The following is a 57671-nucleotide window of genomic DNA, read 5'->3' as shown; positions in this document are numbered from 1 at the left end:
TTTTGCCAGCTCAACCAGCTGTTCGATCAGATCACTGTAATCTACACCTGCTTCTTTCCAAAGCAGCGGGAACATGCTGAATGGCGTAAAGCCCGGCATTGTGTTCACTTCGTTAATGAGCACTTGACCGTCATTGGTCAGGAAGAAATCGGCGCGGACAAGGCCTGATCCGTCAATCGCTTTGAAGGCTTTAATCGCCATTTCGCTGATTTCCGCATATTGTTCATCCGTCACTTGCGCGGGAATCATTAAATCCGTGTCGCCGTCTTCATATTTCGCCTTGTAATCGTAAAAGTCGGTTTTCGGCGCGATTTCACCGACGGCGGAGCATTTCGGTTCGTCATTTCCGAGTACGCCGATTTCGATTTCTCTTCCGGCGATTCCTTCTTCCACCACAATTTTCCGGTCATACTCAAAAGCCAGTTCGAAGGCTTTTTCAAGCTCTTCACGGTTTCGGCATTTGCTGATTCCGACGCTTGATCCGAGGTTCGCCGGTTTGACGAAGCACGGATATCCCAGCTCCTCTTCAACCTGCTGTAAGCAGCTGTCCGGCGTCTGTTTCCAGTCCTTTTTTAAGAAAGCGGCGTACTTCGCCTGCGGAAGCCCCGCTTGAGCGAACAAATGCTTCATGATGACTTTATCCATGCCGGCTGATGATGCAAGCACCCCGTTGCCGACATAAGGAACGTTCAGCAATTCCAGCAGACCCTGAATGGTGCCGTCTTCACCGTTCGGTCCGTGCAGAAGCGGAAATACGACATCGATCGGCGCCTTTTCGTCAGGCGACGCTTCAGGAAACATTTCCCGGTTCAATGCTGATAGAGCGAAACTTTCACCATTTTGTTCCAGCTGAAGCATTTTCACGTTGGATACCGGCTCAGTCAGCAGCGGGCCTCTTTGCCATTCTCCTTTTTCAGTGATGTAAATCGGATGTATATCAAACTTCTCAGTATTAAGCGCTTTTGTTACAGCTAATGCTGTCTGCAGCGATACATTGTGTTCGGCTGACTTTCCGCCGTACACCAATCCTAGACTTGTTTTCAATGGATATTCCCCCCACAACAATTCATCTTTACTATCTTATCACTTTCCTCAGAAAATGATCTAATTATTTTTGGGCATTCTGAATATGAAAGCATTTGTATGTAATTCCTTTTTATTTTATATTAAAATGGCATGGAAAAGGAGATGTGTCATATGAAAAAAATCAGTACAACAGAACAATTTAATGAACTTATTCAATCCGACAAGGAAATCATCGTGAAATTTTTCGCTGACTGGTGCCCTGACTGCACGCGCATGAATATGTTCATCGGCGATATTTTGGAAGAATATAATCAAAATGATTGGTATGAGCTGAACAGAGACGAGCTCCCTGAGATTGCCGACAAATATCAGGTAATGGGCATACCGAGCCTTCTGATCTTTAAAAACGGTGAAAAGAAAGCGCATCTTCACAGCGCAAACGCGAAAACGCCCGAAGAAGTCACAGAGTTTTTATCACAGCATATTTAATTCGTTTCACGATCTTTGTTTATGACTTCAGGCTCTACATGAACATGGACATGAGTCACATCATGTTCATGTTTTATTGCATATTCGACTTCATCGGCTACTTCATGGCCTTCTTTCACAGACAGCCCCGGATCTACCGTAATGACCATTTCCACATGAACCGTGCTCCCCAAATACCTTGCTTTCACATCCTTCAGCCTGCTGACCTCTTTTATTTCTTTCACCGTGTGTTTATACGGCTCCAAATCTTTCAGATCAAACCCGTCCGTCAATGAGTGGGAAGCATCTTTGAAGATGTCCCATGCCGTCTTACAGATGATGATTCCGATCAGAAAAGCAATGACCGGATCAATCCACGGCAGATGAAGCCGGGCCGTTAAGACGCCTATAAACGCCCCAATACTGACATAGGCGTCAGAACGGCTGTCTTTCGCCGCCGCATGAAGCGCAGAACTTTTAACCCGATCCGCAAGACGGCTGTTATATACATACATGCCGTACATTACAATCGCGCTTCCGAGCGCCGTCCATGCCGCGATGAAGCTCGGCTCGGCCTTCGTTCCGCTGACAATCGCCTTTGCTCCTCCGATCAGCACTTCAATACCGACCGCCATCATAATAAAAGACGCAATTAATGAAGAAATTGTTTCAGCCCGATAATGTCCGTAGGCATGATCACTGTCCGCGGGGCGCTGGGAAATCCGGAGCCCGACCAGCACAGCCAGTGATGCGACAATATCCGTGGCATTATTTAACCCGTCCGCTCTGAGCGCTTCAGAATGATAAATAAGACCGATCACCAGTTTGACGGCGGCAAGGATGAGGTACGCGGCGATATTAAGAATCGCGCCTTTCTCACCCCGTTTTAAGTTTGCCGTTTGATCATTCATGTAAGGACTCCTCCATTCTCATTCATAGTATGGATGGAAAAGCGGAAAAATAGCAGCTTTGATCTGACAGAATCAAATCAATTCGACAGCATTATTCCCCGGGAAACTTTTTGTCGAAAAATTGGCGGTATTTTTCCTTTACATATGAATATGCCCATTGTATACTTTCATTAATTGATAATGATTCTCAATATCATTTGATTAGGAGGGTAATCATGAGGTCTTCTCCTCAGCTCAGATCATCAGTTGAAGGACGAAAAAAACATCTGATCCATTTGCTGATCAATAACGGAATATACAAAAAGTCGGAACGGCATTTATATGAATTATCGCTCGGAGAATTAGAAAGCGAATACAAATATGTTAGGAAGGTGCGGACTTATGGCGAAACGTAAAATAAAAACATACGAACAGCTGATAAAAGAAAACAAGGCGGCCATTATGAATAATCAAAAGCTGATGAATGTGATCTATGACAGAATTGACCGCAAGCATCAAAAACTGCTCCGGCACAACAGCCATACATAAAAAGAGCCTTTTTCAGGCTCTTTTTTTATTGCTCAAAGGCTTCCGCCGCTAATTTGCCGATGACCGCATCGTCCATCGGCGGATTGTGAAGGCCGGCCCGGGCATCCCGATAATACCGCTGAAGCGGATTATTTCGCTCCAGGCTTTTTGCGCCGGTGATTCTCATTGCTTTATCAACAACAGAAAGGACGGCATATGTCACAATATGTTTTGCGGCGCCGAGCTCGCTTTTGATGAAAGGACGGCGTTTCGGGTCATCATACATTTGCGCCGCCGTGAAGAGAAACTGTCTCGCTTTTAACAATTCGAGCTCCATTTCCCCGACACGCTGCTGAACGGCCGGCACGTCTTTAATCGGTCCGTTCAGGCTGTTCGGCGAATATTCGGATGCAAACCGGACGGCATAGTCCCTTGCCGCTTGAGCGATACCCAGATAAGCAGCGGGAATGTGAAGCAGCCAGCCATTCACTTTCGCCGCTCTCGGCCCGCTGATAAGCTCCACAAGCCGCTCGTCACTGACCGCGACATGATCTAAAAGGAGATCATGGCTTCCGGTCGCCTTCATGGCAATCATATCCCATGTTTCTTCGACTGAAACGCCTGCCTGATCTTTATGAATGAGAAAAACACCGGTCGTTTGTTTTTCTTCAATCCATGCCGTCACAAGCATATAATCCAAAGTCAGCGAAAGGGTTGTAAAGGTTTTTCGGCCGTTCAGCACCCATTTTCCGTCTTTTTTGACAGCGGAGGTGCCGGGTCTTCCTCCCCTCGTCGGACTGCCGGTCTGCCGTTCCGTCGCTGCCCTGTTCAGGACAGCTCCCTTTTTCACCTCTTCTGTGATAAATGAAAAGACATCTTCATCCCAGCTGTTTCCTTCTCCGAGCTCACCCATGACGGATAAATGCCAGCCGATTCCGAGAGCCACGGCCGCGTCTCCCCGCGCCAGCCGTTCCTGAAACAGCACCATATCATAAACGGAAATGCCTGCACCGCCGAATGCCTCAGGTACTGTTAACGCCGTATATCCTGCGTCGCGCAGTATTTGAATTTTCTCCGCGGGAAAACGGCCCGCCTCATCATCAAGCGCGGCTGTTGTTTGAAATTCGTCTGCAAGCAGGCCGATTTTTTCCATCCATTCCCTCTGCCGTTCATTCTGTATCCATAAAGACACTGGAATCCCCCCATTATAATTCCGATAAAGTTAATAAGTATTATAGAGATTCAAGTCTCGTTTCGCAACTGTGAAGCTGTACAAAAAAAACGCGCTATTCCATGGAATAGCGCGTTCAGACTGCTTCCGGGCCGCGGTCCTGCTTGAGCCCGAGATAAATCAGCATATATGTGAGATAACCCATCGTCATCACAAGCCCGCCAAAGAAAAAGCTTGAAAAAATCGGCTCTTCAAACGCGGTAACCGCCGCAAGCACGATCCAGCTTGCATACAGGTAGATGATGAAATAACGGAATCCCGTCTTCAATTTATATAAGAGAAACAGCCCCACTGTAGAAAACAATCCCAGCGCAAGTCTGAAATAAACAAGATGTTCGAATTGGAACATGAATGACACAAAGGAAAAACCAAGCAATAACACAATCGGTAATGCGGTAATAAAATTTCTCAAGTGAGCACCTCCGTCATTACCTTTATTATAAATCAAAATAGCATAAATTATTGATTTATCGTGATCTTTTTCACAAAAATGTCATTCCTTTACTTTATACCCGAACATCGCGTTTGCAAAAGCTCCACCAAGCGACGGCTAAGAAGAATACGATATGGATAATGATAATGCCTGCGGAAAATAACGGCGTCATTCCCGCAAACAGCGGTTTCGCCCCGCTCATATATTGCGTCAGATCAGTATTTGCGAACAGCAGAAAACTTCCCCATTTGTTTTGGAAGAGCGACATAATTGTCACGAGTGATTTTGCGCCGTACAGCACGATAAATGACAAAATGACGGCCGTTGCGCTGTTTCGGAATACAGAAGAACACAACAAGCCAAAACATGCCATCGCAAACGCCTCGACCCAGTTCGTGCCGATTACTTTCAGGGTGTTCATAAGAAGCGTCCCTGATTCAGATGTCACCGACATGCCGAAGAAAGCCATGCCGAACAGCAGAGACAGAATATAGTACGCCGCATACAGGTACAAGCTGACCAAAAATACGGTAATGAGTTTAGATACAAAAATCCGCTCCCGCTTTACCGGGCGGATTAACAGAAATTTGATCGTTTTCTTATCAAATTCAGCGGAAATGATCGTTGCCGCGATCACGATTGTTAACGCCTCAAGCAGAATATTCAGCCCGGGCGCGTACGCCATATAGCCGATGAAATTCTCATCCGTTCCGGAACTGATGACAAGCCGTTTAATGACAAGCGCCATAATAAATTGGAGAACGGCCATCAGAATCAGCGCCACTAATGAGACTTTTCGGTTAAAGAGCTTCATATGCTCATTCGCTGTCAATTTAAACATTCGTCTCCCCCTCCTCTTGAAGCGCCGTCGTCACTTTCATGAATTCATCCTCCAGCGATTCCGCATACGGCATGATGGAATACACGAGAAAGTCTTGTCCGACGAGCGCACGGTTTAATGCCGGGATGTCCTTCTTCGCTACGGTGACGGTGATGCCCCCGCCGTTTTTCTCCGGAGCAAACTGCTGTTGGGACAGCCATTCGAAGGCTTCGTCAGCCGGCTGAATGTCGAGGACGGCTTTTTCTTCTTTTTCCTCAGCGCCGCGCAGAACAACCTCTGTTTTGATCTCACCTTTTTGAATGATGATGACACGGTCGCAAAGGTCCTCCACTTCACGCAATAAATGCGTCGCAAAAAGGATGCTCGTCCCTTCAAGCTCCGCGAGTTCCTTTAAGTGATCGCGGAAATCCTTCATTCCGCCGGGATCAAGCCCGTTTGTCGGTTCATCTAAAATGAGCAGATTCGGACGGTGAAGAATGGCCTGCGCAATCCCGAGACGCTGACGCATACCAAGGGAATACGTTTTAACTTTGTCATGAACGGCGTTGGTGAGCCCGACCCGCTCGATGACTTCCTGAAGCCTGTCCTCTTTGATGTTTTTGTGCATGTTGGCAAAGTGCTTCAGGTTTTCCCACCCCGTCAGGTACGGGTAGAATTCAGGATTTTCCACGATCGCTCCGACGGATTCAAGCGCTTTTTCGAAATCAGCATCGTGCTGAAAGCCGTTAATTGTAATCGTGCCGCTGTTTTTCTTTAAAAGACCGACGATGATTCGGATAAGTGTGGTTTTTCCCGACCCGTTCGGACCGAGCAAACCGATGATCTCGCCCTGCCTGACATCCATGCTGATGTTTTTTAAAATGTGCTTTTTGCCTATTGTTTTGTCAAGGCCTTCAATATGTAAAATCGGCTCAGTCATACAGCCTTCCTCCTTTTTCACAAAAAATAAACAGTGCCCGTACATAGGCACTGTCTGCATTATAACATTAGTCATATATTCGTGAAGAGCCGGAGCCGACGTTATGTCTTATCCGGGACCGGTCCGTTTTTTTCCTTCTCTTCATTATTGACGACATCCAGAATATCAAGCAGGAACACAAAAATCGGAATTCCGATAATCAAGCCCCAGATACCGAAGAAATGTTCCGAGAAAATCAGAACCGTAAAGGTAAAAAAGATCGGCAGTTCCGTTTTCGCTGACATCAGTTTCGGATTAAGGAAGTACGTCTCAATCGCATGGATGACGAAAATGACCAGCACGATGTAGATGACATACGCTGCGCCGCCCGTCGTATACGCGATGATGCTGAGCGGAATGAGCGAAATCACCACACCCGCCACGGGAATGAGCCCGAGGAAAAAGACCATGATTGAAAGGCCGAACAGCTGCGGAAAATGCAGAATCGCCAATGCGATCAAGGTGAGGATACAGTTCACCAGCGCGATAATAAATTGGGCTTCAAGCACTTTGCCGAATGTTCTCGCAAATTTGCTACCGAAATAAGCAAGTTCGTAGTAAAAAACAGACAGCTTGCTGTGCTGAAATTTTTTCATAAACTCCGTGAGCCGCTTTTTCTCGAACAGGAAAAACATGCTGAGAATCAGTGACATCACGACCTGCAAACCGAAAGTGCTGATATCGGCCAAGTATGTATACAGTACATTAAAACCTTCTTTTACATAGGAACCGATATTGATATCGCCGAACACGCTCGATATCTCATCATAAAACGGAATGACATCGGGATGATACGCGATGTGCTTGATCTGCTTAATCAGCTGTTCAATCTGCTTGGCAACAATCGGGTAAAAGACAAAGCCTCCGACAGTCGCCCCGACAGCCAGCGCAATATATAAAACGGTGATGACCACCCTCTGGCTGATCCGGAAAAAATGGTTCAACACGTGCCGGATGACAGTCTCCAGCCGATCCATCAGAAAAGTAAAAATAAACGTAAGCAAAATCAAATTAATCATACTTCGGAATACAACTAACACCCCAGTCAAAACAAGAAAAACGGAAAAACGTCTGACACCCGGATGCTGAAAAAATTTAAAAATAGCCGCCATTTATACACTCCTGCTAGGACAAAAAGCCCTTAGATTTCATCTTTCACTCTCTAATTGTAAATTATATAACAAAATGACGCTAAGGTCTTTGTCCACCTCCTAATAAATTTAAACAAATTTATCTTTTTTACTCATGGAGGCCGAAAAAAAGAACGGCATGCCCGATGCATGCCGTTCCTTTCCTTTTATACCGCCGTTTTCATTTCTTTTACGGCCTGTGTGCTTTTCGTTTCGTCAAACTCATTTTCGCTCTTGGCTACGATGATGGTGGCGATTCCGTTTCCGATCAGGTTGACGATCGCCCTTCCTTCACTCATAAAGCGGTCGACGCCGAGGAGCAGCGCCAGTCCCTCCAGCGGGATAACCTGAAGCGCCGATAAAGTGGAGGCGAGTACGATAAATCCGCTTCCGGTTACGCCCGCCGCGCCTTTTGATGTCAGCATCAGCACGAGAATGATCGTAACCTGCTGGCCGATGGTAAGGTCAACGCCGAACACCTGCGCCAGAAAAACCGTCGCCATGGACAGATAAATCGAGGTGCCGTCCAGGTTAAAAGAATATCCCGTCGGAATGACAAGGCCGACAACCGATTTGGAACAGCCGTAGCGCTCCATTTTATCCATCATCCGCGGAAGGACGGACTCAGAAGAGCTTGTGCCGAGAACGATGAGCAGTTCATCTTTAATAAAACGGAGATAGTTCCACAAGCTGAAACCGAATAGTTTGCAAATGATATTCAAAGCGACAAATACAAACAGGAACATCGTAACGTATACAGACAGCATCAGACTCGCCAGCGGCTTGATGGAATCAAGGCCGAAGTGCCCGATCGTATAGGCCATGGCCCCGAATGCGCCGATCGGCGCCGCGCGCATGATGTAGCCGATGATTTTGAAAAAAACGTGCGACAGTTTATCAAAGAAATCAATAATGCTTTTGCCTCTTTCACCGAGCGCCGCCAGGCCGACACCGAATAAAACAGAAAAGAATAAGACCTGAAGAATGTCGCCTTTTGCGAAAGCGTCAACCATATTTGACGGAACGATGTGAGTGATAAATTCAATCCAGTCAATCCCCTGTCCCCCGTTTTGCGTGTACTGAGAGACATCCCCTTTTTCAAGCTTGCTGTAATCAAGCCCCTCACCGGGTTTCATGATATTGACGACCAGAAGTCCGATAATAAGGGCGATGGTGGTCACGACTTCAAAATAAATAAATGCTTTTCCCCCGACTTTGCCGACTTTTTTCATGTCTCCCATCTTGGCGATGCCAAGCACGATCGTCAGGAATATGATCGGTGCGATAATCATTTTTACCGCATTGATAAATGTATCGCCGAGCGGCTTCATCTGCTTCCCGGCCTCTGGCCATACGAGTCCGACAATGACGCCGATGATAACCGCCGTGATAACCTGCACCGTAAGATTTTTGAAAATTTTCATCCCTACTCCCCCTTGCCTCTCGCTGCGTCTATACGAAAATGATAGCGTTTTCACACAAAGAGGGGAAGCTTATGATCATAACGGACATTTTGGTCTTTTTGGTCTCGGCTAGCGGACGAATTTGTAGCGGTTAACCGGCCGGCCCACTCCCCCGTATTGAATGTCGAGCTTAATCTGGCCGTCTTTCTCAAGAAAATCAAGATAACGCCGCGCCGTCACCCTGGCGATCCCGAGCGCTTTGGCGGCTTCTTCAGCTGAAAGCGGCTCCGTCTGCTGTTTCATATAGGTCAAAATTTCATTCATCGTAAAATGATTTAACCCCTTCGGCAGATCCCGGGACGGATTTTGCGGAATTTTAAGCAGCATGTCAAGCTGCTCTTGCGACATGGTGTCATGCTCTTCAATTTTCCGTTTATATTGTTTATAGTTTTCGAGCGCCTGTCTCATCCGCTCCAGCTTAAACGGCTTCAAAATATAGTCGGCCGCACCGTTTTGCAGCATAAGCTGGATTGTTTCTTTGTCTTTTGCGGCCGAGACGATGATGACGTCCACTTCGAGCTTTTGTTTTCTGATTTCCTGGAGCGTTTTAATTCCGTCTTTTTTCGGCATGTATACGTCTAATACCACGAGCCCGGGCCGCAGATCTTTTATAAGCCTGATTCCCTCGTCTCCGTCAGCGGCCGTGGCGATGACGCTGAACCCCGAAACACCGGTGATAAATTCTTTATTCACCTCCTGTACCATCGGATCATCTTCAATAAGCAGCACCTTGATGTCCATCGAATGATTCCTCCCCCTTCATCGGAAATAAAATAGAAAATGCCGTTCCCTGTCCCTGCCGTGTGTCGACTTCAATGACGCCCATCCCTTTGTCGACGATTTGTTTGACGAGGTACAAGCCGTATCCCGTTCCTCCCGTTTTATTGACGGTAAACCCTTTGTCATAAAGGCGCGGGATGTGCTGATCGGAAATCCCGCTTCCGTTGTCTTCTATTAATATAGCAAGCACTTCATCATTTTGCTCGATACTGATGTCAATATGTTTGTCCTCCGTGTCCGCTGTTTCGAATGCGCCGAACGCATTTTCAATTAAATTGCCGAGCAGGACGACGATGTCATGCTGGTCGACATGCTCCGGAAATGCCGAGAAACTGCTGTTTTCATCAATTGTCACAGAAATGCCGAGCTCTTTTCCTCTTTTGATTTTGCTTAACAACAGCCCCGCCGCAGCGTCATTCTGAATGGCCTGATGAAGAAAATCGGTGACGCTTTCTTGTTCTGACGATTCCTTAAAAGCAAGCTGGAGCGCTTTTTCTGATTTTCCGAGCTGAATCAGTCCCGCGATGGTGTGAAGCTTGTTCATATGTTCATGATTTTGAACTCTGAGCGCATCGACAAAATTTTTCACGCCGGTCAGTTCTTCCGCCATTTTCGCCGCTTCCGTCCTGTCCTGAAAAATGGCGACGGCTCCGATGACCTTCTTTTTCATGACGATCGGAATTCTGCTGCTCATGATCACCTTTCCGCTGACTTGGATTTCTTCATTATATACCGCTCGGTTCCGCTCGACGATTTCAGGGAGGCGGGAATCTTTTAACACGTCCCAGATCAGCCTGCCATCGGTCTCTTGTCTGACATTGAATATCTGCTTCGCTTTTTCATTAAAAATGGTGATATGATGCTGATTATCGATCGCGATGACGCCCTCATTCATTGAATGAAACGTAGCGGTCCGTTCCTCATACATTCTCACGATCTCATGGGGCTCCAGCCAAAACATTTGTTTTTTGATGTGGCGGGCCAGCAAAAAGGAGCCGGCCAGTCCGAACCCGAGCGCCAGCAGAACGATAAACAGTATTTCATGTTTCAGCTGAAGAAGAATTTCACCGAATCCGGGCAGCGTTTTACCGGCCAGAACGACGCCGATCTGATTCAAATCCCGGTCTTTGATGGGATAAAAAGCGCGGACGGCGGTGCCGATCTCTCCCTTTGCTTCGGAAAAATAAATGTGCTCGGCGAACGCCGCGGCTTCGTCCTCACCCCTTGAACGCTTTCCGATCATTGTGCTGACGGGATGCGAATAGCGGATATGATCCATATCCATGACGACGATGTAGTCCGCTTCATTGATGATCCTTATTTCTTCGACCGCATGGCGCACGTCATCCCTTTGTTTTTTCTGCTCGAGGGCGCGTTTGACATCGGTCATCTCAGATACCGTCCGCGCGGTATTCATCAGCCGTTTTTTCAGCTCGCGCTCCTCTGTATGCTGAATATTGCCGATCAGCACGATGCCGACGATCAAAAAGGTAAAAAGCACGACGATATACGAAAGTATGGTGATTTTCCAGCGGATGGTGAGCTTTTTTTTCGTCATTGGCCTCTTCCTTTCCGTCTCTTTACGAAAACGGCCCGCCCGATTATGCTTGTTATAGAAAATGGCGGAGGGGGTTTTCGATGAAAAGCTTGCTGACTTGTCTCAGCCTGATGGTACTCGGTATCGGAACCGCTTTATTCATCGGCTTTCATGATCATTTCTCAACGGATGAACCGTATTATGATGACGAACAGGAAGGCCTGAAAGATCAAATCGTTTTCAAATTCAGCCATGTCGTTGCTGAAAACACGCCTAAAGGGCGGGCGGCGAATAAGTTTGCCGATCTTGTCTATCAAAAGTCCGGCGGCACCATTAAAGTAGAGGTGTTTCCAAACGGGAGCCTCTATTCAGATAATGAAGAAATAAACGCCCTCCAAAACGGGGACGTGCAATTCATCGCTCCCTCCACCTCAAAGCTCGGATCACTGTCTCCCGAATGGGGTGTTTTGGATCTGCCGTACGCGTTTACAAACTATAAAGCCGTGCAAGAAGGCCTCAACGGCAAAATCGGCACACGCCTGTTCGCTTCATTAGAAAAGCATCATTTGAAAGGACTGGCGTACTGGACGAACGGATTTAAGCAGCTTACGTCAAATAAAGGACCGATCTTCACTCCGGACGATTTGAAAGGACAGGCGCTCAGGATCATGCCGAGCAGCGTGATCGAAGACCAATACCGTCTGCTCGGCGCGCACCCGCGGCAGGATTCCTTTAATTCCACGTTTCAGCTCTTGGAAAGCAATCTTGTAGACGGAGAAGAAAATACGATTTCAAATATCTATTCTAAAAAATTTTATAATGTTCAAGATTATTTGACAATCAGCAATCACGGGTACCTCGGTTATGCCGTGATGACCGACGAGCATTTCTGGAATTCACAGACAGAAAAAACGAGAACCATCTTAACGGAGGCGATGAGAGAAACGACGGAATGGAACGAAGCCTCCGCTGAGAAAATGAATAAAGACCAGCTTGAAGAGATAAAGAAGAATTCATCCATTCATATTCATGTGCTGAGCAAAGCGGAAAAGAACACATGGATGAAACGCCTCGACCCGATTTACGAACAATATGAACAGGTGATCGGCCGCGGGCTTGTGCAGGATTTGTTATCCTTGCGCCGCGAGCCTTAGCAGGACCAATACGCCCATCTCCGTTTCATCCCTTTTCCCGCCGGGGAAGTAAATAGGGACAGAGCAAAAAAGGAGATGGAGACATGTTTACACATACGAAAAAACTGCAGCATCCGGCTAAACCGGATCGTCCTGACCCGCTGTTCGCAAAAAAGATGCAGGAAATTTTAGGGGGACAATACGGGGAAATATCCGTCGCCATGCAATATTTGTTCCAAGGATGGAATACACGGGGCAATGAAAAATATAAGGATCTTCTGATGGATACCGCGACGGAAGAAATCGGCCATGTCGAAATGATCGCGACGATGATTGCGAGACTGTTAGAAGACGCCCCGCTGGCAGAGCAGGAAAAAGCGGCTGATGATCCGGTCATCGGGTCCATTTTAGGCGGGATGAATCCGCATCATGCAATTGTCTCAGGACTCGGCGCAATGCCGGAGAGCAGCACGGGCGTTCCGTGGAGCGCAGGCTATATCGTCGCAAGCGGAAACCTTCTGGCAGACTTCCGCGCCAATCTGAACGCCGAATCACAAGGAAGGCTTCAAGTCGCACGCCTGTATGAAATGACCGATGATAAAGGCGTGAAAGATATGCTCAGCTTTTTATTGGCCCGCGATACCATGCATCAAAATCAATGGCTTGCGGCCATTAAAGAATTAGAAGAACAGGAAGGTCCGATCGTTCCTTCCACATTCCCGAAGGCGCTGGAAAAACAGTCATTCTCCCATAAGCTTATTCATTTCTCAGATGGCGGAGAAAGCGCTGAACAAAATTGGCTGAAGGAAACAGCGCCGGACGGAGAACCATTCGAATACGAAAAGGAACCGAAAGCGCACGGCGAAATAGCTAAGCTGGATCCCGTCCCGCCGTATGTCCACAACACGCTTCCCGGACGCGAGTAAAGACAAAGCCCAAAACAAACTGTTTTGGGCTTTCATTATGCCTTCTGAACCGTCCAGTCCGGTTCGTACCGGATGTCCGGGTGATGTAACAGCTCGTGAATGACAGGTTCATCCTCTTCGTACAGCATCATTTCTATTGAAAGAATCGCAGCCTTCTGCTCGTTTTCTTCGTATACGCGGTCATGTTCGTTCTCCATAAAATCATCATAGGCCTGTCTGTTCTCCCAAACGCTGATGATCTCTGCGATGAACAGGCCGTCTGCGTTTTTCCGCCACCCGCCGGCCTGTTTGACGAAGCCATTTACACATGATAATGCTCCCCACCTTGACTGTGCTTGCGCAAATGCTTCAGCGTTTGCAGCGTCTGTTTCACATACAATCTTTTTAATCAGCATGACCGTTCCTCTGTGATGACTGTTTTCGCATGCGTATGCTCAACACAGAGATTCACGGTTCTGACGTAAGAGCGGGTGCGGTGAATCGTGCCTTTCGGGATGAGCAGGCTGTCATTTGCTTTGAGCACTGCGGTTTCTTTGTCCTTAAAATCGATCAGCAGCTCCCCTTCCAGAACGATGAACCATTCATCTGAGTCAGGGTGATGGTGCCAGTCATATTCTCCCGTAAACACTGCGAGGCGCACACAGTGGTCATTGATCTCCGCGATTGAAAAATTGTCGTGTTTTTCTTTGACTTTATTGGCGATAGCGAGCAAATTCAGCATGTCAGACACGAGTGAAAACCCCTTTTTCATTTTATTGTATCGCAAAGGCGGCTCAGATCAAGATTTCTCCAAAATAAAAAGCGATCCGGCTGGTGCGCCGGATCGCTTTTGATCTGCAGGTTGTCTGCCTTTTATGCTTTTATTAGCTGCTTCGTCTGTTTCCGCCTTTTTGGCCGATTTCCTTATAAAAATCTTTGTCATGATTTTTACTAGTGGCTTCTCCGCCTTTTTGGCCGATTTCTTGATAGAAATCCTTGTCATGGTTATTGCTAGTGGCTTCTCCGCCTTTTTCACCGATTTCCTGATAGAATTCTTTGTCGTGATTTTTGCTTGTGGCTTCTCCGCCTTTTTCACCGATTTCCTGATAGAATTCTTTGTCGTGATTTTTGCTTGTTGCTTCTCCGCCTTTTTGACCAATTTCCTGATAGAATTCTTTGTCATGGTTATTGCTTGTCGCTTCTCCGCCTTTTTTACCTGCTTCTTCTCTGCTCATTTTGTTATTATCTTGTGCCATTTTTGAATTCCTCCTTTAATTGGTGTTGGTTGTTGGTTTCCCGATTTCAGAACTGCTAAACAAAGAAAACACATTGAATGTGTTTTCGGGTGGTTTTTATCATTCTGTATCGTGCATGCGTTTTAGAATCCGGCGTTTTTTATAAAGCATGGTGCCTGTTTCCGCGATGCTTTCTAAAGCTGAACGGTTGGCGGACGCGCCGAAGATGATGCCCGCGACCGGAACCATTTGCAGCAGTTTTTTCGCGGCGAACGTATCGCGGTAGCTGTAAACGACTTCCCGCCAGCCTTGGATTTGCGAGGCGACGCGCTGATAGGCGCGGTCGTTTTGATCATATTGCCGTAAATCTTGCAGGATCGCTTTTTTTCCGATGACGTCACTGGATGCAAGCTGGAGCAATTTGACGATAAACACGCGTTCTTTTTTGTCTTTCGGATCAAAGCCGTAAGCAACCGCGATATCCTGCAGCGTCTTTAAGGACAGGCCGAGCATCGCCGGAATGTCTACCGCCAGCGTGAATACGCCGCCGACTCCCGTTGCGGCTCCCTGCACCGTCGCGGCCTTTACGCTTGTACGCGCTATGGCTTCTGCGATTTCGTCCATGACGGCAAGCGGCGCATTGCGGATGTCGTGAAGCGTTTGACATGTACCGTGCGGCAGCCGTTTTTGAAACTTTTTCATGATGCGCTTTTCTGATGTAAGGTACTGTCCGCCTGACTGAATAAACGTTCCCGTTTCATCGAGAATGAGTCCGATTTTCCTCTGAATAAATTGCGGTGTCAGCTTGTCCAAAAGCTGAAACGGCAAGCGGGTGAATGTTTGCCAGAACATCACCCTCTGCTGCGCCTTTTCCCATTTTTGAATGTCTCTCAGTTGTCTTTCCAGGTCTGTCCGCTCTTCTGTCACCCGTCCTGCACGTCCTTTCTGATTTCTTTGTTCATAGTATACCTTTATGGCGTTTTCTTTTTACACCCGGCCGGATTTTTTATCCGGAAAACATTCCATTGTTTAATTTTCTTCAAATTCTATATATTGTATAATTTTGAATAATACGATTGAAGGAGAATGTTGAATGCAATGGATTTATTTAAGTTTAGCGATCATTTTTGAAGTATTGGGTACGGTCAGCATGAAATTATCAAATGGATTTACAAAACTTGTCCCAAGTATTTTATTATTATTGTTTTATATCGGCAGCCTTTGTTTTCTTACTTTGACTTTGAAATATATAAGTGTCTCCATCGCGTATGCGGTCTGGTCGGGAATGGGGATCGTGCTGATTTCCGCGATCGGAATTTTTTTCTTTCATGAACAGTTCTCTGTCATAAAAGCTGTCTCTGTTCTTCTGATCATCATCGGTGTCGTTTCCTTAAACTTTATTTCTGAAAGTGAAACGTCATCAAACGGCATCAGCGTTCATACGGACAGAAACAGATGATGAAAGGGTTAAAGGTTCTCTTCCTCATTACAGATATTGGATTTATCGTTTATTGGATTGTTACTTTTTTTGAGTGGATTCCAAAAAACATGGTGTTTAAAGATTATGATAACGCCATGATAATGGCCTGGAACTGGTCATTCTTTCCCTTAGATATTTTCATTTCGATAACCGGGCTGTACAGCTTGTTTCTTTATAAACGGAAACATGCGTTATGGCGCTCTTTCGCATTAATATCACTTGTGCTGACCTTTTGTTCAGGCCTGCAAGCGATTGCCTTTTGGGTATTTATCGGTGATTTTGATCTTATGTGGTGGGCATTCAATCTGTACTTGCTTCTTTATCCTTTATATTTTATTCAGAAATTGCTGGTCTCTCGTAAAAATAGCTGTCATTCTTTTTGATGAGGCGGTTTTCTTTTTCTTCAGGCGGGAAACACTTTTCATAAAGGAGTGATAGACATGCCTTGGTCTATGAAGGATTATCCGCAATCATTGAAGAATCTCGAGGAACCTGTGAAGAAAAAAGCGATTGAAATCGCGAATGCGATGGTAGATGAGGGTTATGAAGAAGGACGGGCCATTCCCATTGCGACAAGTCAGGCGAAAGAGTGGAAAAAAAACGCTTCTAAGGAAGAAATCGATCAGCTGATGAAACACGATGATGAAACGAAACGCGGAAATTGAATCGGAATAAAGGAAAAACCCCGCTCTCAAGAGAACGAGGTTTTTCTGATTATAAACCGTAATAATAAGATAGTGTGGTGACTGAAACGTAGCCTGTCGCTCCTGCATACGTGACTTTCAGCCATTTATTAGAATTGGTGTAGTGGCCTTGAACATATTCTCCGGTTACCCAAGAACCTGTAATTTTTTTACCGCTTGAGAATGTTGTGATCGTTGAACAGCTGACCTTAGAGCATGAGCGCATATTAGCACCGTAAATACCGACTGTGCCCCCGCTGGCTAAAATGGAAACGTCCGGTTCAGCTTTAGGTTTGAAAGCTGCTGCTGATGCAGAGCCGCCAAAAGCGAATAAAGAAACAGCAAAAATCATGGCTAAAGAAATGATCGACAAACGACGTACCAAGAAAATTCCCCCTCTTTTATCATATGGCTGGAAAGCTTTCCTGACGTTATTATACTTTTTCGCCCGGGAGACTGAAATAAGTCTAATGCTCCAACTTCTTTTCTTCGCAAGTGACCATGCCGATTCTTTATTTGATAAATAACAGCGGTTTATTGGACTGGAATCACTGATATATCGTTGATTCAAACGTTTATTCAGAGCGGCCGGAGTTTTTCCGGAGGTCATTTGAATGGTACAGAAAGGTTTTATCTTCCAATGGAAAGAAACATTATTATTCTATTTACCCGGGAAAACGGAGGAAATACAGCGTCTTTTTCTCAAATCAGTTGGGCGGACAGAAAGTTGTGAAGTGATATGGGCAAGTGTCCTCTTTTCACCTTTTTAAAAGTACGCTCAACGCATCCGCGCATGATCGGACGCGGAAACAGCTTTGCGAACGGCATCGCTTCTTTCCCGGAACGATGCCGTTTTCATTTTCGGACCTTTCTTCGGCGGGATACATATCATAGATAAAACAGGGCATCAATGTGCCGGTTTATTGAACATAAAGAACTTGACATCTCATAATAGCAGATTTATGATGTAGATAAAATAATTTGCGTCTAGGAAACTTTTTGTTATTTAGCTAAAAATCTATCGGAATTTAGGTGAGACATAATGAGCAAAGACATCTCAGCACAATCACTGCAAGCAAAAGCCGTGCAGGATGCACTTGACGGCAAAAGCAAGGGATTCAAGCGGCTTCTGCCTTTCTTAGGCCCAGCCTTTATCGCGGCGATTGCCTACATTGATCCGGGAAACTTCGCTACGAATATCTCAGCTGGTTCGAAATTTGGGTATATGCTGCTGTGGGTCATCCTCTTTTCAAACTTGATGGCTTTTTTAATTCAAGTTCTTTCCGCGAAGCTAGGAATCGCCACGGGTAAAAACCTTCCGGAAATCGCCAGAGACCGGTATCCGAAATGGGTATCCGCCGGGCTGTGGATACAGGGTGAACTGGTGATTATGGCAACTGATCTGGCAGAATTTATCGGGGCGGCGCTCGGGCTCAACCTGCTGTTCGGCATACCGATGGTTGAAGCGGCCATTATCGCGGCGATCGGATCATTCGCGATTTTAGAGCTGCAGCGCCGGGGTTACCGGGCGCTGGAAGCGGGCATCGCCGGACTTCTGTTTGTCGTGGTGATCGCCTTCGCTCTGCAAACCTTCTTTGCCAAACCTGACGCCGCTTCCGTTCTCGAAGGGCTGTTTATCCCGAAAATTGACGGAATGGACAGTGTGCTCTTAGCAACCGGGATACTCGGCGCAACCGTGATGCCGCATGCCATTTACTTACATTCAGCACTGACACAGCGCCGTGTCGTCGGAAAAACGGATAGTGAGCGGAAAAAGATCTTTAGATTCGAGACGATTGACATTCTCATCGCGATGGTGATCGCCGGGGCGATTAACGCAAGCATGCTCATCGTCGCTGCCGCGCTTTTCTTCAAGAACGGGCTGTATGTAGAAGATTTAGACGTGGCTTATCAGCAATTCGGCCACTATATCGGACCGGCTTCAGCCATTCTCTTCGGGATCGGGCTGCTGGCCGCAGGGCTTTCGAGCTCTTCTGTCGGCACATTGTCAGGCGATATTATCATGCAGGGCTTCATCCGTTACCGTATCCCGCTTTACTTGCGGCGTTTCATTACCATCATTCCGCCGATGATCATCATTATCTCAGGGGTAAACGCCACAGAAGCGCTCGTATGGAGCCAGGTCGTTCTTTCATTCGGCATCTCCTTTGCGCTCGTGCCGCTGATTATGTTTACAAGCAACAAACGCCTGATGGGCGCCCTGACGAACCGAAAATGGGTGACGGCTCTCGCCTGGCTGATTGCGGTTTTGGTGATCGCGCTTAATCTGTTTGTGATCTACGATTCATTCCGTTAGAAAAAACCGGCCATAGCGGCCGGTTTTTCTTTTGACGCCGGGTACCGTTCGTATCTTTTTCCGGGCGTTTTTGGTATGATAGAAGAAAAATCGGAGTTTTGCTTATGTCAGTATTTATCCTTTTTTATCTGTGGATTGTGCCGATTGTCATCGGCATCTTCTGTTCTCTTATTGCTTATCGGACAACGGGTAAGAAACGTCTGATTCCCGGCTTTTTCATGATCGCATTAAGCATCGTTTCCTTAATCACGGGGCTTTGGATCGGCGGGGTGAACTATCATGTGTTCATCGGGGGCATGTTTTTATTCGGTACGTTATTGGCCGGCTCCGCCTTCCCGTTTTTCTTCGCTCTTTCACGCAAACGAAAATAAACAGGCATGCCGCCTGTTTATTTTTTTCGTTAACCCTAAATTATAAAACCGCTCCGATAATGTGATTCCGCCTCAATCAGCCTGTACATGTGTTATATAGGCTCCAGCCCATGTCCCATCATCGAAACTGCAGCCAAAATGAATCCTGCTAAAGAAGATTTTGAATTATAAGAAAAATACTGTATTAAAATCCTATTTACCCCAAAAATACCTATTGATAGAATGGTATCTGAGAGGGGAAAATGTTCAAAGCGGATCATATCGGTCCCGCCTAAATACATAGTCTTTCATTTCTCTCTACACTACATTTCTAAAGGAGGATTTCCCATTAAACACGCAGCTAAAGGCATTCTGTTTGCCGCATCTTTAGCCCTTGTAACTACTGCTTTTGTCCCCGCATCCTTAGCTAAAGAAAATCATAATAATACTGCCAATGCCACTGGAACGACCAAATCATTTTTTTATCAGACTGATACGCAATTTTCCTACGGACTTAAAGCACAAAGCGATACATCTGTGTCAAAACCAGTCAAAGATGTAATCAGAGAAGTGCTGAAAAATAAAACAAAATTATTCAATCTTGTTGAAAAATTAGCAGGAAAGAAAATAAGAAATGAACTCGAATCCGTTTTCAATGAACACATAGAACCGGTTTTAAAGAAAATGCTGAACGAGTATGTCGCCTTAAGCTGGGCTGACGTGGAAAAGAATCTTTATCTTTCACTTAAAAAGTCCGGACTTTCTGACAGCCAGGCTAAAAACCTCGCTCAATTGACAACTTTAGCAATGAAAGCATTTTAAAATCATTCATAAATGATCGTCAGGAAAATACGTATGAAGTAATGCAAAGTGCTGTTAGATTCACTCTAATAGCACTTTTTCATTGGAGATGTCACATGACTGTCTTTTTTACTGTTCTGCTCACTTTCTTATGCTGCCTTGTGATTTCATCTCTTATTTTTATGATTCTATTAAAAAAGGAGATTGTGGATACACCACCCAACCACTTAGCTCATGCAGCATTCATAGGGCTTATTGGATTCTCCCTGTTCTTCGCTATAACTGTACCTAGCCTAGTTATTTATTTTGTAGCTATAACTGTAAATCATTTTTTCGGAGAGTATATCTTCTATGGTTCACTTTCAGACTTATACATATTTTCTGTCGTCGTAAGTATTTTAGCTTTAATTTATATGCTAATCCTTATGGCAATTGTAAAAGGAATGACTCATATTTTGACATTGCCTGCTTGGTCAGCCTATATCCTTGAATTCATTTTTGCATGGGCTGCTGTTTACTTCTCAATTCAATACGTTTCCAATCATATCATTGAGAACATATCTATATTTCAAAGTGGAGAAGTGCTTCTTTCATTGTTCATCACTTTCTTATTTTCGGGATTGGATATCCTTTTCACTAATTTGGATAAGATCACAAAAGAGAAATTAGGCTAAGGGGGTAACAAATATGAGGATCATGACATATATATCCTATTTTTCTATTTCTTTAGTTTTGCAGGTGGTATGGCTGCTGTTAATAAAAAGAACCTCCAATATATCTCTGATAGATATGATTACGGTGTCCTTCTTATTCACCCTCTTTATGTTCATCTTAGATCAAATTTTCAAAAAAAAGCGGACAAATTAGGGACTGTTTTTTAATAATCCTCGGGCTTCTCTTTCGGTTTGAAATGATTCCGGATCTGGGGATGTTGCGGCGAACCGTTCATTAATCTTTAACACCAGCCTCTGTAAAACACTTCTCCTTTTATATAACATCCTGACTTTTCCGTCATATATTCAAACGAAAAAACTGCAAAAGGGAGTAATAAAACATGATATTGTTTATTGGCAAGTTCATGTTGCTCTTTTTACTCTGTTCGCTGGCATATTATTTGTTTAAAATTGTTTATTACAATATAGGGAAGAACATCGCGCTTAAAACCCCGAAAGGGACAAAGACAAACCGGACGGCACGTGTGTTTGTCAAAAATGGAACTACACTGAATGAGGGAGATTACTTTATGATCGCTGTTGTGACCGCTCTCTGGCTGTTCTTGAGATGAATTGCACTGGTCCTTCACGAGTTTTTTGATCAGCCATCGCTCGCCAGCTGCGAATTTTACGATTTTCTTTACCGTTTCCACAGATTTTAATACGATATACTTTCGATTGCGGTCCCCGTCCTCTAAGCTTCCAAGCGGGTTAAAACTGCTGACCCCTTCCTTACCATGGAAGGGGTCAGTAAAGAAATAATCATCAATAAGAAAGCCTAAAAAAATAAACAGGCATGCAGCCTGTTTATTTTTTTGTAAGCGCCGGCTTTTTTAAAACAGCCGTTTTAAGCTTTTCTTGAGCGACGGCATTTCGATTTTTTGGTTTTCAAAGAAATTTTTCAGCATGTATTTGCTGAAGCCTTTCGCTTGGCCGTAAGTGATTTTTCCCGGAAGCGGCGGCTCATCGCCGATAACGGCGTCGATGACGACCGGCTCATTTGAGTTGAGCGCTTCATGAAAAGCGGGAGCCAATTCCTCGTGTTTCGTCACTTTGATCCCTTTTGCCCCGCAGCTTTCTGCAAAAGCGGCGTAATCCATATTTTGCAGCTGGGTGACGTAGTCAATGTTGCCTTTGACCCGCTGTTCATATTCAATCATGCCTAAATTTTCGTTGTTTAAAACGACAACCGTAATCGGCAGTTTGTATTTAACAGCCGTCGGCAGGTCCTGCATCACCATTGAAAATCCGCCGTCTCCGCAAATGGCGATGGACTGCCGCTCAGGTTCGGCAAGGCTTGCGGCAATCGCTCCCGGAAGCCCGCATCCCATCGTGGCGAGCCAGCTTGAGACGATAAAGTCCTGCTTCTTCATTTTAAAATGGCGGGCCATCCACACCGTAACCGTTCCGACATCCACCGACAGGACAGCGTCCTCTGCGGCGGCATCCTGAAGCCGGGCAATGACCTGCTGCGGCTTGAGCGGATGAGTCGCTTCGGTTTCATCCTTTTCGATTTCCTTCCACCAATGCTTCATGTGCTCGGTGCAGGCGTCTAAAAATCTTCTGTCTTCTTTATATTCAATGTATTCCGTCAGCTCTTTCAGCCCCAGAGCCGCATCACTGACAATTCCCGCATTGACGGGATAGCGCTTCCCGATTTTCGCCGGATCCGAATCAAGCTGAATGGCAGGCGTATCATCCGGGAGATAATCCCTGTACGGGAACGATGTGCCGAGCATAATCAGCAGATCGCATTCCTCCATGGCTTCGTAAGCGGGCTTTGTGCCGATTTGCCCGAGATTCCCGAGAAAGTGGGGATGGCTGTCAGGCACGACGCCTTTTGCCGGAAGGGTAATCACAATTGGAGCGGCCGCTTTATCGGCGAATGCGAGCAGCTCCTCTTTTGCTGATTTTAACCCTTGGCCGGCGAGAATGACCGGTTTTTTTGCGTTGTTAATATATTGCGCGCATGTCACGAGATGTTCTTTTTTCGGCTCTATATCGGCTTTGAGGTATATCGGCGATGTATAAACCGGCTCCCGTTTGATTTTTTGCGCGAATAAATCATCAGAAACGGTTAAAACGGCAACGCCTTTTTTGCTGTAAGCCGTGCGGATCGCCTGATTCAGAAGATCGGGCAGCGCTTCTGCCGTATGTACTTGCTGGTTGAACACCGCCACGTCCTCAAACATTTGCTCTAATTTGATTTCCTGAAAGCTGTCACGGCCGATTTCATCGGAAGCCACCTGTCCCGCAATCGCCAGCACCGGAACGCCGTCCGCTTTGGCGTCGTATAAACCGTTCAGCAGATGAACGGCCCCCGGTCCTGCGATTGAAAGGCAGACACCGATCTGCCCGGTCAGTTTTGCCTCAGCCGCGGCGGCCAGGGCTGCGACTTCTTCGTGCCGGGTTTGGATGAATGTCAGGTTATTTCGTTCATGTCTCAGTTCTTCGATAAATTCATTAATGCTGTCTCCGGGAATGCCGTATATATGACCGACTCCCCATTGTTCAAGCAGCTCCGTCATTACGTGTCCTGCTGTTTTACTTGGCATACTGCATCCTCCTTTTACCTGTATTCATCCCCTTTTTCATACGGGTTGAAACACGGGCTATACTCTCAGCTTTTTTCTTAGCAGATCAAGGATGGATAACAGATTTCGGTCTTTAAGGACTGCCTTACGATTTGCCGCCCCATTGAGTCCGTCTTTTATTTGCCGTTTTCTGTTCGGCACCATGAACAGCGGCAGCCGATTAGGACAAAACCAGCGTAAAGCGGCGGTTTCCGGCCCGTTCATCAGCGGAGTTCCCCCATTAATGGCTCCGATGAAAACTTGCTGTGTATCTTCAAATGCCGGCCTTTCATACTCACCGGCTTTTTGCAGGATGGTCACGTTATAACCGGTTTCTTCACAAGCCTCTCTGACGGCTGCGGCTTCAGGTATTTCACCTTCTGCAATCCCGCCCGTCATTTTGTATGATGACAAAAGCGCCTTGTGCCATGTCGTCCTCCTTTACAAAAAAGACCGCGGCATTCAGCCTGCGGTCTTTGCCGTTACTTTTTAAAATGATACGGCAGGGTGGCGACGATGATGTCCTTCTTCCAAAACAGCCGGACGCGGAGCAAGAAGGCTGATTGGTTGTGAAGGATCGTCTGCCAGCGTTTTTTCGTAATGAATTGCGGAAACAGCACCATCACGGAGAACTGTTCTTTCTTCGCTTTCTGTTCGACCGTTTCTAAAAATTTATCAAACGGGTGAACCAAACTGCGGTATGAGGAATGCAGGGTGACGAGGCGGATGCCGTTATGAAGCTCTTCCCAGCGCTTTTCCACCTTTTTTTCGTGTTCTCTGTCAAAGGAAACATGAACCGCAATGACCTGATCCGATAATGATTTCGCATACTGAATCGATTTTTGGACGACGGTGGTGACACCGGCGACAGGCACGATGACGACGGTTCCCTTGATTTCCTCAGGCTGCTGATCAACGACCCGCAGCTGTTCGCCGACCGCGGTGTAGTGATTTTTAATGACGAAAAACAGCATGACGACAGCAGGCATGAATAACAGCACCGGCCAGACAAGATTGAACTTTGTCGCGAATAAAATACACAGCACCATAAATGAAATGGCGGCGCCGCATGAATTGATCAGCATTTTTACCGCCCAGCCCTTCGGCTTCTGCCTGATCCACTTGATGCACATTCCCGTCTGCGACAGCGTAAACGGAATGAACACGCCGACAGCATAAAGCGGAATTAAATGTTCCGTGCGGCCGCCGAATAAAAGAATGAGCAAGATGGACGCGATACCGAGAAAGATGATTCCGTTTGAAAATCCTAATCGGTCGCCCCGTACCGTAAACATTCTCGGCATATACTGATCGCGCGCTAAATTAAACGCCAGCTGCGGAAAAGCGGAAAAGCCCGTATTCGCCGCAAGCACGAGAATCAAGGATGTAACGCCTTGAATGAAATAATACACCGTATGGCGGCCGAAAGTTTCCGCGGCGATTTGTGAAATAACGGTCTCGTTAGGCTTCGGTCCCGTGCCGTAGCCGTACGCCAGCACCGTAATCCCCGTAAATAAGATCGCCAGCAGAATCCCCATCATGGCCAGAGTGCGGGCCGCGTTTTTCGCCGGAGGATTTTTAAAGGCAGGGATCGCGTTTGAAATGGCTTCAACACCGGTCAGTGCCGAACAGCCGGATGAAAAGGCCTTCAGCAGCAAAAAGAGCGTGATGCCCGCCACGGGTGTGCCGATCGGCGTGTGTTCGGCCGGGTGAACCTGGCCCGTCATAAGCTTAAACAGTCCGACGACGATCAAAAGGACAAGCGCCGCCACAAACAGATAGACGGGATACGCCAAAATGGACGCCGACTCTGACAGTCCTCTCAAATTTAAAATCATAATCAGAATCACAAGCAAAACAGCAATGAGCAAATGATGCGGGTGCAAAGCCGGAAATGCCGATGTAATGGCGTCAGTTCCGGCAGAAATGCTTACCGCCACCGTCAGAATATAATCAACAAGCAATGAGCCGCCCGCAATCAGGCCCGGCTTCTCACCAAGGTTTTCTTTTGAAACCATATAAGCGCCTCCGCCTTGCGGATAAGCGTAAATAATCTGTCTGTAGGACAGAATCAAAGCAAGCAGCAAAATGAGAACGCCGGCTGCGATCGGAATGGAATACCAAAACGCGGCCGCGCTTACCGCAGCCAAAATGATCAGAATCTGTTCCGTTCCGTAAGCAACTGATGACAGCGCGTCTGAAGAAAGCATGGCGAGCGCCTTGAGTTTCGTGAGTTTCTGCTCTCCGGCCGCCTGTGATTTCAGCGGTTTCCCAATCAAAAATCTTTTGATTGAATGGTACATTTGTTGTCTTCCCCTTTTTTTCATTTTCCGTTTAATTTACAAACTTTTACTGCTATGATGTCTCCGAATGCTGATTGCATGCCTTATTTCAGCACAGCAAAAAGACACAGAGGCAAACGGATGCCCCTGCGCCATAATCGTGCACAGGTTTCATTCATCTCCTCTCATGAACGCTTACGAGGTTAGCTGTCGGATTCGGGCTTATGAGAGTTGGCCCTACCTGAAAAAGGATTCACCCCAAGCGGCATGACGCGCCGCAAATTGGTTCCCCCGCTCTGATTACAGATTAAGCGATATAGATTATAAAAGAGATCATACTCCCGTCCCGTTCAGTTGTAAAGGGGCTTTTATGCTGTTTCAAAAATAAAAAAATCACCGCCAAAAATGGAAATAAAAATACAAAAGAAGAGGCCTGTTAACGGCCTCTTTTTCCTTCATTACTCTTCGCTTTTTTCATGATCCGTTTTTCTTTTTTTCCTTCTTGCCGTCAGCCAGATCAGACCGGCCGCAATGATCATAAGCGCCGCGAAAACAGCGATATACGTGACGTTCAGTGCTGCGGAACGGCTTTTCGTATCAGCCGATGGACTGCTGTCATCTGACTTGATTTGCTGATGGTTCGAAAACAGCTGCTTGCCTGTCGTTTCGTTGACGACGGTTGCCGCATCGCTTGTGCTGTCTAAAAAGCTGATCAGCTCTTTTGTGACAGCCGCGCCGCTTCCTGATAACGGAGCAAAAACAGCAATACTGCTGTCTGAGTCCCAAGGTGATTTCTGTGTAAACGCGACTTGTTTCGTTGTCTCATTCAGCATCTGAAACGAAGAAACATCGTAAGCTCCGCTGCGGTCTGATGGCACGAGAAGCTTAGAGGCGTTTGATTTCAAAAGCGGAATTTGCGGCAGGCCTCCGATAAACACAACATTCCGGCCTTTGGCATCCGCTTCCTTCATGTCTGATGCCGTCTTTACGGTAAAGCCGTTTCCGAATGAATCCGCCACCAGAGAAAGTTCTTTCAGTGTCTGCATGTTTACGTCATCCGGGATGACGATCACTGTTTTCTCTTTCCCGCCGCCCGCAAACGGGAGCGGCCATTGCCCGAAATCCGCTTTCTGTGCCGCATCGCTTACCGGATACGTCAGCGTGCTGCTTTTATCAATATAGACCCATTTGTTTTCGTCACGGTCGATACACGGATTGTTATGTTTCAAACCTGATGTGACAAATTGCAGATCAATGTACCTGCTGCTTCGCAAAAGCTTCGGATCAATCGGGATTGAGACGTGGTAAAAGCCGTCTTTATCTTGATTGCCGAGATCATCAAGACGCACCGCATTCGGCTGTCCGTTGACCATGACGTTCAGCTCCGCTCTCTCAGCGTCATCATCTGAATCCGCCGTCTTCCGGACTGATTCCGACGTCTTTAATGTAAGTGAAAGCTTGACCTTACCGTCTTTATCAACAGCGGCCGCCGCAGGGTAAAAGAAGTGCTCTGACGCCGTTTTGTTTGATCCGACCGTTACATTTCCCGCGCCGAAGTCCTCTAGTGTCAGTTTATTGCCTGTCTTTCCCGCAGCGGGCTGAAGGCGGCCGATTGTCAAAGTATCTCCGCCCAGCTGGCTTGAATAAGCGCTGTCTGTGATGACGCGGATTTTATCCGCCAGCGTTTTGTCTGATTGCGCCGTGACAAAGAGGACGGGCTGCCGTTTGTCCCCTGATGTCAGAACCCGTTCAGCGAGAAGAAGTTTGTTGTCTTCCGCTTTGATGTTCCCTCGTTCGAAAAGCTCTTTTATTTTCCCGTTCCAATGCTGATCAGCTCCGATGACAATTGACGGATTGCTGATTTTGCCGGCGTCGGATTCTTTAACATAGGAAACCTTCAGCCTGCTGTCTGCCGTTTTCAGAAATGCTTCTGTTTTGACTGCTGCTTCAGCTTCCGCCGAGGTCGGTTTGTCAGGAAGGATAATATCGGTTTCTTCACCCGAATTGCCTGATTGGGCAAACGGATACGGGAAATAGCCGAGATCCGCTCCCTTTGACTTGCTTGCTTCTGAAAGCACAAGGCGGCTGTCCGGATAAATTTTTATCCAGTTGCCTGACGTATCCTGCCTGACGCAGACGCCCTCTTTTAATACGCCGTAAAATCGTAATGATACATTGTGATAGCCTTGGGCGGATTGGCTTTTGCTGAGATTGAGCTTCACCGTTTTCCGCTTGGAACTGCCGTCAAGCTTTATGGATTTGACGGGTTCATCATCAATGGCGATGGTTAAAGAAGACGGGGCAATTAATAAGTTTGACGCCTCGTAATCAATCAGAAGCGACTGATCGGTATTCGAAGCTCCCGCAGGAATCTGATAGGTCAGCTCTGCGCTGTCTTTCGCCCCGTACAGTGTCATCAGATCGCCAGTCAGCGCCTGCTGCTCTTTTGCGCCGGCGCTTGTTCCGAGGGCGGAACCGTCCGTTTTCAGTTCCCGGGCCGCGGCCGCCTGCCCGTTATACATCAATAGCAAAAGGCCAGTTATCAATATGATCGCTTTTTTCAAAAAGGTCACCCGCTTTTATTTTGATTGTATCGCTCCGTTTTGTACCACTTGACTTCCTGCTTGAACAAGCGGTGCTTAATCTCTGTGAATAATGACCAGATGACGAGCACGATCCAAGCCTGGGAGTATGTAAAGTACATCAGAAATACGATAAAGAAGTTTTGTTTGTTCATTTCTGTTTTTTCAATGCTTAAAGTAATCATGACCTCAGTCATAAACAGGAAAAAGGCCAGTATCCACAAAATCATCGCCAAAAACCCGACTGCCAGATGCAGGTCGTAAAAAAGATTGATGATAAAAATCGTGTTTGACATGATCACACCGAAGAAAAACAAAAAATACGTAAAAAAGAAATAAAACAGATCGAAGATGATCCGCTTGCGTTTCAGCTTGAAAAATTGGGATAAAAACTTGAGAACAACGTATTGGTTGCCGCGCGCCCATCTTGTCCGCTGACGCCACCAGACCTTCCATGTCTCAGGCTCCTGCTCCCATGTCACAGCCGCCGGGAAAAAGCGGATATGGTAGCCGAGATTATATACGCGGATGGTCAGCTCGGTATCCTCCGCCAGCGCCTTATCATCCCAGCCGCCGAGCTGTTCGATAATGCTCCGCCTGATCGCGAAGTTCGTCCCTGGGATGGTGGCGATTTTGAACCATTTCCATCTGCCGCCCTGCGCCATCCACTGAAAGCAGATGGTTTCAATATTGATAAACTTCGTCAGGATCGTTTTGGCCGCATTGATGACACGGAATTTCCCGACAACCGCTCCCGCTTTCTCATCATTCATCAGACCGAGAACCAGGTAGTACACCGCCATTTTTTCCGGCGTATTGTCTGCATCATACACGCAGATCACGTCTCCGTTCGATTCCGCGAACCCTGAGTTCAGCGCCGAAGATTTTCCTTTTCCGGCGTTCGGGGGCTTTGTGATGACCATTTTAATGAAGTCATACTGACGGGAAAATTCATTGACGATGTCTCCCGTCCGGTCGGAGGAATTATCGTTAACGACGATGATCTCAAGCCTGTCTTTCGGATAATACAGGTTCACCATCGCCTTCAGCGTCTGCCTGATGACGACCTCCTCGTTATGCGCGGGGATGAGCACGCTGACCTTCGGGAGCTCCCCCATCTTTGCGCGCCATTTCGGAATGTTCCGTTCGAAGGTCATATAATGCCTGAATCCGCCCTGCATCAGAAACATGTGATAGAGAAGCATCACCCATATTAAACTTAATGAGATAAAAAACAGAATGTTACTCAAGGGTTCTTCTCTCCTTAAAGATTCGTTTTTTTAATGTGGCGCGCAAATATAGAACGTAGCAGGCGAACATGATGATAAACAATAACACCACGCCGGAGAGAATCCAAAGCGCTTTTTCCAGAGGCGTCTGCTGATGGTGATTGAAAAAGGCCGTTATCGGATGAATCTTGTTTTCCACATGAATGGTTCCGTCTCCATCCGTTTTGATCCTGACGCTGTCCGACGTTACCGTTTGCTTCGTTTTCTTCAGATCGAGCCACTCGCCGCCGGGAATCCGCTCCATCTGATTGACGAGCTCGGGGAGGTATTTCATGCCGAGATACGGATGGTAGAAACCGCCCGCCGTTCCGCCGCCGAAATCAATCATCTGCGAAATATGATTCTCCATATCTCCGAGCGGATTTTCCTTTGAGCTATCGGCATAACCGATTGTTTCTGGGTACAGCGTCATCCCGTGCAGCATAGCCGGCTTTGAGACGAACGGAGGGGCGCCCGAAGTTTTCCACGTCGTGCCGCTGAGCTGCACTTGTCCGAAAATGCTGGAGAAATAAGAAGATGCGATTTTGTAGCCTTCTTCAGACATCGTATAATGCGGCGCTTCGAATGACAGCGGGTAAAGACCGAGCTCTGTCAGATCGTCAATCGCCTGCTCCAGCTTCGTTCTCGTGTAGATGTTTTCTTTTTCACGGAAAGGCTGCACATACGCCCGGTACGCTTTTTCATTCGGAAAATCCTGTTCCTTTTCAAGCTTGACCGGAGTATCATCTGCATTTTCTGACGTAATCGGCTGATCCGCTTTGGCATCCCAAAATTCAAAGCCTTCTCCCGTTTCGCTGTATCGGTATGCGTGCGTGTAGCCGTGAATAATGATGCTGCCGCCCATTTGCTGAAGTTTTTTCAGGACTCTGACCATTTTCGGCTTGTCCGCCAGGTATACTTTTTCTCCGTTTTCCGGATTGAGATAGACCGGAATGACTGCCAGAATAAACGGAATGTGTCTTTTATGCAGGTAAGCGCCCGCTTCGTAAAGCAATGTTTCATCTGACATCGGACTGATGTCCTCAAGCCGTAAATAAAGGAGGGTGCCGCCTTCTGATTCTCCGAATGCGTTGCGCAGCGCTTTCGCCGTCAGAAACGAGTCATTTAACAGGCTCGTCACACCGAAATAATAGTCAGAGCGCGCCGTTTTCCACATAAAAGGGCGGGTGCTGCCGTCACCGGACCGGTATGTATAAAAGGGCTCCCCTTTTACTCCCGATACGCCGAGCACGGACATCCCTTTTTCAAGCGGCATGTCTGTTTTTTCTTCTTTGCTGTAAATGCGGTATACCGTTTCTTTTTCTGCCAGGGACAAACCCGCAAATTGGCGGAACTGTCCGGCGTTATAGCCGATGCTGATCAGCTTTTGCGGCATACTGCTGATCAGAGACACAAATGATGCGCTGAGCTTTTTTTTCGTGACGCCGTAGTAGATGACGCGCCGATTCTTTTTGAGATCGGCTGCTGTGATGTCTCCGTCGCTTTTCACGGTGACGGCGGATGAGAAATGGCCCGCGGTCAGATCAAGCATTTTGACCTCAGCGGTTTCTTTGCCGTCCGTGCTTGTATAAATAATGAGAATACCGTCCTTTTTGTCTTTTGCTTCCGCCGTGAGGGGAACATAAACCGCCGAAATCATGAAGAGCGCCGAGAGTAAGAGACGTATCCATTTAGAGTTCATTCATCATCATCTCGTTTTCCAGTTCATTTAAAAATTGCTCGGCCGTTTGTAAATCCTTTCGGTACGCCAAGTAACATACACGGAAGGTGATGGAGACGTATTTACCGTTTTGCAGCCGGTACGTATCCAATTCCTTTTTCAGCTTCGCCAGAACGGCCGGCATGTTTTCTTCAGGCGTATGGGTCAGCACGATGCCGAACCGTTCGGCGGACGGCCTGAATTTTTTGTCTGTTTCCCGAACGCTTGACCGGATTTGGCGGCTGATAAACGCCAGCAGCCGATCGGTCTCTTTTTCTCCGTAGAGGGATTGGAATTCCTTGAAATAATGCATGTGCAGCAGCAAAAAGACGAAGGAATTGCCGTAGCGTTCCGCCCGCTTGATTTCCTCAGAAAGCTCCAGCTTCATCCGCAGATGGTTGTCAAAGCCGGTTACCCTGTCGACGGCGACAAAGCTCGTAATCTCTTCACGCAGCTGTTTCACTGAGCGCTCAAGCCCCTTCGCCAACTCGTGAATCCTTCCCGCTATGTAAGAAAAGAGCAGCAGCGCAATCCCCCAAATGACCAGCACCGGCAGACTTTCGGCACCGGCAGACGCCATAAAGCTCCCGGTCTGAAACCACAGGAGCAGGCTGCCGAGAACAAATAAGACGAGTAAGGTGATGACGAGCGCGTAGATTGCCCCGAACCATATGCCGGCTCCCGCAACAAGCAATGTGATGCAGGTTATCAGAAGCCCTGCGGATTGCTGAGACGCATAGTAAATAAAAAAAGACAGCAGCACCAGCATAACTGCTGTGTAGCTGCACAGTTTTTGTGATTCATTGAATGATATTTTCATTAAACAATTTCCTTTCAGCCAGAAGCGGCAGCAGGTTATCGAAAGAATGTGTATCGCCCCCGCTCATATAGCCGCCGTAATCAGGTTTCAGCGTGTCTAGTGTTTCAAATGAAGTCATTCTTTCATAAAGCGGCTTGATGACAGCCGGATCAGCTTTTTGTTCTGCTAAAAAAAGAACGGCCAGGGCGTAAACGGACGGTGATTCGTATTGAACCGCCGGCTTCTTCGTGTCTGCGCTGTATCGTCCGTACAGCTGTCCGCGCGACTTAAATTCCTTTATCATCCATTTCGACAGCACAGCGGCTTTGCCATCGCCCCGCTTCAGATTCACGGCGGCGTACAGCTGGTCGATGATATTCACTTCGCTGTCATATTTGTATTCCTTAGTTTCGGTATTGAACGATTTCGGCAGAAAACCATTTTTCAGGGGCGCAAGATTGAGAACATCAAGGTTCCGGTTTTCCGTTTTCTCATCGATAATCCCCTTTTCTCTGAGCATCTGTAAGGCGCCGGGGTCGACATAGGACAACGTCACGGTCTTTGACGCGGCATTTGAAGCGGCATCATAATAATCCGTAAAATACCCGTCATTCGTATTGTATTTTTCCAGCGCCTTCCCGATCTGCACCGCTGTTTTCCCGTATTCACTGTTTCCCCACAGGATTCCGGCCTCATTCAGACAGTTCATGATTCTGAAATCGTCAATTAAGGCATTGGTGCCGCTCGCTTTATTCCCGTCAATCTTCCACGACACGAGCCCGTTTTTCGTCAGAAACGAATCGGTGAGAAGCTGATATTGCGCTTGAAACTGCCGTTCATCTTTCCTGTTCAGCAAAAATGCCATCCATAGTCCGAGAGACTCAGATAAATATTCCGGCTCACCGGATATGTTCGTCCGGATCATCCCCCGCCCGTTCATCAATTTATGATAAATAAAATGCTCTGCGGGCTGAAGCGGTCCGGACGGTTCGGCCGCCGCCTGTTTTTCAGTGCCGGCCTCCGCGCACCCCGCCGTCAGAACGATCGAAATCAAAAGGATCATCAGACGAAAAACGAATTGCTTCACAGTCCATCCTCCTATTTTATAAACCCTTTTTTAGACCCATATCTTATTTTTTCACAAAGTATTTTTACTATATAGGAAACGATAAAAGAATACTAGCATTTTTTCACATTGGAAAATTTTAAATGGGAGCGCCGCCTGCTCACCTTTCCCCTCTTCGTCTGGATCGTATTCCCATTACAGTTAAAAACACAACAAAAGGCAGCATTTCTTTACAAATGCTGCCTTTCACTGATCTATTTATCCAGGCCGAGTTTTTTCAGCTGTTCTGCCAGCGCATTGTTCATCGGCTCCTCTTTGTTTTGGCTTTTCATATAAGAGTTGATGTCCCGCTTGGATGCGCGTCTGGATTTATCTTTCGCCTTGCGCTTTTCAAAGACGGACAGTTTCTCCCGGTGGCCGCATACACATGCGAAGGTTTGGCCTTCACCCTGGCCGCGAAGCTCCATTTTCTTATGACAGTTCGGGCAGCGGGCGTTTGTTTTTCTTGCCAGCGTTTTCCGGCTGCCGCACTCACGATCCTGACATACGAGCATCGTGCCGCGTTTGCCGTTGACTTTAAGCATCATTTTGCCGCAATCAGGGCAGGCGGTGCCTGAAATGTTGTCATGTCTGAAAGTCTGGCTGCTGTTTTTGATTTCCTTCACCGTTTTGCCCGCATATGTTTTCATGTCTTTAATGAACACGGCGGATTTCAGTTTGCCCGCTGCGATGGCGGAGAGCTTTTGCTCCCACTCAGCGGTTAAGGCCGGCGATTTTAAATCTTCCGGGACGAGCTGTAAGAGCTGCTTCCCTTTTGACGTGATGAAAATATCTTTTTCTTTTTTCTCGATTAAGAAACTGTTGAACAGTTTTTCAATGATATCAGCGCGGGTGGCGACTGTTCCGAGTCCGCCGGTTTCACCCAATGTTTTCACAAGGTTCTTCTCTTCTCCCTGCATAAAGGCGCTTGGGTTCTCCATTGCGGATAACAGCGTGCCTTCATTAAAGCGCGCCGGCGGTTTCGTCTGTCCGCTCGTTTCTTTCAATGATGAGACAGTGAGGCGCTGACCCTGCTGAAGATCCGGGAGCGTCTGGTCTTTGTCTTCCTCGTGATCGTCGTCATCCTCGTACATATCATACACGGCTTTCCAACCAGGCGATTGAACCGTTTTCCCTTTTGCGGTAAATGTTTCGCCGCCGATATCGGCTGTGACCTTTGTTTCTTCGTATTCGAACGCCGGCATTAACACGGCGAGAAAACGTTTGGCGATCAGATCGTAAAGCTTTCGTTCTTTGTCGCTGAGGCTTGAAAGGATCAGCGGCTCCTCTGTCGGAATAATGGCATGGTGATCCGATACTTTCGCATCATTGACGAATCCTTTATGCGCTTTGACGCCCCGCTTCAGTATTTGATTGACGTATTGCGCGTACGGCTTAACTTCCATGCCGTTTAAACGGTCTTTTAAAGTCGGCACGATGTCTGCGGAAAGGAATCTGGAATCCGTCCGCGGGTAAGTGACAAGCTTATGCTGTTCATACAGCTTTTGAAGCACGGACAGCGTTTCTTTTGCGGAGAAACCGAAGCGCTTATGAGCGTCCCGCTGCAATTCCGTCAAGTCGTAAAGACCGGGTGCGAAGCTTTTCTTCGCCGTTTTTTTCAATTCTGAAATGACTGCCGGCTTTCCTTGCAGGTCTTTTGCCAAACGGCCGGTCACCGTCTGATCGAATGTTCTAGTCTGCTTTGTTTTTTTATCCTGCCATGTCAGCGTCATCTGTTCAGCCGCCGCGCGGAGACCGTAATAAGGAACGGGTTTGAACGCCTGAATGTCCGCTTCACGCTTGGCGATCATCGCCAGTGTCGGAGTCTGGACGCGTCCGCATGACAGCTGCGCGTTAAATTTTGTCGTCAGCGCGCGGGTCGCGTTGATGCCGACGATCCAATCCGCTTCCGCTCTGGCAACCGCGGAATGATACAGATTTTCGTACTCTTTGCCGTTGCGGAGCTTTTGAAATCCTTCTTTAATCGCCTTATCCGTCACAGAGGAAATCCACAGCCGCTTAATCGGTTTGCGGACGTTTGCTTTTTCGATAATCCAGCGGGCCACAAGCTCCCCTTCCCGTCCTGCGTCTGTAGCGATTACGATCTGGCTGACGTCTTTTCGGACAAGCTGAGCTTTGACCGCATTGAACTGTTTTCCTGTTTTTTTAATGACGACGAGCTTTAAAGGCTCCGGAATAATCGGCAGATCCTCAAGCCGCCATGATTGAAATTCTTTGCCGTATCCTTCAGGGTCAGCGAGCGTTACCAGATGTCCGAGCGCCCATGTGACGATGTAGCGGTCGCCTTCAAGATATCCGTTTCCTTTTTTATGACACTTCAGCACGCGGGCCAAGTCCCGGCCGACTGAAGGTTTTTCAGCTAATACAACTGTTTTTGACATGCTTTTCACTTCTCTTTCTTTCACAATCATCCTGTTATTATAACAGACTTCCTCACGCTCTCTCTAATCGAGGACGTTTTTTGTGTCAATTTCTGAGAAAATGACGTGGGTCACGGTTTGGGCATACGGAGAGGTGCGGTTAATGAAGTGTTCGATCGTTTCCAGGCTGTCCGCGTTAATCTTCAGCATATAACACGCCGCCCCGGCGACCCGAAAACAAAATTCAATGTTGGGAATAGATTGAATGTAGGTTTTGAATTGATCGTATTTTCCGTTTTTCACCGTCGCTTCGACAATGCAGGAGACGGGAAGCCCGATCTTTTTTTGATCAATGTCCAATGTATAGCGCTTAATAACGCCGAAAGATTCAAGCTGTCTGACACGCTCTGTAACGGACGGGGCTGACAATTTGATTTTTCTGCCAAGTTCCCGCATGGACAGGCGGCTGTCCCGCTGCAGCTCTTTGATGATGCTCAGATCAACATTATCTAGTTTCATGACTGTAGTCCTTCCTTACCCTTTTGGCTATATTATCAAGAGAAATCCGAAAAATGACAAGAACAACAGGCTGAATTAATAAAGGTTTTTTAGGAACTGACGCGAAATGGTCATATTAGGACTGCCCTTTGCTTATAGTATAGAGGAAAAAAGATGTCCGACAGGAGGGAGCTGTATGTTACACACGCCGATCGGCAGACTTCGCACGATGGGGTTTATTGAAGGAATGTCGCTTTTGGTGCTGCTGTTTATCGCGATGCCGCTGAAGTATTGGGCTCATCATCCGCTCGCCGTCACCATTGCCGGTTCCATTCACGGCGGTTTGTTTATCATTTATCTGGCGGTGCTGGCGTATGCGGCGTTTACTGTCAAATGGCATGTGAAATGGTCAGCCGCCGGTTTTATCGCGGCCTTTATTCCGTTCGGTAATTTTATTTATGATCGCGGCCTGAGAAATTATCAATAAAAAAGCTCCTCTGCAGAAGAGGAGCTTTTTTCATGCGTTACATCCATTTCGTCACCCAGGCGATATAATAAGCGCCGGGGATGAATACGAGCTGGGCGAGAAGCGTCCCCGCCACCCTTGATGTCACCATCGTCAATGATGTCCATTTTAAGGAGACGTAGCTGCGCTTACCCTTCGCCACATCGTCTGCCAGTACGGAGACTTTCGGGTCAACAAATACAGCCAACAGCATGGTCGCAACTCCGTTGATTAAGCCTGATGCCATCACGGCGGTCGTGCTGTGCTCAGGCGCCAGAAGGCCGGCGTACAGAGCGGACAGAACACCGATCGTGTAAATAGACGTAATGACCATATTAATGACAAACAAGCGTTTCGGGATCATTCGGAATTGAAGCCCCTTTAAATAGGAGACTGACGGCAGTCTGATATAAGAACGCGCATGCTTCAGCCCGTTCAGTGAAAATCCTTTTTTAAATACCTGCATGACGGAGCCTCCTCCGTCCGCCAAGTGTATAATCGCCCGGGTGAATAACGCGACGAATGTCGGCAAAAGACAGATGCCGAGTATCGTTCCGACCGTGGAGCCGAATATTAAAAATCGAAACTGGGCGCCCACAAGAGACAGACCATTTGATCCGGCGGCATCAATCAGATGTCCGGTAAACGGCTGCTGAACCATGTTTGACATGCGCGACACGATGACCATGACATTAAATAATGACAGCGCTGACGCGATAAATCCGACTCTCGCGCCGGAAAGCCGTGTTGCATAGGCAAGCGTTTCAACCGAATGTATCAGCAGCAGAAAACAGAAGATAAACAGTACTTGTGAAGTAATAACGTGCAATGTATGATTCCTCCAAATCTTTTCTACTGATTAGACTCTGCAGACTGCGGCGAGGTTTCGGCCGGGTACATAAAAAAACCGCCCGGATGCCCGGTGCGGTTTTGTCTTATTCTTTTCTTACGCAAATAAATAATATATGTTGCCCGCCTTAGCCCGCGGGTGATTCGTATAAACAGTTCCGACAGAATCATTCTTCGAAAGTAAACACCATGGAAGTTCTTGAACACAAGACAACGAAAGCCCTACCTCTCAATCGTCACTGCGGCTCCGAAGCCGCGCCGGTGTGAATTGTAAAACAAAAAGTCTTTTTTCCATCTCTTCGTTAGGGGCGAATGTCAGAAGGAAAAGAATAAGCTCAGCTTTTTTTCAAGCTGTCCGTTGAAGCCTGAAGCTTCTATATCAAAACAGAAAAAAGAAGTTTACTTTCTTTTTTATTTGCATGTTGTCACTTAGCAGTTAATTATAACAGATTGCCCCTGAATAATCAAATGATTTATTAAAGTTCCAGCTCGGCCGGCGTTTTTTCACCCGCGTTCATGAGCTTGATCTGCTTCGGTTCAATTTCCAGAATCACAAGGTTCGGATCGTCTTTTCCGTCAAACCAGCGTTCCAGTTTCGGATCCCACAGCTTTTCTTTTAAATCTGCTGAGTTGTTCAGTTTGGCGGTTCCGGCCACTTCCACATAAGCGTCACCGAATCCTTCACAGTCATACCCTAACAGAATATGAACATTCGGATTGTTTTCAATTTCTTCCGCTTTATGAGTGTCTTTGCTCGTCGGCGTGTAAATCGTTAAGCCGTAATGGAAAAATGTCATGTAGCGTGAATGCGGTTTGCCTTGCTCTACCGTCGCAAGCGAACCGACTTTATGATGATCCAGTACTTCAAGCACTTTTTCTTTGATTTCATTTTGATTCATGAAGAATCACTCCTTTTTAACGTCTCCGCTGTTACTTTTCCACATTGGGGAGACATTTAAACCAAGAAATGTGCTCTTCTGCCGATCTTCGCTCCATTCCCGCTTCAGCATGCTGTAGGTCACCGTGTCATGATAGGCGCCCTGTACAAAAATGCCTTCTCTCGTCAGTCCTTCTTTCTGAAATCCGAGCCGTTCCGCCACCGCCCTGCTTTTCGTGTTTTTTTCAGCCGCGCTGATCATGATGCGGTTCAGGCCGAGATCCTGAAATGCATGGGTGATGACCGCCCGGCAGCTTGCGGTGATAATGCCGAATCCTTCATGCTCTCGATCCAGCCAGTAGCCGATCTCTGCTTTTTGATTGACTGGATCGGCATTATGGATGCTGATCATGCCGCAAAACCGGCCCTTCACAAAAATTCCGGCGTCAAACCCATTCTCTTCCGCGTATTTATAGCGCCATTCGGGGATGATCACATCGCGGTACGTATCGATATCAGCCAGTTCTTCCGCCCAGCTGAGCCATTCGCTGAGATGGTTTTGATTTCGCTTCATAACAGAATACAATTCGTCCGTATCTTCTTTGGCAAGCAATCTGATCGTCAGATGTTCCCGGATTTGACAGGAAAACACGACCACACCTTCTTTCCTTTATTAGCCATTATACAGGTAAATTCATTTTTTTCCATACAAAAAAAGATGAGGCGTGCAGCCTCATCTTTAAATGCGCGGGTCGGTAAAAATGTCGTGATCATCCGTGCTTGGCGATGACATTTCCGTAATGACCGCCCCTTCTTCTCCCGCTTGGAACCAATGCTTCGTATCCGGCGGAATGGTGTATTGTCCGCCCGGTTCCAGCACAATTTCATTCCAGACGGTGTAGTATTCCTTGTCTTCTTCCGGCGGGAGGACGCTTGGGTTCTCTGCCTTTTCGCCTTCCACGTAGAGAAACACCTTCCCCCAGCGGCAGCGGAATGTCTCTTGTTTTCCCTTCTCGCTGCCGACCGGCGGATGGCGGTGTTCGGGACATGTCTGGCGCGGGAAGAGCACCAATTCTTTCGAACAGTAGCGGTCGGTATTCACGTAAATAAACAGCTGAAGCCCGGTTTCCTTAAGCTTGCCTAAGCCGTAATCCATGATTTGAATGTCTTCGATTTCATCATCAGTCAGAACGATTCCCGCTTTTTGATAGTATGCATTCACGTCATGTTTCGATATCGTCATGCTTCAGCCCCCTTATGTGGTCACAAATTTGCCGCCGTTGACATGCAGCGTCTGTCCGGTCATATAAGATGATTCGTCTGAGGCCAAGAGCACATAGCAGCCGACATGTTCAACAGGCTGGCCTGCCCGGCCCATCGGCGTAGTCTGACCGAAGGAAGCGACTGTTTCTTCTGAGAATGTCGCCGGAATAAGCGGTGTCCAGATCGGTCCCGGCGCCACGGCGTTGACACGGATACCGTCGTTGACGAGCGCTTGCGCCATGGATCTCGTAAAACCGTTAATCGCGCCTTTCGTAGCCGTGTAGTCAATCAGCTGCGGATTGCCTGTGTAAGGATTAATGGATGTCGTATTAATGATCGCGCTGCCCGGCTTCATGTAATCAATCGCTTTTTTAGTCAAATAAAATTGTGAGTAAAAGTTTGTTTTAAAGGTTCTGTGAAGCTGCTCGCTTGTGATGTCTTTAATGCTTTCTTTCGGATGCTGTTCTGCGGCGTTATTCACGAGAACATCAAGACGCCCGAATTCTTCAACCGTTTTTTCAACGGCTTCATTGCAAAAGTCTTCCTCACCGACATCGCCGGGGATTAACAGACATTTTACGCCTTCTTCTTCCACTCGTTTTTTTGTATCTTCCGCATCACCGTGTTCATCAAAATAGACGATCGCGACATTTGCGCCTTCCTTCGCGTAAGCAACCGCTACGGCGCGTCCGATACCGCTGTCGCCCCCTGTGATAAGTGCGGTTTTCCCTTTTAATTTATCAGCGCCTTTATATTCTTTGTATTCAAAAACAGGCGCCGGATTCATTTCGTTCTCAATGCCCGGCTGGCGATTTTGTGATTCCGCCGGGAATTCCTTCGGATAGTTTTCCATGTCAAGTTCCTCCTTCTTGTTCGATCTCATATTTCTTGTCTACCTCGGCTGTCCTCCGGATAAACATGATTGAGACAGTTCAAAACGTTTTCGGAGAAAAATGTTTCACATGGAACGCAAGAAAAAAACCCGGCTGGCAGCCGGGTTTTTGTTTTCAATTATGAACGGACCGCTTGTTTGCGGAGCACGTCTTTTCTCACTTTTCCAAGGTTGTTTTTCGGAAGTTCGCTGACGAACTCAATGTCCGGAATTTTAAAGGCGGCAAGACGTTCTTGAAGGAATCGGGTCACTTCTTCTTCTGTCAGACCTTCTCTGCCGTTTGTCACGATGAACGCTTTCGGCTTTTCGCCGTAGAGCGGATCAGGGATACCGACAACCGCCGTTTCGAGAATGCCCGGCACTTGCTGAATGACTTCTTCAATCTGGTCGGGATAAATATTGTCGCCGCCGTAGATGATGACATCTTTATAACGTCCGGTGATAAAGATAAATCCGTCTTCATCCACATAGCCGGAATCGCCGGTATGGAACCAGCCGTCTTTCAGCACTTTTCGTGTCGCTTCTTCGTTACCTTCGTAGCCTTTGAATAAAAACGGACTTTTCACAACGACTTCTCCGATTGAACCTTGCGGAAGGAATTCACCTGTTTCCGGATCTACAACGCGGACGTCCACTTCTTCCATCGGTTTACCCGCGGAAGCGGCTTTATCCATTCCCATTTGCGGATTCCAAGAGCTGATGCCCCACGCTTCCGTGCTTCCGTATCCGTGCATGAGCGGAATGCCGATGTCGAGATACTGCTGGATCAGACTGCTTGGCACCTTTGTTCCTCCCGTCATCATATAAACGATAGAAGACATGTCAGTCTGATGCGTTTCCCATGCTTTCAGCAGGTATGTGAAATAGACTGGCAGCGCCATGATGGTTTGAATTTTTTCTTTTTCGATGAGCTTCAGGTTTTCCACAGGGTCCTGATTGTCTGTCATAATGAATGTCGTTCCGCTCATCGTGCCGACCATCTGGCAGATAATCGCGCTCGTATGGTAATTCGGATGGCATGCTAAGAAGCGGACATGCTGCATTCTCCCCGTGTATGCCAATGTCGCGTTTACGTAGTTGTATATGCCGCCGTGAGTGATCATGCAGCGTTTCGGATTGCCGGTTGTACCTGAGGTAAACATCAGCAATGCCGTATCGTTTTCAGACACCGTTTCGACGTCCGGTGTTTCGCCGGAGCCTGTCAATAAAGCGTCAAACTCAGGCGTTGTCTCCGCAGCTGTTCCTGTTACGACCTTCAGTTTAAGAGAAGATGTAAGCGCAGGAAGCACTTCTTCCATGATCTCTTTAAATTCAGTGCCGTAAAAAACAGCTTTCGGTTCACAGGCAGCTAAAATGCCTTTCATTTCGTAAGGTGTTAATTGCCAGCTGACCGGCACAACAACCGCGCCGATTTCGAGTGCCGCAAACATGACAATGGATGCCGCGTGGCCGTTTTTGCAAAGCATCGCCACTCTGTCGCCTTTTTTTATTCCTTTATCAAGAAGCGCTTGTGCAAGCTGGTTGATTCGTTTTCGATATTCCGCGTAGGTCAGGGTATGCGTACCGCTTTTTACAGCTTCGATCTCTTCGCTATTTGAAATGTCATGCAGAATCAGATGCTGTAATGTCTCCATATTTTCATCTCCCATAATGATAAATCACAAAAAAACTCTGTCAGATTTTCTTTCTCACGCAACCCATTTTAAACCAAAAAATATAACTTGTAAAACTATTTTGTTTTAGAACTATTCCATCGGTGAATGATACAATAGTCCCGTGTTTTTAGTTTCTTCCCTTCCCCTTACCCTCATACATGCACAAAAAAACACACCCCACATGAGGTGTGCGCTTCCTGTTTACCGCTGTCCTTTCTCCTGAATAAAATGATAAAACAGCTTGTTTAAACGTTTGTATAAATCGGCTTCATCCTCCGTCTGGAAGGCTTTTATACTGTCTTCAGACTCGATGATGGCCGAACTGACCGCACTTAGTATTTCCGACCCTTCAGCGGGCATATCAGCCGGCGCCATCATCACCAAAGCGCGGTCGACGGTCAGGGAATTTCCGTCCATGCCTTTGACACTGCATGGAGCTGTCAAATCATAAATTTTGAAAAAAGGCGTGACAATTTCTTCATTTTTGAGATGGTACAGGGCCATCGCCGTTCCCGGAATGCCGAGTCCGCCCTGTCGTTCACGCTCAGCAAGGCACTGTGCGGTTTTTCGGGCATTATGAACCAATCCTTCTTGCTCCAGCATGGCAAACAAATGATCTAAAAACAGTTCGTACTCCGTGTTTGAATCAATCGATTTGATCGAAAAGTTCCGCAGCACGCTTTGGATAACCGCCGCGTAATGCGCCATACGGCCGGCCGCTTCCAGCATATCAGGCGTCTCCGGCTGCTTCTCTTCTCTTTTACCGTTTCTTTTTTTGTCAAGAATCAGCGGAATCTTTCTTTTGATGTACTGCTTGACCTGATCAGCGTCTTCTTCGTTTAAAAGCGGACTGACCATGACGTAATCAATGTTTTCATACGGGATCGGAACGGTGGATACGATCATGTCATACGCGGTGATGTCTCGATCCTTCAGTTCGATGAGGGAAGACATATCAAAGGAACGGATTTCCGGAAGCTCTTTTTTCAGCCTGGACGCGAGCATTTTGGACGATCCGATGCCGCTTGAACAGACGATCAGCGCTTTGATCTTCGCTTCTTCCCGTTTGATTTCCAGAGCGGAGCCGAAGTGAAGAACGATGAAAGCGATCTCATCATCAGAGAAAAGAAGCCCCGGAAAGAATTTTTCCATTCCTTCTTCTACGGCCATGTACAGCAGAAAGTAGTCGCGTTTAATTTGCTCAGTCATCGGATTGTACATGTCGATATTTTCTTTTACCCGGTTGATCGCAGGCTCCAGATGGGCGATTAAACCGTCGTATAAAGAACCGTTTTCCGTCAGATCAATTTTAATTTTTTCAGAAATGAAGCCGATCAGCTGCTTCGTTTGCAAGGCCGTTTCAACCTCTATGTCTTCCGGTTTGAATTCCGTTTTGTATTTGCGGTTGGCGCTCCGCAAATGAATGGTGATATATCCGATCTCAGCTTCCGGAATTGAAACGCCGAACGCTTTTTCAAGCTCTTTCGCCATTTCCAGCGCAGAGCCGTACTCCTTCGTCTGCTGCAGCGCTTTTAGTTCCGAATCCTCCATCGTGATGGTTTCTCCTAGCCTGATCCTGTCCATCGCAAAGGTTAAATGAACCGCAAGCGCCATGTATGAGCTGTCAGATAAGGCGATCGCGATTTTTTCCTTGAGCTGAATCAAGAGCCGGTCCATTTTCAAAAGTTCCGCTTTATTTACGACGCCGAACATTTTTTCAGCATCGTCCGGTTTTCCTTTAATATTCAATTCAACCGCTTCCAAAAAGCTTTGAATATCAAGGCGGTTGACGATGAGATTGCCGACGATTTTCCGTTTCGCATTTTCCGGCCCCGTCAGCTGAATGCCGAAGCCCCTTTTTCGGATCAGCGTCAAGCCGAAGGGCGCAATCCAAGTCTCCAGCTCATCCAGGTCATAGCTGATCGTCGCGTTTGTCACTTGCAGTTCGTTCGCCAGACTGTAGAGCTTAATCGGCTCTTGAGACTCTAATAGTGAACATAGAATTAAAAGTTTCCGCTCCTCAGCGCTGTATTCATACTGTTCATAGGACAGGTCTGACAGGAGTTTTTGTTTGTCCTCCGGGTTTCCTACCGCTTTCAGTCCTTTGCCGGGCTGTTTATCAAGTGCCAGACCGAATGATTCCATCATCGGTTTGATTGTTTTTAACTCGCGGTGAACGGTTCTTGTGCTGACTTGTAAAGCTTCCGCCAGTTCATGCACTGTCTCGTACCGGTTCTGCAGTAAAAGATGTTTCATTAATTTTTGTTCTCTCGCTGTCATATACATGAAACGCGCCTCCAGATTTTCTAGTTGTGAGAAGTATGGCATATGGGGAGTGCTGCCGGGGAAAGTGGTGTAAGTTATAATATAAAACGCTTTCAATGATTATTCAACCATTTTCAAATGGCAATTTGGCACTGGGCCGTGTGACAGTATTGAAAAAGAAAAATGTGTCAGATAATATGCCATGACGCTTGTTACTCTTGATCCGCACGGCTATACTTCAAAGTGACCTTACTTGTTTTTAGACATTGCACACCACATAAACAAACGCCCGGAAGATACCTTCCGGGCGTTTGTTCTGTTTATGGAATATCGCAGCCTTGGACACCGGTATAAATCCGGAACCACTGATCATGGCTGAGTTTGTACGCGGATGCACGCACCGCGGCGGAAATGCGGTTCTCTTTTCCGCTGCCGACAATCGGCATGATGTCCGCCGGGTGGGTGAACAGCCATGCGTACATGACTTCGTCAATGGAAGCGGCGCCGATTTCTTTCTGTACGGAACGAAGCGCGGCACGGATTCGGACGTCCTTATCTGATTGTCCGGTAAAGACGCTCCCGCCCGCAAGCGGTGACCACGCCATCGGCGGAATGCGTTTTTCCTGACAGAAATCCAGCGTGCCGTCATGAATATTTTCCAGCTCGTACGCCGAGATTTCAATTTGGTTTGTGATAAGCGGATCATCCAAATAGGATTCGAGCATTCTGTACTGGTGCGCTTTAAAGTTCGACACCCCGAAATATCTGACCTTTCCCGAGCTTTTCAGCGCGTGAAACGCTTCAGCCACAGCCTCCGGGTCCATAAGCGGGTCCGGTCTGTGAATGAGCAGCACGTCCAGATAATCCGTATTCAGATTCAAAAGCGACTGCTCCGCCGACGCTAAAATGTGAGACTTCGATGTATTATAATGATGCGACTTGTTTCCGGGCCGTTCCGGTGATTCAATGACAATCCCGCATTTTGTGACGATTTCGATTCGCTCCCTTATTGAAGGCGAAAGGGACAAAGCGCCGCCGAAGAGCTTTTCACACGTATAACCGCCGTATATATCGGCATGGTCGAAGGTGGTGATGCCTTGGCTGATGCACCATTCAATCAGATGCAGCAGCTCTCCGTCTGAAACATTCCATTCGTTCAGACGCCAAAGCCCGTGTATCACTCTTGAAAATTCCAGGTCTTCAGCCAATTGAATACGCTGCATGTGAAATCCCCCTTTTTCTTAGAGCCTCTTGTATCTCTGTTTTCAGGAATTGCCCATGCTGTTTCATTCTGCTTCGGCAGCCGATTTTCCTTTCAGCCCGCAAAAATCGTCAATTAATGATTCTGAAACTGCTTTTTCGCTTTTTCAACGACGTAATGGCTTCCGCCGCGTTTTTTGACATCTTGAATCATCATCGCGATCAAAAGGTCTTTCTTTTTATAATCGTAACCGACAAACCAGCCGTTTTCTTTGCCGTCTTTATCTTCTTTAGACGTTTTCAGCTCGGCTGTACCGGTTTTTCCGGCTACGGTAATGCCGCTTACGGTCGGCTGATATGCAGAGCCGCGCGGATCTTCAACGACGCCTCTCAGCCCTTTCGTGATTTCTTCGGCATTGGCTTTCGATACCACTTGCTTATGCCAGATTTGCGGCGTTTTTTCTCCGTCTTTGATCAATGTCGGTTTGACAAGATTTCCGTCTGTTACAAATGCGGTATAGTCAGCCGCTAAGTGCAGCGGAGACATCATCATCTGCCCCTGGCCGTAGCCCGTATCTCCGAGAAGGATCTCGGAATCAAGCTTGCCGTTAGCGATTGAAGACTTTTCAATCGGAAATTGGTACGGAATCTCTTCATCAAAGCCAAATGTTTTTAATCCTTTTGTAAACGCGTCCGCTCCGGCATCTATGGCATTTTGCGCAAAGTAGATGTTGTCCGATGTGATCAGCGCGTTTTCGAGATCCACTTCATTCAGGCGCTCTGATACGCGTGTGACATGGTAACCGCCCCAGCTCGAATCTTTCTGCCACTCTTTTCCGGTGATTTTTTTCTTTTCCGACGCTTTCAATGTGCCGTTTGTCAGGCCGACTGCCGCGGCAATCGGTTTAATCGTTGATCCCGGCGCATAGAGTTTGTTGAATTTCGCTGAAAACGGATTGTTTTTATCTTCATTCAGCTTTTTCCATTCTTTGCCGCTCCAGCCGAAAAGAAAGCCGTTCGGGTCATAAGACGGTGCGCTGACGAGCGCGAGTGTCTCTCCCGTTTGCGGTTCGAGGGCGACTGCCGCTCCGCTGTCATCTTTCATAGAATCATACAGCTTCGTCTGCGTTTTCATGTCAATCGTTACATGAATATCCTGCCCGCTTTCGGCTTTCTTTTCAGCAATGACCTCACCTGTTTGCGGGACGTAAATTTTCCAGCCGGTCGTGCCGCGCAGCTTGTCTTCATATACATTCTCAAGGCCGGCAATGCCGATTTTGGAAGTATCGCTGTATTGGCCGTCTTTCGCTTTTTTCAGCTGCTCCGCTGTGATGGTTTTAATATAGCCGGTCAGATGGGCCGCTTTTTCGCCGTACGGATAGTAGCGGGAGCTGACTTTCGTTTTCGTCACGCCGTCTAATGCGAGCAGGCTTTTGACCTTGCTTTCATCATCCGGTCTGATTTTTTGAATCGGGACATAGGAGTCGTCTTTTACCCAGCCCTGGTTCAGTTTGCTTTTGATATCGTCTTCAGAAAGGTCCAGTTTTTCAGACAGTTTTTTGATCACGCTGTCTTTATCCTTGCCGAGTTTTCCAGGGATAATGCCGATTTCCGGCACCTCGGTATTCACGGCGAGACCTTTTCCGTCTTTGTCGTAAATTTGTCCGCGCTTCGGTTCTTCATTTGCGATCTGCACGGTTTTGTCATCGGAAAGCTGTTTGAAAATAAAAGAAGGATTCCAGTCGATGTTCCATGATTCTCCATCGTCTGTTTTTTCTTTTTTCAGGACGGCCGTGTTTTCAAAAGCGACCTTCCCTGCTTTTGTATCCATGCTGACTTTATAATCGATGTGCTGGAGGTCATCTTTTTTCTTGTCGTCTTCGTCCTGTTTTTCGGCAGTGACTTTCAGATTTTTGACCCCTGCTTGTTCATAAATGGTTTCATATCGTTTTACAAAATCCTTTTTGGATAGCTTTTTCTTTTCATCCTGGGTGAGGCTTTGGTACATCTTATCGTAATGACCGCCGTTCCAGTCTTTTACGAAATCTTTCATTCTGTCTTCGGCCGATTCCGTTTTCGAGCAGCCGATCAAACCTATGATTCCTGCGAGTAAAAGTAATAGGTATAACCCTTTTTTCACTGTCTATTCCCCTGCCTTCCAACTGTTATTTTCTCCTAAACCAAATCAGGCTGGCAAGGATTTTTTTCTCATAGTGTTTAAAATTTTTTTGTTTTTCCTGCCGTCACGGGCCATGTTCTTATACAATGTATCTATTAAAAAAAGGGGGAATTTCAGATGATCAGAGAAGCAGCCATGCTGTATGTAAAAGAAGGTCTTGAGGGGGAATTCGAAGAGGCATTCCGCCGGGCGGAGCCGATTATCGCGGGCATGAAAGGTTATCTGTCCCATTCCTTGTCCAAATGTATGGAAAAGACGCATAAATATTTGCTGCTTGTGGAATGGGAGACATTAGAAGATCATACAAAAGGCTTTCGCGGATCGCCGGAATATCAGGAATGGAAAGCCTTACTGCACCGTTTTTATTCACCATTTCCCGTTGTGGAGCATTTTCAGGATCTATCAGACTCAGATCGCGTGAAGCGTAAAACCGATTAAGGAGATTGACCATACAAAAACGGCGGTATAGATATTGAATTTCCCGGAGCCGTCGTTTTCTTTCCGTTTTTCCTCCAGCCCCTGAATGAACATGACCGCACCGAGAAACACGAGCATAACCGGCTGTATGACAGAGGTATGTTCCGCATACGTAAATGCGGCGGCCGCAAGTATAATAATCAGCATCGCGAGTGACAGTTTTAAGGCGCGCAGCAAAGCAATCCATCCTTTCTGTTATCATTTTTTGAACACAATTCTATTTCTGTCTTTATCCCCCATTATTCTAGCGTATTTTTTGCGCGGATAGAACGAAAGTCGGACAATTTTAAGTTTGTTTTAAGGAGCACGAAAAGCGCGCTCCCGATGAAAAGGAGCACGCGGTTATGAGCGGGCGAGGCTACCGTATCCGAGCCCCCGCAGGACGCATGCCATGACTTCATATCCCTTGCTGTTGGGGTGTACGCGGTCATGAGAGAGATATTCATTCATTTTTCCTTTGAAAGCGCTGTGGACGTCGGCGATTTTGACGTGCGGCGCCGATGCGAGTGTGCTGAGGTGCGCATTATAAGAGGATATCCATTTTTCTGCAATGGAGATGCCCGGGAAAGGATTGTATAAATTAAAGACGCGGATCTCATAAGGAGACGGGTGCGGCCCTTTTAAGGCAGCGATCTTGGCTATCATCTTTTCAAAGTTCTCATGGCAGTGACTGGACACGCTGGTGAACACCGAAGCGTCCGATGTTTGCTGATATGCCTGAACCGAATCGATCAAATCGTTGCCGCAGCCTGTAATCGTAATCATATCAGCAGCCTGAATCCGCCTCTGAATGTACGGCAAGGACATAAGCCCGAGAATTTCTCCCGTCTCAAGGCCTGATTTGGCAAAGATGGATACGTCGGTTCTTGTCTGTAAATCTTCTGCCATCATGCGCCCGAACCGCTGGACAAAACCGGCGGAAAACGGCCCGGATCCCCTTCCCGTCGTCAAAGAATCCCCCAGCGCCGTATAAACAAGTCCCATTTACTTTCCTCCACTCGTTACTATCGATATTGTAATGTACGCGAGTGAAGAAAAATTGGCTCGGTCAATAACCCAATTTCTCAGAAATATGCTGTGCGGCGTTTTTGACCTTTTCGGTTAAATACGGCAGCCTGTCCTTTGAAAACCGGGCTTCGAAGCCGGCGATGCTGATTCCGGCAGCCACCTTACCTTCGTGATTGAAAATCGGCGCTCCGATCGCCGCCGTGTAATCCTCTAATTCCGAATAGCTGATCGTATAACCTGATTGTAAGGATCTTTCAATAGATTGAAGCAGTTCAGCCCGATCCGTCATCGTGCCTGAGGCGATTGCGGCAAGCTTTGTCTTCTGAATGTATGTGTCAATCTCCTCTTTTGGCAGAAACGATAGAATGCTTCTGGCGCACGCTCCCGCGTACAGCGGCGACCGGCGGCCGATTGCCGTATACAGGCGGACGGTTTGGGTGCCTTCAATTTTTTCGACGTAAATAGCTTCATCCCCGTCCCTCATGATCAGCTGAACGGCCTCATCCACTTCGCCGCACAGCTCTTCCATAATCGGTTTGGCTATTTTCCTGATATCCAGACGTTCAGAGACGAGCTGGCCGAATTGTAAAAAGATCAGACCAAGCTGATAACGGCCGTCCGCCGCCCGGGTGAGAAACCCCGTTTCCTCCAGTGAGCTTGCCATCCGGTGAACCGAGGTCTTCGGCATCTCCGATAGAAAAACCAGTTCATTTAAGCTCAGGCTCGGTTCAGTCAGAAACAAATGAAGCAGTTCCATTGATTTGATGACGGTTTTGTTTTTGTTTTCCATGGTCTTTAGCCCCTTTGTCAGATCAGCCATTCCATTTTGAGCCTTGCTTTCAGCTCCTTCAGCTGCTGTTCCTTCTCCAAAAGCAGCATTTCCGCTTCCTCCAGCGAAACGACCCGGAACGTGATGTGTTCCCCCGGCATCGTTTGGGCGGCGAGAGGAAGATCGGCGGATATGATATGCGCCATCCGCGGATAGCCCCCCGTCGTCTGTCTGTCAGCCAGCAGAATAATCGGATTGCCGTCCGGAGGCACCTGCACCGTTCCGAACGTCACGGCCTCAGATACCATCTCCAGCGGCTCCCGCAATTCAAGCGGAGCGCCCTTCAGCCGGTAGCCCATTCGGTCGGATTGAGGCGTGACCGTATATGACTCTTGATAAAAACGCAATTTTGCTTCTTCTGTAAAAGCGTGAAATTGAGCGCCTTCAAGCACTCGTATAACCGGATTTTTTTTCAGCGGCAGAAAACCTCTGCTGCTGACAGACCAATCAGGCGCTGAGAAACCATGCTGTCCGAAAGAATCGCTCAGACGGTACGCGATTGATTCCGAACATGGCGTCATACGGCCGAGCGGCAGCTCATCATCTTTTTGCAGCGCTCTTCCGCAAAAGCCGCCGATCCCCGCTCTGACATACGTGCTTTTGCTTTCCATGACGGCGGGCACGTCAAATCCCCCCGCGACGGCGAGATATGCGCGGCTCCCCATCTTGCACGGCCCGAATGAGACGACGCTGTTTTCCTTTATCAAAACCGGTTTCCACAGAGGAGCGGGCTCCCCATTAATATGAAGGGCAAAATCAGCTCCCGTGACGGCAATAACCGCAGGTTCTGAAAATTCAAAGGAAGGCCCGGGCCCCATGAGCGTAATTTCCAGTCCCGCCTCTTTTTCTTGATTTCCGGCAAGAAGATTGGCGATGCGCAGAGAGATCGTATCCATTGCGCCGCTTCCCAGCACACCGTATTTCTGATACCCCGTGCGTCCCGTGTCCTGAACCGTCGTCAAGAGACCGGGTTTTACCACTTTCATACTCATTCGGCTCCCTCCTTGATGCGGCTGTATTCCTCTGCCGTGATCCGGACGAATCTCACCGTATCGCCCGCTCTCAAAAGACTCGGCGGATGTTCTTCCGGCCTGAAAAGCCGGAGCGGGGTGCTGCCGATCAGCTGCCAGCCGCCGGGAGTGGATATCGGATACACACCGGTCTGCATTCCCGCGATTCCTACTGAACCGGCCGGGATGGACGGCCTTGGTGACGCCTTTCTCGGCGCTCTGATCCGCTCAGACATTCCTCCCAAAAACGGAAATCCCGGCGCAAATCCGAGCATATAAACGAGATATTCGCCTTCAGTATGAATGCGGATGACGTCTTCCGGGGTCAGATCGTTCATCTCAGCGACCTCTTCTAAATCAGGACCGAAATCACCGCCGTAGCAAACGGGGATTTCCATCACCCGGCGCTGTTCTTTGCGGTCGGTCATTATATGGCTGAGACGTTCTGTCACTTCTTTCTTGACCAGGGCAAAAGGAGAAACGCCTTTTTTTATGTTTGAGACGGCATACACATCATAAAAGATCGTTAAGCTTGTGAATGCCGGAATACATTCAACGAAGCCCGGAAACGGCCGTTCTTCCATACAGGCTGCCGCCGCATGCACCCGGCTGTTGACCTCTTCGCTGATGTGCCCGCCAAAGCGGATGATAACGGCGGAATCACCGTACGGCTGTATATCAAGCGCTGTATTTCCGCTATACTGCATCATTGTCATCACCTCGTTGTATTCTTTCTCACTTACAGGACAGCAAGCGATTCATTTCGTATATCGGTGATCAGCATGTGCCCCGGTGAATGTGTTATCACAATATCAGGCTTTGCTTCCATGATCACCGCCTGGGGTGTAACGCCGCAGGCCCAGAATACGGGAACTTCACCTTCCCGCACCGTTACGGCATCTCCGAAATCCGGCTGTTGCAAATCGCTGATACCGATGCTTTGCGGATTTCCGATGCGGACGGGGGCGCCGTGCACGGCGGGAAAACGTGACGTGACCTGCGCCGCGCGGACTGTAAGCCTTTCCGGAATCGGTCTCATGCTGACGACCATCTTTCCTGAAAATGGGCCCGCCGGAACACGGTCAATATTTGTTTTATACATGGGAACGTTCACGCCTTCATCGATGTGCCTGATTGGAATGTGCTGATTAATAAGGGCTTGCTCGAATGAAAAACTGCAGCCGATCAAAAACCCGACATCATCATCCCTCCAATACGGCGTAATATCCGTTACCTCTTCAGTAAGCACGCCATGCCGATAAATCCTGTATTTCGGAAAGTCCGTCCGGATATCAGCTCCCTGCGCAGCTATTGCCGGAACGGGTGAACCCGCATCCGTCACGTCAAGCACCGGACAAGGCTTTTGATTGCGCTGGCAGAATAAGAGAAAATCAAAGGCAAGATCCTTTTGCAAAACGACGAGATTGGCTTGTGCGTAAGAAGCGGCCATCCCCGCCGTCGGCCCGGTCATCTGCCCCTTCCTGATCAGCTGTCTGACTTCTTCGGGGCTTATGTCACTCATATTGTTTTTCATATCATCAGCTCCATAGCTGCGGCATTTGCGTGAATAATGTATAGATGCCCATAACCGCCATGACAACCACTACGATCGCCCCTGCAATCGTGAGCCAGATCGGATGCTTGTAATCGCCGACGATTTTTTTCTTATAAGCGCCCAACAGAATCATCGCTAATGCAAGCGGCAGAATTAAGCCGTTAAGCGAACCGACCGCGACCAGAATTTTGGCAGGCTGGCCGATCGTGACAAATATAAGAGTGGATACGATGATAAAACCGATAATTACGCCATGTGAGTGCTTTTCGATTTTTGTTGAAAATGATTTGAAAAATGATACCGATGTATAGGCGGCGCCGATGACAGACGTGATAGCGGCAGACCACATGATGACGCCGAAAATTTTATAGCCTACATTTCCCGCCGCAAGCCGGAATACAGAAGCCGCCGGATTATCAGGATCAATGCGCAGGCCCTTTGAGACGACGCCGAGCACGGCGAGAAACAGGGCAATCCGCATAACCGATGTAATCAGAACGCCTGTGATGGAGCTTTTCGTAACCTGAGGGATGACTTCTTTCCCTTGGATGCCTGAATCAAGCAAACGGTGACCGCCGGCAAATGTAATGTATCCGCCGACCGTGCCGCCGACAAGCGTCACGATCGCCAGCACACTGATATGATCAGGCATAAAAGTTTTCACAACGGCGTGTCCGACCGGCGGAGCCGTCGTTACGGCAACATACACCGTCAATACGATCATGACGATTCCGGCGATCTGCATAAAACGGTCCATGACTTTTCCGGCTTCCTTTATGACAAAAATCAGCACCGCGACCGCTGCGCTGATTAAAGCGCCGATCTCCGGTTTGATCCCAAATAATACTTGAAGACCGAGACCCGCGCCGCCGATGTTTCCGATATTAAACGCAAGTCCGCCGAGCATGACCAGAAAAGCAATGGCATAACCGGCGCCCGGAAGCACCATATTGGCAATCTCTTGGCCGCGCTTTCCGGAAACCGCGATAATCCGCCATACATTGGTTTGCGCGAAAATGTCCAAAATAATAGAAATTAAAATGATAAAGCCGAAGCTTGCCGCCAATGTATTGGTAAACGTGGCCGTTTGCGTCAGAAAGCCGGGCCCGATTGATGATGTCGCCATCAAAAATGTCGCGCCTAAAAGAATCGACCATTTGCCGGAAGCCTTTCCGGCTGTTTTTTTCTTTTGCTCCATGCTGTCTTCCTCCCTCTGCTGCTCAGTCTTTTGCAAGCGCGCTGATTTGAATGTCTGCCGCTTTTAATTCTTTTTTGATTGTTTTTGCGAATGTGAGGGCGTGGGCTCCGTCTCCGTGAATGCAGATCGTGTCCGCTTTCAGGCTTACAGCTTGTCCCTTACGTGATGTCACCGTGCTGTCTTTCACCATTTGAATCACTTGACCGACCGCTTTTTTGTCATCCTGAATCAGCGCATCCGGCTCTGAACGCGGCGTCAGCGTGCCGTCTTCCTGATAGGTGCGGTCCGCAAACACTTCGCTTGCCGTCCTCAGTCCGATTCGATCTCCCGCTTTAATCAGCTCGCTTCCGGAAAGCCCGAAAAGAATAAGCCCGGGATCAAAATGACAGACCGCCTGAGCGATGGCTTCTGACAGGCCGGGATTGACGGCGGCCATATTATATAAAGCGCCGTGCGGCTTCACATGCTGCATCTCGACACCTTCTGCTTTTAAAAACCCTGACAGCGCGCCGATTTGGTACAGCGTCAGATCATACGCTTCCTCGGGTGTAATCGCGATCTGCCGCCGCCCGAATCCCTGCAGATCGAACAGCCCGGGATGAGCGCCGATTTTCACGCCTTTTTCCGCCGCAAGCGCAACCGTTTTGCGCATCACGCTGGGATCACCCGCATGAAAGCCGCAGGCGATGTTTGCAGATGTCACATAATCCAAAATCTCTTCATCCAGTCCGATTTTATAAGCACCGAAACTCTCTCCTAAATCACAATTGATGTCAATCTGAAACATAAGATCCCTCCTGTATTGTAAACGTTTTATATTATTATCATTCCGCTATTCGGAATGACTATTCCGAATTGTTGAATTTCTCTTCATTATATTTAATTCTGACAGGTTTGAACATCCTTTTGTCAGAAAACCTACCATGGACCTAGTCATAAATCTGACAAAACAAAAAAAAGAGAGCCTCATACTGAGACTCTCTCTTTTTTCTATTATAACACCCAGTGGCAGATCGCTTTGGCGACCCCGTTTTCCGTGTTGACATCAGTCACCCAGTCAGCTGTTTCTTTCACAATGTCCTGCGCATTCCCCATGGCGACGCCGACACCCGCTTTTTCAATCATGGCAATGTCATTCAGACTGTCACCCATGGCCATCACATTTTCCATCGTGAAGCCGAGTTTTTCCGATACCTTCGCCAGCGCAGCCGCTTTGTTGATACCGAGGGCATTGACTTCGATGTTGATCGGGCTGGAGTTTGTGATCTCGAGCTCCTTGTATTCCTTGAGCTCTTTCAGCACCTCATTCCGCACTTCGTCATCCTCGATTTCGAATCCGAACTTGAGCCACTGATGATCCGTAATCGTTTCCGGGAATTCCCCTCTCCACACTCTATCGACGGTAGAGGCCCAGAAATTCGTGTTGTGCTTATTCCTCAGATCCCATAATTTTTGAATATGATCGGTATGAAGAAGCTTGCGCTCAACCAGCTCAAAGTTGGAATCCCAGATTTCGCTGCCGTTTGCCGTGATTAAAAAGGATGACAGCTCGAGAGACTCAGCCAGTTCGCGGCAGGTCATCAGCGTGCGTCCTGTGCTGATGACGACGTGAATTCCTTTCGCCTCCGCTTCCTTGATCGCCCGCCGGTTTTCCTCCGGGATGAGCTGCTCGTCATTGAGCAGGGTTCCGTCCATATCAATCGCGATCAGTTTAATATCTGCGTCTTCTCTTTGTATCGGCATATATGTACCTCACTTTTTATAATGTAGTCGTCTCTATTTTAATACATATGACCCACAGGAACAAAAAACCGCTTCCTGCGTTTGGCGGGGAGAACGTTGAGGAAAAGAAATATTGAGGTGATGGAGGATGAAAGAAAGAAAACAAAAGAACAAACCGAATGAAAATCCTGAACATCATGATTTAACCGATCCGATTCCGCTGGAAGAGCTGAAGGAAAACGCCAATGACGAAAAACACAAACATGACCAAAGGGACAATTCACAAAGTGAAAGAGATTATGATACAAAATAACACGCTTGTCCGAAAGCCGCCGCTGGAGGCGGCTTTTTTTACGATGGCTGGATAAATATGCTGAGTTCAGCTTCCGCCACAGGCTTCCCGGCAACGGACGCTTTCGCCCGGCCGAACACAAAACCGCGTCTGATTCGCGTGACCTCAAACAAAAGATCCAGACGGTCTCCCGGCAAAGCGGCACCTAACCTTTCCGCTTTCTTCACCGCGGATAAAAGACCGAGGCTGTCACCGCCGGTAATTCCCGCGCAAGCCGCCGTTTGGGCCATTGCTTCAACGACGAGCGAAAATGGCATCTCTCTTTGGGATTCAGTTATAAACCAGTCGTTTTCACTGATGTTTTTGTAAGCAGCCGCCCATTTTCCGGCTTCACTGTTCGTCGTGCCGTCAATTAAAAGAAACGGATAACGATGTGGCAATAGCTTCTGATTCATCACGCAGCCTCCCTTCCCTCTCATTATAACGCAAGAAAAAACCCGCGTCCCCCGACGCGGGTTCATTTTTATTGATTGAGCTTTTTGAGCACGATGCCGTGCAGCGCTTCATGCGGCTGAATACCGCAAATGTCTTGAAGAACGCGGCTCGTGCCTTTTTCCGCGATAAGCTTTTGCAGCTCAACCGCTTCCGGATCATCCTGATAGTCAAAGCGCAGGGCGGCGGCGATGCCTTCTGCCAGCGCGTTCGGTTCTTTTATTTTTTTGGCCGGCCCTACTAATCTGTCATTCGCTCCGAGTTTTCTGAGCGGTGATCTGGCAACCCTCGTCACATCATCCGTGATGTATTCATTTTCAAAGCGGCCGATGATTTTTTTCATGTACTGCTCGTGTTCGGATTGCTTAAAGCCGTACGCTTTCACCAAGTACTCGCCCGTTTCTGAAAGTGCATCGTACACGACACGCCGGATTTCCGGGTGGCCGATGGCCTCTTTGACGGTTTTTAATCCGCGCTGATAGCCGACGTACGCCGTAACGGCATGACCGGTATTGACGGTAAACAGCTTTCTCTCGATGAAAGGCGTAAGATCATCCGTAAACAACGCGCCTTTAAGTACCGGCTGGCCGCCGGCAAAGCCGGTTCTGTCTATGACCCATTCAAAAAACGGTTCTACGGATACTTTCAGCGGATCTTCATGGTGCTGAATCGGCACGATCCGATCTACCGCAGAATCCGGGAAGCCGACCGTCCGGTTCACGAGTTCCCGCTCCGCTTCCGTCAAATGTCCGAAAACTTCTTTTTTCAGAAAACTGCTGCCGCCGATCATATTTTCACAGGCAATGATATTGAGAGGCTCAGAGGACGTTCTGCGCTTCAGCCCTTCCGCGATGGACGGGGCGATGAGTCTGAGAACGTTCGGGCCCACCGCCGTCGTAATGATCGCCGCTTCATTGATCAGCCCGTACAGCTCTTGTTCTTGCACCGCGCTGTTGATGGCTGAAACGGGGCCGATGATTTCTGTCTGCCGGCCGCCGTCGGCAAGCTCCACGGTATATTCCTTCTTTTCATTGAGAAGGCTGACCATCGTTTCATTCACATCAGCGAAAACTACGTCATAGCCGGAATGATGGAGCAGGGCGCCGATAAAGCCCCGCCCGATGTTTCCCGCTCCGAAATGAAGGGCAATCATGTCAGTTCACCTCGCTGAAAATAGCGGCCAGTTCTTCTTCCGTCTTTGCACTGATCAGCCGTTCGATGTTTTCTTCCTCTGAGCAGATGATGGCGATGTTTGACAGGATGTCTAAGTGTTCATTGTTTTTTCCGGCGATA

At 47.7% G+C, this 57671-nt stretch carries 60 protein-coding genes, 2 pseudogenes and 1 riboswitch (2 of these 63 cut by a window edge); of the genes and pseudogenes, 16 read left to right on the top strand and 46 right to left on the bottom strand.

The genetic code is table 11. From position 1 onward, the window contains the following. Positions 1-1044, bottom strand: partial view of a D-alanine--D-alanine ligase gene (locus OTK50_RS17475; protein ID WP_003156199.1) — the 5' portion only. The gene continues 42 nt to the left of window position 1, outside the view; 1044 of the gene's 1086 nt are visible here — the first part of the coding sequence; it begins with the start codon at positions 1042-1044; its stop codon lies beyond the left edge, outside the window. Positions 1045-1197: 153 nt separating this feature from the next. On the opposite strand from OTK50_RS17475, the gene OTK50_RS17470 reads away from it, so the two are divergent. After that, a complete protein-coding gene (locus tag OTK50_RS17470; RefSeq protein WP_045206843.1) occupies positions 1198-1515 on the top strand; it encodes a thioredoxin family protein in 318 nt (105 codons plus the stop codon). Here the strand turns inward: OTK50_RS17470 and OTK50_RS17465 are convergent. Further along, on the bottom strand, positions 1512-2405 hold the full coding sequence (locus OTK50_RS17465; protein WP_239033881.1) for a cation diffusion facilitator family transporter: 894 nt from the start codon (positions 2403-2405) through the stop codon (positions 1512-1514). The genes OTK50_RS17470 and OTK50_RS17465 overlap by 4 nt on opposite strands. Positions 2406-2620: 215 nt before the next feature. Between OTK50_RS17465 and OTK50_RS17460 the strand changes: the two genes are divergently transcribed. Together OTK50_RS17460 and fbpB are read left to right on the top strand one after the other, a co-directional pair. Beyond that, the gene (locus OTK50_RS17460; protein WP_032872984.1) at positions 2621-2800 is read left to right on the top strand and encodes a Fur-regulated basic protein FbpA; all 180 of its coding nucleotides are present in this window, start codon (positions 2621-2623) and stop codon (positions 2798-2800) included. Beyond that, positions 2787-2933, top strand: coding sequence for a Fur-regulated basic protein FbpB (gene fbpB / locus OTK50_RS17455; protein ID WP_003156206.1), 147 nt, complete (start codon positions 2787-2789; stop codon positions 2931-2933). Before OTK50_RS17460 ends, fbpB begins: the two co-directional genes overlap by 14 nt. A gap of 25 nt (positions 2934-2958) precedes the next feature. Here fbpB and OTK50_RS17450 read toward each other — a convergent pair whose 3' ends face one another. From OTK50_RS17450 to OTK50_RS17415, 8 genes are all read right to left on the bottom strand, one after another. Beyond that, a complete protein-coding gene (locus tag OTK50_RS17450) occupies positions 2959-4104 on the bottom strand; it encodes an acyl-CoA dehydrogenase family protein (RefSeq protein WP_224224044.1) in 1146 nt (381 codons plus the stop codon). Positions 4105-4219: 115 nt separating this feature from the next. Continuing rightward, entirely contained in the window at positions 4220-4555 is a 336-nt protein-coding gene (locus tag OTK50_RS17445; RefSeq protein ID WP_032872980.1) for a hypothetical protein, read from the bottom strand. Between the two features lie 94 nt (positions 4556-4649). After that, complete coding sequence (locus OTK50_RS17440; RefSeq protein WP_038457021.1) at positions 4650-5417, bottom strand: ABC transporter permease; 768 nt, start codon at positions 5415-5417, stop codon at positions 4650-4652. Next, a complete protein-coding gene (locus tag OTK50_RS17435; RefSeq protein ID WP_012116860.1) occupies positions 5410-6336 on the bottom strand; it encodes an ABC transporter ATP-binding protein in 927 nt (308 codons plus the stop codon). Before OTK50_RS17435 ends, OTK50_RS17440 begins: the two co-directional genes overlap by 8 nt. A 101-nt stretch (positions 6337-6437) precedes the next feature. Next, positions 6438-7487, bottom strand: a complete 1050-nt coding sequence (locus tag OTK50_RS17430; RefSeq protein WP_007410215.1) for an AI-2E family transporter — start codon at positions 7485-7487, stop codon at positions 6438-6440. 185 nt (positions 7488-7672) lie between these two features. Next, positions 7673-8929 (bottom strand): C4-dicarboxylate transporter DctP, encoded by a 1257-nt coding sequence (dctP, locus tag OTK50_RS17425; RefSeq protein ID WP_032872974.1) that lies wholly within the window; start codon positions 8927-8929, stop codon positions 7673-7675. 108 nt (positions 8930-9037) lie between these two features. Further along, positions 9038-9709 (bottom strand): response regulator, encoded by a 672-nt coding sequence (locus OTK50_RS17420; protein ID WP_003156219.1) that lies wholly within the window; start codon positions 9707-9709, stop codon positions 9038-9040. Continuing rightward, positions 9684-11306: an ATP-binding protein gene (locus tag OTK50_RS17415; protein WP_045206834.1), complete on the bottom strand. Its 1623-nt coding sequence runs from the start codon at positions 11304-11306 to the stop codon at positions 9684-9686. Before OTK50_RS17415 ends, OTK50_RS17420 begins: the two co-directional genes overlap by 26 nt. An 80-nt stretch (positions 11307-11386) precedes the next feature. On the opposite strand from OTK50_RS17415, the gene OTK50_RS17410 reads away from it, so the two are divergent. Beyond that, positions 11387-12439, top strand: coding sequence for a TRAP transporter substrate-binding protein (locus OTK50_RS17410; protein WP_130571589.1), 1053 nt, complete (start codon positions 11387-11389; stop codon positions 12437-12439). Between the two features lie 83 nt (positions 12440-12522). Further along, positions 12523-13344 carry a manganese catalase family protein gene (locus OTK50_RS17405; RefSeq protein ID WP_012116856.1) on the top strand — a complete coding sequence of 274 codons (822 nt, stop codon included), beginning with the start codon at positions 12523-12525 and terminating at the stop codon, positions 13342-13344. Positions 13345-13379: 35 nt separating this feature from the next. On the opposite strand, the gene OTK50_RS17400 is transcribed toward OTK50_RS17405, so the two are convergent. The 4 genes from OTK50_RS17400 to OTK50_RS17385 form a co-directional block, all read right to left on the bottom strand. Continuing rightward, a complete protein-coding gene (locus tag OTK50_RS17400) occupies positions 13380-13739 on the bottom strand; it encodes a DUF4937 domain-containing protein (protein WP_224224043.1) in 360 nt (119 codons plus the stop codon). Next, positions 13733-14074, bottom strand: coding sequence for a cupin domain-containing protein (locus OTK50_RS17395; RefSeq protein ID WP_014304387.1), 342 nt, complete (start codon positions 14072-14074; stop codon positions 13733-13735). The genes OTK50_RS17400 and OTK50_RS17395 overlap by 7 nt, the downstream gene beginning before the upstream one ends. Before the next feature lie 133 nt (positions 14075-14207). Continuing rightward, entirely contained in the window at positions 14208-14579 is a 372-nt protein-coding gene (gsiB, locus tag OTK50_RS17390; RefSeq protein WP_007609544.1) for a glucose starvation-inducible protein GsiB, read from the bottom strand. A gap of 99 nt (positions 14580-14678) precedes the next feature. After that, positions 14679-15485: an EcsC family protein gene (locus OTK50_RS17385; RefSeq protein WP_224224042.1), complete on the bottom strand. Its 807-nt coding sequence runs from the start codon at positions 15483-15485 to the stop codon at positions 14679-14681. A gap of 166 nt (positions 15486-15651) precedes the next feature. Between OTK50_RS17385 and OTK50_RS17380 the strand changes: the two genes are divergently transcribed. The 3 genes and pseudogenes from OTK50_RS17380 to OTK50_RS17370 form a co-directional block, all read left to right on the top strand. Beyond that, the gene (locus OTK50_RS17380) at positions 15652-16017 is read left to right on the top strand and encodes a DMT family transporter (protein WP_007609539.1); all 366 of its coding nucleotides are present in this window, start codon (positions 15652-15654) and stop codon (positions 16015-16017) included. Further along, positions 16014-16421, top strand: a complete 408-nt coding sequence (locus OTK50_RS17375; RefSeq protein WP_007410205.1) for a DUF5360 family protein — start codon at positions 16014-16016, stop codon at positions 16419-16421. Before OTK50_RS17380 ends, OTK50_RS17375 begins: the two co-directional genes overlap by 4 nt. A 57-nt stretch (positions 16422-16478) precedes the next feature. Beyond that, positions 16479-16694 (top strand): annotated as a pseudogene (locus OTK50_RS17370) (DUF2188 domain-containing protein); the annotation flags it as partial. A gap of 58 nt (positions 16695-16752) precedes the next feature. Here the strand turns inward: OTK50_RS17370 and OTK50_RS17365 are convergent. Beyond that, positions 16753-17106 carry a hypothetical protein gene (locus OTK50_RS17365; protein WP_007410203.1) on the bottom strand — a complete coding sequence of 118 codons (354 nt, stop codon included), beginning with the start codon at positions 17104-17106 and terminating at the stop codon, positions 16753-16755. A 654-nt stretch (positions 17107-17760) separates the two neighbouring features. On the opposite strand from OTK50_RS17365, the gene OTK50_RS17360 reads away from it, so the two are divergent. The 5 genes from OTK50_RS17360 (at position 17761) to OTK50_RS17340 (ending at position 21474) form a co-directional block, all read left to right on the top strand. Next, positions 17761-19038: an Nramp family divalent metal transporter gene (locus tag OTK50_RS17360; RefSeq protein ID WP_088005335.1), complete on the top strand. Its 1278-nt coding sequence runs from the start codon at positions 17761-17763 to the stop codon at positions 19036-19038. A gap of 104 nt (positions 19039-19142) precedes the next feature. Continuing rightward, positions 19143-19409 (top strand): hypothetical protein, encoded by a 267-nt coding sequence (locus tag OTK50_RS17355; RefSeq protein ID WP_007609521.1) that lies wholly within the window; start codon positions 19143-19145, stop codon positions 19407-19409. A 222-nt stretch (positions 19410-19631) separates the two neighbouring features. Further along, complete coding sequence (locus tag OTK50_RS17350; protein ID WP_224224041.1) at positions 19632-20210, top strand: hypothetical protein; 579 nt, start codon at positions 19632-19634, stop codon at positions 20208-20210. Between the two features lie 95 nt (positions 20211-20305). Further along, positions 20306-20863 carry a hypothetical protein gene (locus tag OTK50_RS17345; RefSeq protein WP_224224040.1) on the top strand — a complete coding sequence of 186 codons (558 nt, stop codon included), beginning with the start codon at positions 20306-20308 and terminating at the stop codon, positions 20861-20863. Between the two features lie 380 nt (positions 20864-21243). Beyond that, on the top strand, positions 21244-21474 hold the full coding sequence (locus OTK50_RS17340; RefSeq protein WP_012116845.1) for a hypothetical protein: 231 nt from the start codon (positions 21244-21246) through the stop codon (positions 21472-21474). 261 nt (positions 21475-21735) lie between these two features. On the opposite strand, the gene OTK50_RS17335 is transcribed toward OTK50_RS17340, so the two are convergent. The 10 genes and pseudogenes from OTK50_RS17335 to OTK50_RS17290 form a co-directional block, all read right to left on the bottom strand. Continuing rightward, positions 21736-23457, bottom strand: coding sequence for a pyruvate oxidase (locus OTK50_RS17335; RefSeq protein ID WP_014304370.1), 1722 nt, complete (start codon positions 23455-23457; stop codon positions 21736-21738). A 57-nt stretch (positions 23458-23514) separates the two neighbouring features. Continuing rightward, positions 23515-23905, bottom strand: a pseudogene (locus OTK50_RS17330) (NUDIX hydrolase). A gap of 52 nt (positions 23906-23957) precedes the next feature. Further along, entirely contained in the window at positions 23958-25778 is a 1821-nt protein-coding gene (locus OTK50_RS17325) for an APC family permease (RefSeq protein WP_224224038.1), read from the bottom strand. A gap of 156 nt (positions 25779-25934) precedes the next feature. Next, positions 25935-26081: riboswitch (cyclic di-AMP (ydaO/yuaA leader) on the bottom strand. 134 nt (positions 26082-26215) lie between these two features. Further along, positions 26216-28321 (bottom strand): cellulose biosynthesis cyclic di-GMP-binding regulatory protein BcsB, encoded by a 2106-nt coding sequence (locus tag OTK50_RS17320; protein ID WP_266121990.1) that lies wholly within the window; start codon positions 28319-28321, stop codon positions 26216-26218. A gap of 5 nt (positions 28322-28326) precedes the next feature. Next, positions 28327-29589, bottom strand: a complete 1263-nt coding sequence (locus OTK50_RS17315; RefSeq protein WP_017419244.1) for a glycosyltransferase family 2 protein — start codon at positions 29587-29589, stop codon at positions 28327-28329. Beyond that, the gene (locus tag OTK50_RS17310; RefSeq protein ID WP_266121989.1) at positions 29582-31309 is read right to left on the bottom strand and encodes a DUF2334 domain-containing protein; all 1728 of its coding nucleotides are present in this window, start codon (positions 31307-31309) and stop codon (positions 29582-29584) included. Before OTK50_RS17310 ends, OTK50_RS17315 begins: the two co-directional genes overlap by 8 nt. Then, on the bottom strand, positions 31299-32147 hold the full coding sequence (locus OTK50_RS17305) for a diguanylate cyclase domain-containing protein (RefSeq protein WP_266121988.1): 849 nt from the start codon (positions 32145-32147) through the stop codon (positions 31299-31301). Before OTK50_RS17305 ends, OTK50_RS17310 begins: the two co-directional genes overlap by 11 nt. Continuing rightward, positions 32128-33213, bottom strand: a complete 1086-nt coding sequence (locus tag OTK50_RS17300; RefSeq protein WP_266121987.1) for a lipoprotein YdaJ — start codon at positions 33211-33213, stop codon at positions 32128-32130. The genes OTK50_RS17305 and OTK50_RS17300 overlap by 20 nt, the downstream gene beginning before the upstream one ends. Positions 33214-33446: 233 nt before the next feature. After that, positions 33447-35633: a DNA topoisomerase III gene (locus tag OTK50_RS17295; RefSeq protein ID WP_266121986.1), complete on the bottom strand. Its 2187-nt coding sequence runs from the start codon at positions 35631-35633 to the stop codon at positions 33447-33449. A gap of 63 nt (positions 35634-35696) precedes the next feature. Further along, positions 35697-36131, bottom strand: a complete 435-nt coding sequence (locus tag OTK50_RS17290) for an Lrp/AsnC family transcriptional regulator (protein WP_003156263.1) — start codon at positions 36129-36131, stop codon at positions 35697-35699. Between the two features lie 175 nt (positions 36132-36306). Between OTK50_RS17290 and OTK50_RS17285 the strand changes: the two genes are divergently transcribed. Then, a complete protein-coding gene (locus tag OTK50_RS17285; protein WP_003156265.1) occupies positions 36307-36597 on the top strand; it encodes a DUF3817 domain-containing protein in 291 nt (96 codons plus the stop codon). A 37-nt stretch (positions 36598-36634) separates the two neighbouring features. On the opposite strand, the gene OTK50_RS17280 is transcribed toward OTK50_RS17285, so the two are convergent. The 9 genes from OTK50_RS17280 to OTK50_RS17240 form a co-directional block, all read right to left on the bottom strand. Then, positions 36635-37444 carry a lipid II flippase Amj family protein gene (locus OTK50_RS17280; RefSeq protein WP_044802632.1) on the bottom strand — a complete coding sequence of 270 codons (810 nt, stop codon included), beginning with the start codon at positions 37442-37444 and terminating at the stop codon, positions 36635-36637. A gap of 496 nt (positions 37445-37940) precedes the next feature. Then, entirely contained in the window at positions 37941-38363 is a 423-nt protein-coding gene (locus tag OTK50_RS17275) for a pyridoxamine 5'-phosphate oxidase family protein (protein WP_266121985.1), read from the bottom strand. 6 nt (positions 38364-38369) lie between these two features. After that, positions 38370-38993 carry a GNAT family N-acetyltransferase gene (locus OTK50_RS17270; RefSeq protein WP_022552606.1) on the bottom strand — a complete coding sequence of 208 codons (624 nt, stop codon included), beginning with the start codon at positions 38991-38993 and terminating at the stop codon, positions 38370-38372. Positions 38994-39080: 87 nt separating this feature from the next. Continuing rightward, positions 39081-39584, bottom strand: a complete 504-nt coding sequence (locus OTK50_RS17265; RefSeq protein WP_266121984.1) for a D-lyxose/D-mannose family sugar isomerase — start codon at positions 39582-39584, stop codon at positions 39081-39083. Positions 39585-39596: 12 nt separating this feature from the next. Continuing rightward, positions 39597-40457, bottom strand: a complete 861-nt coding sequence (locus OTK50_RS17260; protein WP_266121983.1) for an SDR family oxidoreductase — start codon at positions 40455-40457, stop codon at positions 39597-39599. Positions 40458-40615: 158 nt separating this feature from the next. Further along, complete coding sequence (locus OTK50_RS17255) at positions 40616-42130, bottom strand: class I adenylate-forming enzyme family protein (protein WP_266121982.1); 1515 nt, start codon at positions 42128-42130, stop codon at positions 40616-40618. Between the two features lie 222 nt (positions 42131-42352). Beyond that, complete coding sequence (locus OTK50_RS17250; protein ID WP_038463616.1) at positions 42353-44437, bottom strand: BglG family transcription antiterminator; 2085 nt, start codon at positions 44435-44437, stop codon at positions 42353-42355. A gap of 299 nt (positions 44438-44736) precedes the next feature. Then, entirely contained in the window at positions 44737-45639 is a 903-nt protein-coding gene (locus tag OTK50_RS17245) for an aldo/keto reductase (protein WP_266121981.1), read from the bottom strand. 113 nt (positions 45640-45752) lie between these two features. Continuing rightward, positions 45753-47756, bottom strand: a complete 2004-nt coding sequence (locus OTK50_RS17240) for a penicillin-binding transpeptidase domain-containing protein (protein ID WP_266121980.1) — start codon at positions 47754-47756, stop codon at positions 45753-45755. A 156-nt stretch (positions 47757-47912) separates the two neighbouring features. Here OTK50_RS17240 and OTK50_RS17235 point away from each other — a divergent pair, with 156 nt between their 5' ends. Next, the gene (locus tag OTK50_RS17235) at positions 47913-48233 is read left to right on the top strand and encodes an antibiotic biosynthesis monooxygenase family protein (protein WP_003156282.1); all 321 of its coding nucleotides are present in this window, start codon (positions 47913-47915) and stop codon (positions 48231-48233) included. Here the strand turns inward: OTK50_RS17235 and OTK50_RS17230 are convergent. The 9 genes from OTK50_RS17230 to OTK50_RS17190 form a co-directional block, all read right to left on the bottom strand. Continuing rightward, positions 48204-48419 carry a YczI family protein gene (locus tag OTK50_RS17230; protein ID WP_369719110.1) on the bottom strand — a complete coding sequence of 72 codons (216 nt, stop codon included), beginning with the start codon at positions 48417-48419 and terminating at the stop codon, positions 48204-48206. The genes OTK50_RS17235 and OTK50_RS17230 overlap by 30 nt on opposite strands. 195 nt (positions 48420-48614) lie before the next feature. Further along, positions 48615-49256, bottom strand: coding sequence for a GDSL-type esterase/lipase family protein (locus OTK50_RS17225; protein ID WP_007609458.1), 642 nt, complete (start codon positions 49254-49256; stop codon positions 48615-48617). Between the two features lie 64 nt (positions 49257-49320). Further along, positions 49321-50070 carry an IclR family transcriptional regulator gene (locus tag OTK50_RS17220; protein WP_266121979.1) on the bottom strand — a complete coding sequence of 250 codons (750 nt, stop codon included), beginning with the start codon at positions 50068-50070 and terminating at the stop codon, positions 49321-49323. A gap of 17 nt (positions 50071-50087) precedes the next feature. Continuing rightward, complete coding sequence (locus OTK50_RS17215; RefSeq protein WP_266121995.1) at positions 50088-51095, bottom strand: biotin-dependent carboxyltransferase family protein; 1008 nt, start codon at positions 51093-51095, stop codon at positions 50088-50090. A gap of 2 nt (positions 51096-51097) precedes the next feature. Then, positions 51098-51829 (bottom strand): 5-oxoprolinase subunit PxpB, encoded by a 732-nt coding sequence (gene pxpB, locus OTK50_RS17210; protein WP_266121978.1) that lies wholly within the window; start codon positions 51827-51829, stop codon positions 51098-51100. 29 nt (positions 51830-51858) lie between these two features. Next, positions 51859-52653, bottom strand: a complete 795-nt coding sequence (locus OTK50_RS17205) for a putative hydro-lyase (protein WP_266121977.1) — start codon at positions 52651-52653, stop codon at positions 51859-51861. Between the two features lie 4 nt (positions 52654-52657). Then, on the bottom strand, positions 52658-53872 hold the full coding sequence (locus tag OTK50_RS17200; RefSeq protein WP_082998980.1) for an NRAMP family divalent metal transporter: 1215 nt from the start codon (positions 53870-53872) through the stop codon (positions 52658-52660). 22 nt (positions 53873-53894) lie between these two features. After that, complete coding sequence (locus OTK50_RS17195) at positions 53895-54659, bottom strand: 5-oxoprolinase subunit PxpA (RefSeq protein WP_266121976.1); 765 nt, start codon at positions 54657-54659, stop codon at positions 53895-53897. Positions 54660-54865: 206 nt separating this feature from the next. After that, positions 54866-55615, bottom strand: a complete 750-nt coding sequence (locus OTK50_RS17190; RefSeq protein ID WP_266121975.1) for a Cof-type HAD-IIB family hydrolase — start codon at positions 55613-55615, stop codon at positions 54866-54868. Positions 55616-55742: 127 nt separating this feature from the next. Here OTK50_RS17190 and OTK50_RS17185 point away from each other — a divergent pair, with 127 nt between their 5' ends. Beyond that, positions 55743-55907, top strand: a complete 165-nt coding sequence (locus OTK50_RS17185; protein WP_003156294.1) for a hypothetical protein — start codon at positions 55743-55745, stop codon at positions 55905-55907. Positions 55908-55945: 38 nt separating this feature from the next. Here OTK50_RS17185 and OTK50_RS17180 read toward each other — a convergent pair whose 3' ends face one another. From OTK50_RS17180 to OTK50_RS17170, 3 genes are all read right to left on the bottom strand, one after another. Beyond that, the gene (locus OTK50_RS17180; RefSeq protein ID WP_032872906.1) at positions 55946-56341 is read right to left on the bottom strand and encodes a 3-hydroxyacyl-ACP dehydratase FabZ family protein; all 396 of its coding nucleotides are present in this window, start codon (positions 56339-56341) and stop codon (positions 55946-55948) included. A gap of 68 nt (positions 56342-56409) precedes the next feature. Continuing rightward, positions 56410-57531 carry a mannitol-1-phosphate 5-dehydrogenase gene (locus OTK50_RS17175; protein ID WP_101669998.1) on the bottom strand — a complete coding sequence of 374 codons (1122 nt, stop codon included), beginning with the start codon at positions 57529-57531 and terminating at the stop codon, positions 56410-56412. Position 57532: 1 nt separating this feature from the next. Next, a protein-coding gene (locus tag OTK50_RS17170; protein WP_012116817.1) for a PTS sugar transporter subunit IIA crosses the window boundary here: on the bottom strand, positions 57533-57671 show its end. Its footprint extends 293 nt past the window's final position; only the last 139 of its 432 coding nucleotides appear in the window; the start codon falls outside the window, past its right edge; its stop codon occupies positions 57533-57535.

It is taken from the genome of Bacillus sp. NEAU-CP5 (genome assembly GCF_026420705.1).
GTDB classification, from domain to species: domain Bacteria; phylum Bacillota; class Bacilli; order Bacillales; family Bacillaceae; genus Bacillus; species Bacillus velezensis.
Note: the sequence above shows the minus strand (reverse complement) of the source record. Positions and strands in the feature narration are given on the sequence as shown.

Coding starts and splice junctions, on each gene's coding strand:
- OTK50_RS17470 (WP_045206843.1), top strand. CDS start 1,198: ATGAAAAAAATCAGTACAACAGAACAATTTAATGAACTTATTCAATCC.
- OTK50_RS17465 (WP_239033881.1), bottom strand. CDS start 2,405: ATGAATGATCAAACGGCAAACTTAAAACGGGGTGAGAAAGGCGCGATT.
- OTK50_RS17460 (WP_032872984.1), top strand. CDS start 2,621: ATGAGGTCTTCTCCTCAGCTCAGATCATCAGTTGAAGGACGAAAAAAA.
- fbpB (WP_003156206.1), top strand. CDS start 2,787: ATGGCGAAACGTAAAATAAAAACATACGAACAGCTGATAAAAGAAAAC.
- OTK50_RS17440 (WP_038457021.1), bottom strand. CDS start 5,417: ATGTTTAAATTGACAGCGAATGAGCATATGAAGCTCTTTAACCGAAAA.
- OTK50_RS17435 (WP_012116860.1), bottom strand. CDS start 6,336: ATGACTGAGCCGATTTTACATATTGAAGGCCTTGACAAAACAATAGGC.
- OTK50_RS17430 (WP_007410215.1), bottom strand. CDS start 7,487: ATGGCGGCTATTTTTAAATTTTTTCAGCATCCGGGTGTCAGACGTTTT.
- dctP (WP_032872974.1), bottom strand. CDS start 8,929: ATGAAAATTTTCAAAAATCTTACGGTGCAGGTTATCACGGCGGTTATC.
- OTK50_RS17420 (WP_003156219.1), bottom strand. CDS start 9,709: ATGGACATCAAGGTGCTGCTTATTGAAGATGATCCGATGGTACAGGAG.
- OTK50_RS17415 (WP_045206834.1), bottom strand. CDS start 11,306: ATGACGAAAAAAAAGCTCACCATCCGCTGGAAAATCACCATACTTTCG.
- OTK50_RS17410 (WP_130571589.1), top strand. CDS start 11,387: ATGAAAAGCTTGCTGACTTGTCTCAGCCTGATGGTACTCGGTATCGGA.
- OTK50_RS17405 (WP_012116856.1), top strand. CDS start 12,523: ATGTTTACACATACGAAAAAACTGCAGCATCCGGCTAAACCGGATCGT.
- OTK50_RS17400 (WP_224224043.1), bottom strand. CDS start 13,739: ATGCTGATTAAAAAGATTGTATGTGAAACAGACGCTGCAAACGCTGAA.
- gsiB (WP_007609544.1), bottom strand. CDS start 14,579: ATGGCACAAGATAATAACAAAATGAGCAGAGAAGAAGCAGGTAAAAAA.
- OTK50_RS17380 (WP_007609539.1), top strand. CDS start 15,652: ATGCAATGGATTTATTTAAGTTTAGCGATCATTTTTGAAGTATTGGGT.
- OTK50_RS17375 (WP_007410205.1), top strand. CDS start 16,014: ATGATGAAAGGGTTAAAGGTTCTCTTCCTCATTACAGATATTGGATTT.
- OTK50_RS17355 (WP_007609521.1), top strand. CDS start 19,143: ATGTCAGTATTTATCCTTTTTTATCTGTGGATTGTGCCGATTGTCATC.
- OTK50_RS17350 (WP_224224041.1), top strand. CDS start 19,632: ATGGTATCTGAGAGGGGAAAATGTTCAAAGCGGATCATATCGGTCCCG.
- OTK50_RS17345 (WP_224224040.1), top strand. CDS start 20,306: ATGACTGTCTTTTTTACTGTTCTGCTCACTTTCTTATGCTGCCTTGTG.
- OTK50_RS17340 (WP_012116845.1), top strand. CDS start 21,244: ATGATATTGTTTATTGGCAAGTTCATGTTGCTCTTTTTACTCTGTTCG.
- OTK50_RS17335 (WP_014304370.1), bottom strand. CDS start 23,457: ATGCCAAGTAAAACAGCAGGACACGTAATGACGGAGCTGCTTGAACAA.
- OTK50_RS17325 (WP_224224038.1), bottom strand. CDS start 25,778: ATGTACCATTCAATCAAAAGATTTTTGATTGGGAAACCGCTGAAATCA.
- OTK50_RS17310 (WP_266121989.1), bottom strand. CDS start 31,309: ATGAACTCTAAATGGATACGTCTCTTACTCTCGGCGCTCTTCATGATT.
- OTK50_RS17305 (WP_266121988.1), bottom strand. CDS start 32,147: ATGAAAATATCATTCAATGAATCACAAAAACTGTGCAGCTACACAGCA.
- OTK50_RS17295 (WP_266121986.1), bottom strand. CDS start 35,633: ATGTCAAAAACAGTTGTATTAGCTGAAAAACCTTCAGTCGGCCGGGAC.
- OTK50_RS17290 (WP_003156263.1), bottom strand. CDS start 36,131: ATGAAACTAGATAATGTTGATCTGAGCATCATCAAAGAGCTGCAGCGG.
- OTK50_RS17285 (WP_003156265.1), top strand. CDS start 36,307: ATGTTACACACGCCGATCGGCAGACTTCGCACGATGGGGTTTATTGAA.
- OTK50_RS17275 (WP_266121985.1), bottom strand. CDS start 38,363: ATGAATCAAAATGAAATCAAAGAAAAAGTGCTTGAAGTACTGGATCAT.
- OTK50_RS17265 (WP_266121984.1), bottom strand. CDS start 39,584: ATGACGATATCGAAACATGACGTGAATGCATACTATCAAAAAGCGGGA.
- OTK50_RS17260 (WP_266121983.1), bottom strand. CDS start 40,457: ATGGAAAACTATCCGAAGGAATTCCCGGCGGAATCACAAAATCGCCAG.
- OTK50_RS17255 (WP_266121982.1), bottom strand. CDS start 42,130: ATGGAGACATTACAGCATCTGATTCTGCATGACATTTCAAATAGCGAA.
- OTK50_RS17250 (WP_038463616.1), bottom strand. CDS start 44,437: ATGTATATGACAGCGAGAGAACAAAAATTAATGAAACATCTTTTACTG.
- OTK50_RS17245 (WP_266121981.1), bottom strand. CDS start 45,639: ATGCAGCGTATTCAATTGGCTGAAGACCTGGAATTTTCAAGAGTGATA.
- OTK50_RS17235 (WP_003156282.1), top strand. CDS start 47,913: ATGATCAGAGAAGCAGCCATGCTGTATGTAAAAGAAGGTCTTGAGGGG.
- OTK50_RS17230 (WP_369719110.1), bottom strand. CDS start 48,419: ATGCTGATTATTATACTTGCGGCCGCCGCATTTACGTATGCGGAACAT.
- OTK50_RS17225 (WP_007609458.1), bottom strand. CDS start 49,256: ATGGGACTTGTTTATACGGCGCTGGGGGATTCTTTGACGACGGGAAGG.
- OTK50_RS17220 (WP_266121979.1), bottom strand. CDS start 50,070: ATGGAAAACAAAAACAAAACCGTCATCAAATCAATGGAACTGCTTCAT.
- OTK50_RS17215 (WP_266121995.1), bottom strand. CDS start 51,095: ATGAAAGTGGTAAAACCCGGTCTCTTGACGACGGTTCAGGACACGGGA.
- pxpB (WP_266121978.1), bottom strand. CDS start 51,829: ATGATGCAGTATAGCGGAAATACAGCGCTTGATATACAGCCGTACGGT.
- OTK50_RS17205 (WP_266121977.1), bottom strand. CDS start 52,653: ATGAAAAACAATATGAGTGACATAAGCCCCGAAGAAGTCAGACAGCTG.
- OTK50_RS17200 (WP_082998980.1), bottom strand. CDS start 53,872: ATGGAGCAAAAGAAAAAAACAGCCGGAAAGGCTTCCGGCAAATGGTCG.
- OTK50_RS17195 (WP_266121976.1), bottom strand. CDS start 54,659: ATGTTTCAGATTGACATCAATTGTGATTTAGGAGAGAGTTTCGGTGCT.
- OTK50_RS17190 (WP_266121975.1), bottom strand. CDS start 55,615: ATGCCGATACAAAGAGAAGACGCAGATATTAAACTGATCGCGATTGAT.
- OTK50_RS17185 (WP_003156294.1), top strand. CDS start 55,743: ATGAAAGAAAGAAAACAAAAGAACAAACCGAATGAAAATCCTGAACAT.
- OTK50_RS17180 (WP_032872906.1), bottom strand. CDS start 56,341: ATGAATCAGAAGCTATTGCCACATCGTTATCCGTTTCTTTTAATTGAC.
- OTK50_RS17175 (WP_101669998.1), bottom strand. CDS start 57,531: ATGATTGCCCTTCATTTCGGAGCGGGAAACATCGGGCGGGGCTTTATC.